Consider the following 57,671-nt stretch of genomic DNA (forward strand, 5'->3'; position numbering starts at 1 on the left):
CGTCGGCGGAGGCGCACACGCCCGCCCCCGACCTCAGGACACCGTGAACCCTCAGGACACCGCGAAAGCCCCCGCCTTCCCCTGGATCGGCCTGCTCACGCTCGCCGGCGCCGTCTTCGTCTCGGTGACGAGCGAGTTCCTCCCGACCGGGCTCATCCCCGACATGTCGCGCGACCTCGGCGTGAGCATCTCGCTGACCGGCCAGCTCGTCACGATCTTCGCCGCGACCGTCGTCGTCGCGACGACCCCGCTGACCCTCGTCACCCAGCGCTTCTCGCGCAAGAGCCTCCTCCTCGTGGCGCTGTGCACCATCGCGGTCGCCAACGTCCTCGCCGCGCTCGCCCCCACCTTCGGGCTGCTCATCGGCGCGCGCATCCTCGGCGGCCTCGCCCACGGCCTCTTCTGGGCGATCGTCGCCGCCTACTCCGCGCACCTCGTCGCTCCGGAGCAGCTCGGCCGCGCGACCGCGATCACGGCGGGCGGCGGATCCGCGGCCTTCGTCCTCGGCGTCCCCCTGGGCACGGCGCTCGGGCACGCGTTCGGCTGGCGGCCCACCTTCGCGATCCTCGGCGGCGTGGTCCTCGTGCTCGCGCTGATCGTGGTGAAGTTCCTGCCCGCGGTCGACCACCACATCCCCTTGCGGACCGGCGAGATCCGCCTGCCGGCGCGGAAGGACCGCACCCTCCCCCGCATCATCGGGGTCTGCGTCGTCATCCTCCTCGTGCTGATCGGCCAGAACACCCTCTCGACCTACATCACGCCCTGGCTCGAGAACGCCTCCTTCGCCCCCGACACGGTGCCGCTCGTGCTCTTCGCGTTCGGCGGCGCGGGCGCGGTCGGACTCGTCCTGGCCGGCTTCGCGACCGACCGGTTCCCCCGCTCCGGCTTCGTGGTCGCCGCGATCGCGGTCGTGCTGGCGCTCGCGGGCCTGGCCGTCGCCGCGGGCACCGGCGCCGCCACGGCCGTGGTCGTCGCCGCGGTGGTCTGGAACATCGCCTTCGGCGGGATCCCGGCGATGCTGCAGACCCGGATGCTGCGCACCTCCTCCTTCCAGCTGCGGAGCCTCGCCGCGGCGCTCCAGACGACGGCGTTCAACATCGGCATCGGCGGCGGCGCAGTCGTCGGCGGACTGGCGATCGACGCGAGCGGGCTCGACGTGCTGCCGTGGGTCGCGATCGTCATCGTCGCGGTGGGGCTCGTGGTCAGCCTGGTCGTCGACGCGCGGGCGACGGCGGCGGTGCGCGCGGAGGCGGTCCCCAACCGCTGATCGTGTTCACAACGGAGGAAGAACGTGCTCCGGCGCGCGCCGATCCGCCTGTTCGCGCTCGACCTGGAACGTTCTTCCTCCGTTGCGAACACGGCGGCCTCCAGCGTCGTGGACACAGCGGCGATCCTCCGGTGCGAACACGGGGATGTCGTCCGGTGCGAACACGGGGATGTCGTCCGCACGGACGACGCGGCGCCCCGGGGAGCAGGGGATACGGTCGATGGATGAGAGACAGAACCCGATGAGCCCGAGCACCCTCGAGCCACCGCTGACCCTCCCCTACTACGGTGCTCCGCCGATGGCGGCGCTCCGCCGCTTCTTCGGCAACTACCTCCGCTTCCGCGGGAGGGCGAGCCGGGCCGAGTACTGGTGGATCATCCTCCTCGGCAGCGTCCTCACGGGGCTGCTGCAGCTGGCCGACGGCGGTCCGTGGCGTCTCGACTTCACGCTGACGCCGTACCCGAGCGGCGCGCCGTTCCAGACCTTCTGGGTGTCGCTCGCCGCGGGCGCGATCGCTCTGGCGACGTTCCTCCCGTCCCTCTCGCTGATCTGGCGGCGACTGCACGACGTGAACCGCAGCGGGCTCTGGATCCTCCTGATCCTCGTGCCGATCGCCGGCTATGTGTTCCTGCTGATCCTGTTCGTGCTGCCGCCGCGGCCGGAGGGCGCGCGATTCGACTGAGCGGCGGGCGCGTCGGCGGTGGAGGGCCGGACGCGGTCGGCGAGTCGATGGCCGGTCGTCAGGACGGCACCTCCGCAGTCAGGTGAACGAGCCGGTCCTCAAGCGTGCAGCTCTGCAGTCAGGTCGATGAGCCGGTCGTCGGGCCGAACGTCGGCAGTAGGGCCGACACCGTGACGGCGGGTCGAACCTCGGCAGTAGGGCCGACACCGTGACGGCCGGTCGACGCCGTCACGGGCCCGGGCGCCGCTCGTGCACGAGCCCGACGCCGCGAGGCGCGACAGCCGTCCCCCTATGCGCACCAGTCGCGTGAGCGCCCGTTGACGCTGCGCGCGGTGTCGCCGGTGCCGAGGTCGACGAGCACGGTCGAGGTCGCGCTGAAGCCCGGCTCGCCCGGGTAGTCGTCCGGCCTGCCCTCGACCGAGACGGTCTCGACGGCGAGGTACTGCCCGTTCGGCGAGAGGCAGACGCCGCGGATGCGCCCCGTCGGCGAGGTGCGGAACACCTCCGACGTGCCGGACCCGTCGACGCGGACGACGGAGTACTGGGTCGCCCCCGTCTCCGGCGCGTACTCGGCCTCGAGCTCGACGTAGCTCTCGGAGTCGAGGAGCAGGACCTGCACGGGCGACGCGGTCGCGCTCACGTCCGCCGGCGGGAGCGCGAGCGTCTCGACCGAGCCGTCGGCCAGGTCGATCAGCGAGCCCGACTCGGGGTCGGCGACCACGAGCCGGTTCGCCCCGGGCACGAACCCGCGCAGCTCCGCGTGCTGCCCGAGCGGGCTGATCGAGCCGGGCGTCAGCAGGTCGAGCAGGAGCACCGTGTCGTCGAGCGAGTGGGTGACGACCGAGGTGGTGCCGGGCACGAACATCCAGTCGCGCGCCCGCAGCGGCCCGCCGTCGATCCCGAGCACGGGGACCGCCTCGGCCTTCTGGTCGGTGAGGTCGTAGGAGTAGAGGGCGCGGTCGAGCGGGCCGGACGGCGCCTGGCCGGTGAAGGTCCAGCCGAGCACGCCCTTCTCCGGCGAGGAGTGCAGCTCGCGCACGGTCCCGGGGCCGGGGAGCGGGATGACGCCCTCGGAGCCGGTGTCCAGCGTGACCGTGCGGAGGAGGTTCGTGTCGTCCGGCTCTATGGTCACGACGACCAGCACCGGGCCGACGACGGCGTAGTCCTGGATCCGGTCGGCCGTCACGAGGACCCGGGCGTCGCCTCCGGAGAGCGGGCGGACGCGGACGGCGTCGGGCTGCGAAGGATCATCGGCGGTGCGGTCGAGGGTGAAGAGGTCGGGGTCCTTCGTGGTGAAGGAGGCGGAGACGTCGGCGGCCGAGCCGGTCGCGGCGCTGCGGGCGTCGTCGATCCCGATCTCGTAGCGGGTGGCGTAGCGGAGGGTGTCGGTGAAGGTGACGGTGAGGACGCCGCCGTCGAGCTCGGCGGTGTGGGGAGCCTCCGGAGCCACTCTCACCCGGTCCAGCGCGTCGGGCTCGAGAGCCTGGTCGAGGTGCAGCCGGGCGCGGGAGCCGTCGCGCTCGACCACGGCGCCGGTGCCGACCTCGAGGGACGCGACCCTCGGTCCTTTCGCCACGGTCGCTGCGGTCAGCCCGCCGACCGCGAGCACGAGCACGGCGACGACGATCCGGAAGCCGCGGCGGAAGCCGCGGGCCGGTGACGAACCGAGGTCGGGAGCTCGACGCGCGCCCCTTCGGCCCGTTCCTCCACTCTCGACCTCGGTTGCGAACGGATCAGTAGACATACGGCATCGCCGGCTCGTCGATCGGAGTGAGTGCCTCCGGCTCCAGCACCACCGCCTCGGCGCTCGTGACGCTCGGGTTCGCGCCGAAGCCGCCGCTCGCCTCCAGCCACTGCCCCTCGGCGTAGGTGTCAGCCCAGCCGGCCAGGTGGACCGGCACGCCCACCGGCTGCGCGTCCACCGCGCAGCAGGTGACCACGAAGCGGGCGATGTAGAAGACGTTCTCGGGGTCGGAGGCGTCGGGGGTCACGAAACCGCTCACCGTGGCCGTGCGGCCGGCGAGGAACTGCTCGCTCGCGCCCTGACGCAGCAGGGTCGCCCAGTCGCGCACGCTGAACGAGGCGGTGTCGCCGGTGGGCGCAGCGGCGGTCACGGAGGCGTCGACGGCGCTGGTGTTGACCTCGCGCTGCGTCGCGGTCGAGGCGGTGAGGGCGGCCGGCGGGAGCACGAGCAGGGCGACGGCGGCGGAGGCGATCACCGCGACTCCGGCGGCGACCGCGACCACACGGCGCCAGGGGCGGGCGGTCGCGGGGGCGTGGAGGTGCTCGACGTCGTCCTCGTGCGCGTGGGCGTCCTCCTCCGCTCCCGGCACCACCGCGAACGCCGCGATCAGCAGCACTCCCGCGATCACCGCGAGCACCACCGAGAACTCGAAGTAGCGGGGGTGGATGTAGAGGCCGAGCCGGCCGGTCGCCGCGAGCCACAGGGTCGAGACGACGCCGATCAGGCTGAGGACGACGCCCTTCCAGCGGGCGAGGAGGCGCTCAGAGCGCATAGTTCACCGCCAGTCCCAGCACGGCGGCGGCGAGGGCGACCAGCACGGTGACGCGCACCAGCGTCGCGGCCGAGAACGTGGTGCGCAGCAGCGCGAGCATCTTGACGTCGATCATCGGGCCGAAGACGAGGAACGCGATGATGCCTCCCGGCAGGAACGTGGAGCCGAACGAGAGCACGAAGAACGCGTCGACGTTCGAGCAGATCGAGATGACGAAGGCGAGCACCATCAGCGCCAGCACCGACCAGAGCGGGTCGCCGCCGAGCGTGGTCAGCACGTCGCGCGAGACGCCGACCTGGATCAGCCCTGCGATGGCGGCGCCGACGAACAGCGCCGGCATCATCGCCCCGGTCTCCTCGGCGAACAGCAGCACACTGCGCCGGGAGCGGTCGCGGAGGGAGCGGGACGGCCGCTCGCCCGCCTCGCACGCCGCGCGGAAGCGGTCGGTGAGCAGGCTCATCGGCTCGGAGTGGCGGCTGAAGATCCAGCCGACGAGGTTCGCGATCGCGAAGCCGCCGACGATGCGCCAGACGAGGATCCCGTCGGCCCAGCCGAAGGCCTGGTACGTCGTGACGATGGTGATCGGGTTCACGATCGGCGCGGCCAGCAGGAACGTCATCGACTCCGACACCGAGAGGCCCTTGACGATCAGTCCGCGGGCGAGCGGCACGTTGCCGCACTCGCAGACCGGGAGGAGCACGCCGAGCAGCGAGATCACGAGCCGCCGCGGAAGCGCCCGCTTCGGCAGGATCCTCAGCAGCACGGCCTCGGGCACCCACAGCTGCACGGCGATCGAGAGGACGATGCCGAGGAACACGAACGGCAGCGACTCGATGACGACGCTGATCGAGAGGGTGAGGAAGTCGCGCACCGCGTCCGAGAGCGAGTCGCCCGCCGCGTCCGGGGCGAGCAGGCGCGTCGCCACGAGGACGGCGACCAGGGCGAGCCCGAGGAGCGGCCCGCGCCGCGACCGCCGGGCGCCCGGGGACGCGCGGGTCGGGGCGGCGAGCGCGGATTCGGGGGACATCCCGACCCATCGTAGGCGGGGCCCTCGGGGGCCGGCGCGGGACGCGGCCGGTCGGCGCCGGGCCGCGAGTACGCAGAAGTGGCCGTACTCGAGCGCGAGTACTGCGACTTCTGCGTACTCGCGACGTCGACTGCGCCCGGGCCCCGCGAGTGTCCGGTGCGAGGGAGGGCGCCGAGGTCGCGGGAGGCGGTCGCCGCACTCGCGCAGAAGCCCGGCGGGTGCAGGATGAGCGCATGCCCGCCTCCCCCGCGCACCTCCTCCGCGTGCGGATGCAGCCGCGCGCGATCGACGAGGCGCACCGCGTCTCGAGTCCGCTCGAGCTGCTCGTCGACCTGACCTTCGTCGTCGCGATCGCCCAGATCGCCCAGCAGCTCGCCCACGCCACCGAGGAGGGGCACCTCGCCGAGGGGCTCCTCCCCTTCGGCATGGTGTTCTTCGCGATCTGGTGGGCGTGGATGAACTTCACCTGGTTCGCCTCCGGGTACGACACCGACGACGTGCCCTACCGGCTGCTGACCCTCGCCCAGATGGGAGGAGTCCTCGTGCTCGCGGCCGGAGTGCCGGCCGGCTTCGAGGAGGGCGACTACCGGGCGATCACCATCGGCTACGCGATCATGCGGTTCGCGCTGGTGAGCCAGTGGATCCGCGTCGCCGTGTCCACTCCGCAGCACCGCACCTCCGCCGTGCGCAACGCCGTCGGCTTCTCGATCGTGCAGGCCGGCTGGCTGCTGCGGCTGCTCCTGCCCGAGGAGGTGGGGGTGGTGAGCTTCCTCCTCATGGTCGCCTGCGAGCTGGCCGTGCCCCTCTGGGCGCAGCGGGCGGGGGACGCGAACTGGCATCCGCACCACGTCGCCGAGCGGTACGGGCTGTTCACGATCATCCTGCTCGGCGAGGGCGTCCTCGCGGCGGTGATGGGCGTGCAGCGGGCGGTGACGGAGGCGGGCGTCAGCACCTCGCTCGTGCTGGTCGCGGCGTGCGGGCTGGTGATCGTGTTCGCGCTGTGGTGGCTGTCGTTCTCGCATCCCTCCGGCGAGCTGCTGGAGCGGCGGCGCGGACTCTCCTACCGCTGGGGCTACGCGCACTTCGCGGCGTTCGCGGCCCTCGCGGCGCTGGGATCCGGGCTGGAGGCGGCGGTCGCCGCGACCGCGGGCCACCTCGAGGCGTCCGACACGGTGATCGGCGCGGCCGTCGCGGTGCCGGTCGCGGTCTTCGTGCTGACCCTGTGGGCGGTGCACGCGCCGCTCGGCGAGCACCAGCCGATGCCCGCGCGACTGGCGCTCCCCGGCGTGGTGCTGGCGCTCGCGACTCCGCTGGTCGCTGGAGAGTTCGGAGTGGGCGGGGTGCTCGTCGCGCTGGCCGCGGTGTCGGCGGGGCTGGTCGCCGCGGTGGTGGGGCGCGGGCGCACCGCGGAGTGACGGGGTCGGCGGGCGAGGCGCGTCGCGGTCGCGGGAGGCGCCGGCGCCTCGAGACACCGCCCTCGTCGGCGAGACGCCGGGCTGGGGGCGGTGTCCCGGCGGTAGCGGGACGCCTCGGCGACCGCATCGCGCCGACGGCCCCGCGGCAGCGGCTACCGCGGCAGCGGCTACCGCGGCAGCGGCTCCGGCCGGCGGGGCGCCCAGCAGCGGACGCGCGCGCGGTAGCGCTCGAAGTCGGCGCCGAAGCGGGCGGCGAGGTCCGCCTCCTCCAGGGGGCGCACGGCCTGGTTCCAGACGACGGCGCCGAGGAGCGCGTACAGGACGACCAGCCACGACGAGAGCAGCAGCCCGACCGCCGCTCCCTGCGCGATGCCGGCGACCGCCATCGGGTTGCGGACCCAGCGGTAGGGGCCGGCGATCACCAGGCGGTTGGTCATCGCGATAGGCAGCGGCGTGCCGTCGCCGAGGAGCGACATCGTCAGCGCCGACCAGATCCCGAGCGCGCTCGCCGCGACCAGCAGCAGGACGCCGAGGCCGACGACCACCGGCGGTGCCGCTCCGAGGCCCACGCCCCAGCGCGCCTCCAGCGCGGCGATCACCAGCGGGATCACGACCAGCGCGCCTCCCCAGAACACCGCGATCTGAGCGAGGGTCGCCGCGAGGTGCGAGCCGGGGCGGCGGCCGGCGGTCGCGACGCGGAAGGAGAAGGGGCCGGAGGCGATCCAGCGCGTGGGCACCCGGCCGAGCAGGAGCAGGCACGCCGCGACCAGGGAGCCGCCCGCCGCGGCGAGCATCGCGACGACGCCCCAGCCCGCCTCCCCCGTCAGGGTGGCCCAGGCGGTCAGCGCGACCGCGACGAGGAGCGTCCAGGCCGTCGCGGTGACGGCCGCCCAGCGCACCCCGGCGGCGGCGAGAGCGGAGGCTCCCACGAACAGCGGGAGGTCGAGTGCCGCGACAGGGACGGGATCGAGGCTGCCGAGCGTAGCGATCCGCACGGCCGGGACGAGCGCCACCGCGATCCACCACGCCGCTCCGCCGAGGGCCTGCGCGGCGAAGTAGAGGCGTCCCCGGGGCATGGCTGCACGGTACTTCATAGGGGAACCCTAGGAACGACCCAGGGCGTTGACGGGCTGGGCGCCGTAGGCTCGGAACCAGTTCCCGCCGCCTCCACGAGAAGCGGCCCACCACGACGCCAAGGACGACGCCGATGAACCGCACGACCGTGATCACCGCACTCGCCTGCGGGCTCCTCCTCTCCGCCGCCGCAGCGACTCCCGCTGTCGCCGCGACCTCCGACACCGCCGGCGACTCCGCCCGCTCCGTCGACGAGTTCGGCGTGCTCGCCGCGACCGACGGCGACACCCTGCTGATCAACGGGCGCGCCTTCCTCCTCGAGTAGGTCCTCCCCGCCGCGCACGGCCGCGAGGACGCCACTCGCGACCCGGGCCTCCTGATCCGCCACCGCGTCGACGTCGACGCCACCCCGGGAGCGCTCCGGGCGGCCGTCACCGAGACCGCCGACGCCGACCACCGACACCGCGGCCCGCACGGCCCGTGGGTGAAGCCTCGCGGCGGGCGACCCCGGATCGTCATCCACCCCCACTAGGGTGACGCTACTCATGCCGGGTCCTCCGGCCGTGGACCGGATCCGACAGGGATCCCGCGAGGGGTGCCGCCCGGCAGTCGTCTCGCCCGTTCGCGGACCGCCCTCTCCGGGAAGGCTCCGCCTCCCCGCGGCTGGAGTCAGCATGGAGTCCCCCTTCCCCCTCGCGCACCGGAGATCCGGCACCACCGTCGGACTGCTGTCGACCTTCCCGCCCACGCGCTGCGGGCTCGCGACCTTCACCGAGGCCCTCGGCGGTGCACTGGCCGACGACCACGGCGCCGGCATCCGCACCGTCCGCGTGATGGACGAGCTCGCCGGGCCCGGATCGACGCCCGGCACGAGCGTCGTCGCCGAGCTCGTCGCGGGCGACCCGGTGAGCACCGCGCGCGCTGCGGCCGAGCTCGACTCCTGCGACGTCGCGATCATCCAGCACGAGTACGGCATCTACGGCGGACCCGACGGCGACGAGGTGATCGCCCTGATGGAGCGGCTCGCCGTGCCCGCGATCGTGGTCCTGCACACGGTGCTGGAGACGCCGACCCCCTCGCAGCGCCTCGTGCTGGAGCGGGTCGCCGCTCTCGCCGACGCGGTCGTGGTGATGACAGCCGTCGCGGCCGAGATCCTCGAGCGCCGCTACGACGTGGACGCCTCGCGCGTCGTCGTCATCGCGCACGGCGTCCCCGTCTGGAACGCGGCAGCCCGGTCCGCCGCCGCCGCGGATCCGCAGATCATCACCTGGGGCCTGATCGGCCCGGGCAAGGGCATCGAGTGGGGGATCCGCGCGATGGCCGACCTGCGCGACGCCGGCGTCTCCGCCCACTACACCGTCTACGGGCAGACGCACCCCAAGGTCGTCGCGCACGCCGGCGAGGCCTACCGGGAGTCGCTGGCGGAGCTGATCGCCGAGCTGCGGCTCGAGGACCGGGTCGTGCTCGACGGCCGCTACCTCGATCCCTCCCAGCTCGCCGCGGCGGTCGCCGATGCCGACGCGGTCCTGCTGCCCTACGACTCCCGCAACCAGGTCACCTCGGGGGTGCTCGTGGAGGCGCTGGCCGCCGGACGACGGGTCGTCGCGACGGAGTTCCCCCACGCTCTCGAGCTGCTCGGGAACGGCCGCGGCCGCACGGTCGCGCACGAGGACCCCGCCGCGATGGCCGCAGCACTGCGCGAGGCGCTCGCCGACTCCGCCCCCGCAGCCGCTCCGGCCGCCCTCTCCTGGCCGGCGGCCGCCGGCCTCTACCTCGGTCTCGTCGAGCGCCTCCGCATCGAGCACGCGGCGTGACCGCGGGGCCCGCACTCGCGACGGCACTCCCCTACGAGCACCTCGACGCCCTCACCGACGAGCGCGGACTCCACGAGCACGCGCTGCTCGACGCGCCCCGCCCCGAGCACGGGTACTGCGTCGACGACGTCTCGCGCGCCCTGATCGTGGTGGCGCAGGAGCCGGAGCAGACGTTCCGGACCCGTCGCCTCACCGAGCAGTACCTCCGCTTCCTCGAGGCGGCCGCGGAGCCGGACGGCACCGTGCACAACCGGCTGTCGCCCGACGGCGAGTGGGCGGACGTCTCCTCGCTCGGCGACTGGTGGGGCCGCAGCGTCTGGGCCGCCGGGGTCGTCGCCGCGCACGCCGAGCTGCCGCTGACCCGCCGCCGCGCGATGCGGCTCTTCCTCCACCTCGCGGAGGAGCGCTCGCCGGACCTGCGTGCGATGACGTTCGCGGTGCTCGGCGCGGTCGAGGTCGTCGCCGTCCGCCCGCACTCGCTGGTCGCGGTCCAGCTGCTGCACGACGCCGCGCCGATGCTCCTCTCCTGCACGGATCAGGCCTGGCCCTGGCCGGAGGCGCGCCTGCGCTACGCCAACGGCTGCGTCCCCGAGGCCCTCCTGGCGGCGGGCGAGGCGCTGCAGGATCCGCCGCTGCTCGCGCGCGGGTTCGCCGCCCTCGCCTTCCTGCTGGGCCTCGAATCGCGCGACGGCCGCCTCTCGGTGACGGGCGTGGCCGGCCGCGGGCCGGACGAGCTCGGAGTGCTCTTCGACCAGCAGCCGATCGAGGTCGCCGCCATCGCCGCCGCGTGCGCCCGCGCCCTGACGCTCGACGAGGATCCGCTCTGGCGCGAGGGCCTCGCCTCCTGCTGGGCCTGGTTCCACGGGGTCAACGACTCCGCGACCGTGATGGTCGATCCGCGCTCCGGCGCCGGGTACGACGGACTGGAGCCGCAGGGCCGCAACGAGAACCGGGGCGCGGAGTCGACGATCGCCGCTCTGCACACCTCGCTCGTGGTGCGGCGGGCCGGCCTGCAGCCGACGCGGCCGAGCGTCCCGGCGACCCCCGCGGTCGTCGCCGCCCGATGACCGCAGGACCCGGGGACCCGGCGGCCGGGCTGCGGATCGCGATGCTCGCGCCGGTCGCGTGGCGCACGCCGCCGCGCCACTACGGGCCGTGGGAGCAGGTCGCGAGCCTCCTGACCGAGGGCCTGGTCCGCCGCGGAGCCGAGGTGACGCTCTTCGCGACCGGCGACTCCGTGACGACAGCCGCGCTCGAATCGGTCACTCCGACGGGCTACGCCGAGTCGGGCCGCGACGGCCGGGTGTCGGAGGCGCTGCACATCGCGGCGGTCCTCGACCGTGCCGGCGAGTTCGACCTGGTGCACAACCACCTCGACTGGCTGCCGCTCGCCCTCGCGGCGCAGTGGCCCGTCCCGCTCGTGACGACGGTGCACGGTTTCTCGGGGCCCGAGATCCTGCCCGCCTACCGCGAGGCGCTGCGGCACCCGCGCACCGCGAACCTGGTGTCGATCTCGGACAGCGACCGCTCCCCCGAGCTCGACTACGCGGCGACGGTGCACCACGGGATCGACGTGGAGGGCTTCCCCGCCGGATCCGGAGGAGAGGACCTCGTGATCCTCGGCCGGATCCACCCCGACAAGGGCACGGCGGAGGCGGTCCGGATCGCCGCAGCGGCCGGGCGCCGCCTCCTCCTCTGCGGCATCGTCCAGGACGAGCGCTACTGGCGCGAGGAGGTCGAGCCGCTCGTCGACGGGACGCGCGTCGTCTACCGCGGCTCGGTCGGGCCGGAGGAGCGGGCCCTCGTGCTCGGCGGGGCGCTCGCGCTCCTGCATCCGATCGGCTTCGACGAGCCGTTCGGCCTCTCGGTGGTCGAGGCGATGGCGTGCGGGACGCCGGTGATCGCGTACCGCCGCGGATCGATGGCGGAGATCATCGACGAGGGGCTCACCGGGTACGCGGTGGGCTCCGCGTCGGAGGCGGTCGCCGCGGTCGAGCGGGTCGGGCTCCTCGATCGCGCGGCCGTGCGGGCGACTGCTCGCCGCCGCTTCGCTGTCGACCGGATGGTCGACGAGTACCTCGCTGTGTACGCGGGGGTGCTGGGGCGCTGACGCCCCCTGCTCCCCCTCCGCGAGATGCCACCTGTGATGCTCGTCATCGGCGTGTCGACCTCACAGGTGGCATCTCGCGGAGGGGAGCGGGCGCGTCGGCGGGCTGCTGCGTCGAGTCGCCCGAGAAGGCTCGTTCTCGAGTCGGAGAACGAGCCTTCCCGGGCGACTGAGGAATGCTGTGGCGACCGGGAGGCCTGATAGGAAGAAGTCGTGCCTCGACCTCATCTCTTCGTCACCCGCGGGAACCTTCTGAATTTCGCCAGCGACGCGTGGCTTCTGCCGACGGACCGCTTCCTCTCGTTCACGGACTTCTGGCGCGGGGTCCCGCAGCTGGACGACCGCGCCCGCGCCGCGCTCACTCCGGAGTTCTCGGACGGCCGGCAGGTGGCGCTGGCACTCGCGCCGCGCGACGGAGAGCCGACACCCGTCCTCACCGCCGTACCCGATCGAGCGCTGAGCGACGCCGACGACGAGGACGGCCTCGCCGACATCGCCCGCCGCCTCCAGGCCTTCGTCGAGGTCGCCGCGCGGACGGCCACGACGGATCGACGCACCAGGCGGCCGCTGCCGCTGCTGGCCGTGCCGCTGTTCGCGACGTCGGGAGGCGGATCCGGGCCTCTCCGCGACGCCGTGCTCGCTCAGCAGCTCCGCGTGCTGCGGGAATCCGCCGAGACTTTCCAGGTCGACATCACGATCGTCACCCTCCACGCCGACGTCCACGCCTTCGCCCAGTCCAGACGACGGCTCGACCCCGTGAGCTCCTGGCCCGAGCTGGAGGCTACGGCCCTCGAGGAGGCGCAGAGCCTCGCCGAGCGCGCCCGCCGCCGACGTCTCGTGCCCTTCCTCGGCGCCGGCACCAGCGTCAGCGCGGGCGGCCCCTCCTGGACCGGCTTGCTCGAGAAGCTCGGCCAGGAGATCGGACTCGACCCCGAGACGTCCGAGGTCCTCAGCGGGAAGAACGTGCTCGACCAGGCGTCCTATCTCGCGACGCTCTTCGACGAGGAGCAGCCCGGCCGATTCGCCGACGCCGTCGCCCGCGAGATCGGCTCCCTCGAGCGGTACGGTCTCGCGCCGGCCCTCCTCACTGCCATCGACTCCGAGCAGGCCATCACGCTGAACTACGACCGTCTCTTCGAGACGGCATCCGAAGACGCGGGCGTCCCCCGCGCCGTCATCCCCAGCGGCCACGAGGGGGACCACGAGCGCTGGCTGCTGAAGCTCCACGGCACCGTCGACGACCCGTCCTCGATCGTCCTCACCCGCGACGACTACCTCGGCTTCGACTCCTCGCGCCGCGCCCTCTCCTCGATCGTGAAGGCGACGCTCGCGACCCGGCACCTGCTCTTCGTCGGCTTCGGCCTCACCGACGACCACTTCCACGAGATCGTCCACGACGTCCGCCGCGCGTTCCCGTCCTCCGCCTCGGGAACGCTCGCGACGGCGCTCACCCTCTTCGCCGACCCGCTCGACGAGCGCCTCTGGCAGGGCAGGCTGCGGCTCGTGCCGATGCTGCCGACGCCCCGCGATCCGTCCCGCGTCGGCGAGGCCGCCCGCCTCCTCGAGATCTTCCTCGACGCCCTGGCCGCCTTCGCGACGGACGCGCACTCGTATCTGCTCGCGCGCGGGCACGAGAGTGCGATGACCGCTGCGGAGCTGAGGCTGCGGGCGCGGCTCACCGCGCTGCTGCGGGAGGCGACGGCGGAGGAGCGCGCGACGGGAGCGTGGCAGGAGGTCGCGGGGATGAGTGAGCGGCTGGGTGGGGACATTCGATGACGTCACGGACTCGGGAGGCCCGGGACGGTTCTGACGCGGACGAACTCGACGTGAGGCAGTTCGTCCGCATCCTCCGCGGATGCGAAGCGCATCTGCCGATCTCGGATCAGTACGAGAAGGACCGCCCCCAGCTGCGGCGTTCGTGGTGGTCGAGTCAGCAGGAGCACATGGTCCGGTGGTTCGGGAACCAGGACAGCACGGGTGCGGGCGCCTTCACCCGCGCGACTCCGAACACCAGCGCTCGGGTGACGTACAACCGCCTGCTGTGCGCCGCGGCCTTCGTCTGGATGGCGGAAGCACTCGGCGAGGATCCTGCCGTGGTGCAGGCGGCCGCCGATGCAGCGCGAGCCGAGCCGGATGCGAGAAGGCGCCCCGGACTTCTCCGCCGCCATCTTCCATGGAGCCGCATTCTTGAGCTCGCTCTCGTACGACAGTGGTCGCAGAGATCGCGACCGTCTACCGGCCGGCGCGCCGTGCCCTAGGTTCGAGACATGGTGTCGAAGAGAATCGCGCGGGAACAGCAGATCGCCGTCTTCGGAGAGAGCGGCAGCGGCAAGACCGTGCTCATCTCCTCGTTCTACGGTCTGGCCATGGAGGGGCTCCTCTCGGGCGCCGACCGCTTCGATCTCCTCGCGAACGATGCCGCCGACGGGCGGAGGCTGCACCAGAACTACCTCGGCATGAAGAACTCCGCTGTCCTGCCGCCGGCGACGAGGTTCATCAAGACCTCCTACTCCTTCGCCATCCGGCCCAAGCGAGGCGCTCGCCCCCCGAAGGCAGGGACCGCGGAGGAGTTGCGCCTCGTGTGGCACGACTACCCGGGCGAGTGGTTCGAGCAGGAGCCGGAAGGACCGACGGAAGCGAAGCGGAGGATCGACACCTTCCGTGCGTTGATCGGGTCGGATGTCGCGATGATCCTCGTCGACGCGCAGAAGCTGCTCGACAACGCCGGGGAGGAGGAGCGCTATCTGAAGGCCCTGCTGACCGGGTTCTCGCAGTCCCTTCTCCAGCAGCGCGACGACATCCTCGAGGACGGCAAGCCGTTCGCGGTCTTCCCCCGCGTCTGGATGATCGCCCTCTCCAAGGCCGACCTGCTTCCCGATACGGACGTCGTCCGCTTCCGCGACCTCGTCGTCGAGAAGGCGGGGACGGAGATCAACAAGCTGCAGGGAGTCCTGCGCGATTTCGTCGAGGCGCCGGAGGCGCTCTCGGTCGGCGACGACTTCGTTCTTCTGTCGTCCGCTCGCTTCGAGCCCGAGAAGATCGAGATCTCGAAGCGGATCGGTCTCGATCTGATTCTGCCTATCGCAGCGATGCTCCCCTTCTCGCGCTACATCCGATGGGCTGCTGCGATGAAGGGGGGCGGGGCGGTCGCTGAGCGGCTTCTGGGGTTCGCCGGCCCCATCGCCGCTCTCGTCGGGAAGCTGAAGCTGCCGACGCCGCTCGCACGCCTCGGCGGCCCGATCGCTGCCATCGCCGGACTGGCAGGACCTGGTCTCGGGGCCGCTGCAGCCGAATTCGCAGGCAAGAAGGTGCGCGGGTTGCACGACGATGCACGCGCTCGCCACGACTTCCTGGCCGAGACCCTCACCGCGTTCGAGCTCGACCTCGACCGAGGCGTGGGCGAGAAGGTCCTCCTGCGGAGCCGGGAGTGACCGGCGACGACTCAGATCCGTTCATCTGGGCGACCAGGGGCAGGACCTGGGGTTTCCGCTTCCTGCGGAAGGGCGGCCACGCCGACCCGCTCGACGCCTATGAAGCCGCGTTCGACGGGCTCGGGGACACTCCGGACGCCTTCCAGAGGAACGCCCGCACCGTCGCTCTCCGCTTCCCGGACCCGGAGGGCCGCTGCGACTCCGCCGGCCGCGTCATTCCTCACGAGTTCGTGCTGTCCGGCCCGCTGGCGACGTCTGCGACTTCTGCGGCCGACGCGAAGGACCTCGTCTGGCCGCTCGTCGCGGACGAGTTCGATCGCGTCTGGGATCAGCCCTCTCGCTGACCGCTGTCCGCGACTGCCGCACGCGGTCGCACGCGCGTACTGCTCGACTCGCTGCTCGGTCTCACGCCCGCACGAACCGCCGCGCCGGCTTCCCCACAGCCCCCGACGCCATCTCACCCGTCTCGCGGAGGAACGGCAGCATCGCCCGGCGGAAGCTGTCCCGCATCAGCGCCTCGCCGGCGACTTGCTCGTGCAGGTCGTGCAGCTCGCGCATCGTGAACGACTCGGCGATGAGGCGGTACGGATCCGGGAGCGCCCGATACTCCTCCCTGATGGTGTGCAGCGCGCGCGCGACGATCGCGTCGTGGTCGAAGGCGAGACGACCGCTCTCGGCGACGGGCACAGCGAGGCCCGACCCCTGAGTCGCCTCCCAGGGCGCGACCGCGAGGTACGCCACCGACATCACCCAGCCGCGGTCGTCCCGCTCCGGAGCGTCGAAGACGTGCAGCTGGCGCAGCTCGACGCCCTCGATGCCCGTCTTCGTCCGCAGTCCGCGCCGCACGGCGTCGTCGAGGCGCTCCCGCTCGTGGACGAAGGTACCGGGAAGGCGACGGCCGTACCTGTCCTCGATGAGGACGATCGAGAGCGGGCCGCCGGGAGGCACGGTGAGCACCGCGGCGTCCACAGCGACGGACGGGCGCGGGTGGTCGGTCAACTCTGCGGATCCCATCTGGTAATTGAAGCAGAAGTGCGCTAACTTCGGCGCAGAGGAGTTAGCGCAGATCCGCGCTAACCGGAACGGGGGCCGACATGACCACTCACAGAATGAAGCTGACGTCGATGCAGACGGACCGGGCGGTCGGCGCGATCGTCGCCTCCGCAGCGGCGGACGCTCTCGGCGCGCCCTACGAGTTCTACCCGCCGCTTTCCGATAGCGTCCCCGTCCGCCTCCACGTGGGCGGCGGCTGGGAGCTCGGCGAGTGGACCGACGACACCAGCATGGCGATCCCGATCCTCCAGGAGCTCGCGGCCGGCGCCTCCCTCGACGATCCCGCGACGCTGGGGCGCATCGGTATGCAGTGGCGAACCTGGGCCAGTTCCGCGAAGGACGTCGGCATCCAGATCCGCCGCGTGCTGTCCACGGCCCCCGGGGCGAGCGAGGCCGAGCTCCGCGCCACGGCGGAGCAGGTGCACCGGTCCACTGGACGCTCGGCCGGGAACGGCTCGCTCATGCGCACCGGCCCGGTCGCGCTCGGCCTGCTGCACGCGGACGACGCGACCCTCGCGGCCGCCGCCCGTCGGCTGAGCGACCTGACGCACTTCGAGGACGACGCCGGAGACGCGTGCGTGCTGTGGTCGCTCGCGATCCGCCACGCGATCCTCGAGGGCGCCTTCGACGTCCGCAGCGGCATCACCGCTCTGCCCGAAGAGCGGCGCGCGCTCTGGGAGGAGCGCTTCGACGTCGCCGAGCGGACCGCGCACCCGAAGGACATCCCCGGGAGCAACGGCTGGGTGGTCGCGGCGATCCAGGCCGCCTGGTGCGCCCTCACGCACAGCACGACCCTCCAGGAGGCGATCGAGCTGGCCGTCCGCAGCGGCCACGACACGGACACGGTCGCGGCGATCACCGGGTCGCTCGCCGGCGCCCGCTGGGGGCGCTCCGCTGTTCCCGCCGGCTGGCTCCGGCACCTGCACGGCTGGCCCGGGCTGACCGCGGACGACCTCGTGCGCAGCGCCGTGCTCGCCACCCGCCGAGGCGTCGCCGGCGAGAACGGCTGGCCGGCCGCCGCGCGCTGGCCGGTGAGCGGCCTGCCCGCCACGCTCGTCATCCACCCGCACGACGACGGCGTGCTCCTCGGCGACCTGACCGCCCTGGACACCCTCGCCGAGGACGGCCCCGGCCCGCGCGTCGACGCAGTCGTCTCCCTGTGCCGGGTGGGCCGCGAGCAGGTGCCGGCCTTCATCGGCGAGCGGACCGCGGTCTGGCTGGTCGACCAGGACGGCAGCAACGCCGACCCCGTCGGCGTCCTCGCCGACGCCGCCGACTCCATCGCCGCCTATCGCGCCGAGGGCCTGACCGTGCTCGTGCACTGCTTCGAGGGGCGGAGCCGGACGCCCTCCGTCGGAGCCGCGTACAGCGTGCGGCATCTCGGGATCGACGCCGACCGGGCACTCCAGGAGGTCAGCGCGGTGCTGCCGCGGGCGCGGCCGGCGCGGTTCCTGGTGGAGGCGGTGCGTGCGGTGCGGGCTGCGGAGGAATGACCCGGAATCAGCGCCGGACAGCGGGGGTCAGGATTCACCTCCGGGCCGCGCAGCCCCTGCTCGACGGCTCTCGTACTCCGCTCGTACGTCCGAGAGGCCGCGTCCATCGGGGAACCGCCAGAACGACCAGCCGTTCACCGAGCGACCGAGGAGATGCTTCCCCGCACCCGACGGCGTGTCGAAGGTCCGACCATCGAGCAGCAGGTCGCCGTTCTCCTGCACCACCGCCTCGACGACGGTCTCGGTGCTCCGCGCTCGGAGGACCGAACCGCTCGGCAGCAGGCCGGCGACGGTCAGATCGCGAAGGGTCGCCTCCGATCGGGCGCGAGTCGCCCTGTCCAGGATCTCGCCCCTGTGCTCGTCCGGCACCGGCCATGTCGCAAGGATCGCGTCGATCATCTCGGCCGTCCGAGCGCTGATCCGCTGCTCGTCCCAGCCGTCGCGCGAAACGTCCCGCACGCGACGGTTCATGAGGTGCACGTCGTGGTCGGCGAGCTTCGCCCGCTTGCCGGTCTCGCCGAGCCAGGGCCCGTTCGACACCGAGCTGTTGAGGCTCGTCGTGATGAGAGTGAGGTTGCCGAGGCGGTGCACGTGCGCATCGCGAGCCACTTCCTCCTCGATCGTCGCGACGGGCCAGTGCGTCTTCCACGTGCGAGGGAGGAGGTGCTCGATCGGGAGGTTGCGCCGCGACACCCTCGAGCCCGTCCGCGAGGGCCTGCCGCTCGCGAAGCCCCGATGCGCGTCTTCGACGGCCTCGAGGAGGATCCTGAGGCGCGACCGCGTGTAGCGGCGGTACGCCGCCTCATCGGTCAGAACAGCACGGATCTCCTCGTCACCGGGCCAGTACGTGCTCTCCGCATCGAGACGCCGCAGATGTCCTGCGACGCGCTCGACGAGATCCTCGTCCGGAGCGTCGCGGTTCGACCGGATGAGTTCCGCGACGACGCGGCCGTGATCACCGCTGGGGCGTCGGAGGATCATCCGTCGAATCAGCCAGCTCTCGAGAGTGGCGACGACACCGTCGATGGTGCGGCCGCTGAAGGAGGATCCGGGACCTGTCAGCCACAGCAGGACCGGGCGCAGGATGGTCGTGTCGAGCGCATCCGTGCGATAGATGTCGAGCTCGATCGAGGTGAGCAGCCTGTCGGGGTCGGCCGCGCGCTCGACCCACGCCTGATACTGCTCGGCCTGACCGGCGATCTGCTCGAGGAGCGCGCTCATCGGGAGTCCGGCCTCGTGCTCCACGAAGTGCTTGAACCTCGTGAAGGTGTGCCGCGGGCCGATCTCCTCACCCAGGCGCGAGATGAGCCACTGATTGAGGAAGGCGGAGCTCCGCGTCATGGAGAAACGCCCGACGCTCACCTCCTTCTCCCAGAAGGAGGACTCGAAGGGCCAGACCTCGCGATAGGCCCGCTCGGTGTCCACGCCTTCGGCGTCGAGCCTCTGGAAGACCAGGTTCTTGACGAGATCGGCCGCGGTGAGCGGGGTGCCTCGAGCGTTGAGGGTCTCGAAGATCTCCTGCGAGTCCTCCTCTGCGCGGAGCTGGATGACGACGAGTTGCAGGGCCTGGGTCAGAGCATTCGCGAGTGTCTCCATCCGGAGCGGCACCTGCTCCGCGGCGGACTCCTCGAGCCAGGCAGTGATCCGCCCGGCGAAGTAGGCGTGGCACCGGGCCGGCAGCGAGGCGGGCAGCTCCAGCGCGTCGTAGTCGACGGGGACCTCAGCGAGCATCACCTCGCTGAAGGCCGCCGCGTCTCTATTGGTGTGCTGCAGCTTGAGGGGCGAGCCCTCGGAGACGTAGGCGGCGGCGTTGTGCGTCAGCGTCTCGAGCCGTGCTGCCAGGTGCGAGGCCCCTCGCGAGGCGAAGATCGACGCCGCTGAGTCGAGGAGGAGCTGCAGGGTGGTGAGTCGCTGCTGGCCGTCGATGATCTGCCACACCTGAAGTGCACCGTAGGCCGTCTCCATCCGCTGCAGGACGATCGCCCCGAGGAAGTGGGCCGCCCGCGAGCCGCCCGCCGACAGGTGCACTTCGGTGATGCGCCGGACGTCGCTCCACAGCGGCTCCCACTGCTCCGTCTCACTCCAGACGTAGGGCCGCTGGAAGAGCGGGACGACGAGGCGTTGCGGGACATTGAACACATCGAGCGGTGTCCGGACGTACGTTTCCAAGCGGGAACTCCTTCGAAGGCATGGACTTCGCCGAGTATGGCGGACACATGCGACAGCGATCCGCCGCGGCTAGCCCTTCGGCAACCGGGCGATGCCCTTCGCGAGGTGGGCGGTGAAGGCGGCCGTCCGCCGGCGGCGGCCGAAGGTCTGCAGGAGCCGGCTCTCGAGGGTCGCGCGGTCCAGCTGCGGGTCCGTCCGGAGGAGGAACTCGGCCGCGTTGGCGATCTCGCGAGGACTGATCTGGAGGAGCGGACGATCCGCGCCGCTCGTGTTCGGCCGGAACTCCGACCACGTCTCCGGATCCAGTTCCGACGGCCACACGAAGCGCTCGCGATCGATCACCACCTCCGACGCCTTGATCTGCCGCCGGATCTTCTCGATCCGCGCCGAGTGGATCCGCTGCAGACCGAACGAGCGGCCGACGAGCGTCGCGAGCCGCTCGAGCTCGATCGGTCCCTCGAACGCGGTGATCTCGGCGATGACCGCGCGCACCTTCTCCTTCGCCGCCTTCTTCGGCAAATCGTCGAGAACGTGGACATCACCGACGGACACCACCGTCCACGGCTCGAACTCCGTGCGGGACGCACCGATGGTCGGAGTGGCGGCCGCGTCCTCCCGCACCAGGACGGCCTGATCGGGGACGACGTGCTCCTCCTTCTCGGCCGGCTTCTCCCCCTCCGCCACCTCGGACGGAGCGGCCGTCGGCACGATGCCGTACTCCTGGACCACGGCGAGCATGGCGGCCTCGCGCAGCCCGCGGGCGGCCGGCAGACCCTCGCCGTCGTCGAACTGCTCGAGGAGGCGGACGACGAAGTCCTGGGTCCGCCAGGCGTCGAGGCCGGTGAAGTCGTCGTTGTGAGCCCAGCGGTTGCGGACGATCCTCAGCTCGCTCCCGAGCGTCGACACGACGCGCGTGGACGGGTCGTCGAACGGGTACTTGAGACCGCCGAGGCGCTCGGTCAGCATGCGGAGCTGAGCCTGCAGATCCGCGGAGTCGTAGGTGCGCTCCGGATAGCCCTTCGCCCGGTCGAGCTCGCGCAGGACGGTGGGCCACTCGAGCGTCCCGAGGACGTGAGCCAACCTGCGCGTGAGGATGTCGTCGAGCCGGTGCGCGAGGTGGTCCAACCCCAGCTGCACCGAGGCGCGGGGATGGAAGTCGCCGGTCGCAGTGGTCATGGTGAAGCCTTTCGATAGAGGAGGAGGGAGTCCGGGGAGGCGCGACCCGAGGAGGTGCGGGATCGTCAGGAGCGGTCCGCGCGGCGGGCGATCTCGGCGAGGACGGCGTTCTCCGCCGCGCTCGCCTCACCGTCCACGGCCGCCACTCGCTGAGCCGCGTCGAGCACGTCCGAGAGGTCTCCCTCCTCCGAGGCCATCCGCTCCCAGACATCGTCCGGATCCATGTCGACGACGCGGGCGAGCCGCTCGTCGACAACCTCGTGCGTCTCCCGCACCAGGGCGACCAGGTGCCGCATGAGCAGGACCTCGTCGTCGGAGACCTTCTTGTCCGCAGTGATGACCAGCCAGGCCGTCCAGAGCATGAGCTGCGGATGACGCGTCCGCCTGGCCAACCCTGTCGCGATCTCGATCACCCGCGCCTCATTGCGGAAGACGGCCTGGGCGTGACGCCCGGCGAGGACGGTCGTCCAGTGGTTGAGGCCGACGGCGAGCGGGACGCCGACCGCAGGAATCGCGATCTTGATGACATTGCGCTGCAGGAGGTGCTTGCCGACGACCGGCAGTCCCTTCGCCGCGGCGAGGGCGGGACCGGAGTAGAACCTCTTGACGAACGGACGGATCAGGGCGGGCGCGGCCTTCAGCACTCCCTCTCTGACGACCTCGCCACCCTTGATGGTGAACGCCACCCGGATGAGCTTCCACAGGTCCTCCGGGTCCGTCGGGTCGAGGCGGATCCCGTAGAGGACGGAGACGTCCCAGGCGAGACGGATCTGCAGCTGGGTGAGGAAGGCGACGTCGACGAGGACGCTGGTCACGGCGGCGGGAACGGTGAGCGGGCTCGCTCCTCCGAGGCTTCCGATCGTCGCGGCGACGGTCGCGGTGTAGGCGCTCGCCGACAGGCCTCCCTCGATGGCGGCGTAGTTCGCCGCCGTCTTGATGCGCCGGTCGACGATTCCGTCGGCCGGGACTCCCCGGTACTTCTTCTGGAAGTACTCCGCGTCGACCTTGTCCGTGTAGGTCTTCAGCGACTGGGCGAGGAGCTTCTCGAACCAGTTGCCGGATTTCACGTCGTCCGCGGTCAGGCTCGACACGAAGGCGCGCAGCCTCCCCGTCTCCTCCTCGACGTCGGCTCGAGCGGCCTCGTCCTCCTCGGACGTCGCGTCGGCGGTCGGATTCTTCGGCATGAGGGCTCCCCCGGGAGTGGTCGACAGGTGTTCGTCAGACTGCCACGGACCGGAGACGTCGTCCGCGTCCCAGGGCACGGCGCCGTGCTCGTCGCCGTTCATCCGAGGGTCAGCGTCCACGAGCCGTCGGCCGTCACGGAGACCACGGAGGGGCCGGCGCTGAGCGGGACGGTGCCCGAGTAGGTCCCGATCTCGTTCACGAGCAGCCCGAAGCCGAAACCGCCGGTCTCCTCCTGCACGACGAAGTTCGCCGAGCCCTGGTGCGAGGCGGTGAGGCGCGAGGCGTCGCCGGAGTAGAGGAACACGGCGTCCCCCGTACCGCTCTCGGCGAGCACCGGAGCCGCCGAGACGGGGTCGAAGCGGAGCGTCCACGGGCCGCTCGCGGTGATCTGCGCGGAGGCGCCCGTGCCGAAGGAGTTGAAGCCGTAGACGGTGGTTCCCGAGTAGGTGCCGATGGTGTTGACCAGCAGCTCCCCGGTCGAGGCGTTCTGTGCGTCGATGATCTGGACGGCGAAGTTGCCGTCGCCCGAGTACTCGGCGGTCACGACTCCCGCGGTCGCGCCGGCGGGCAGCGTCACGACGCTGTCACCGGTTCCCGATTCGGTGACGGAGGTGAAGGTGCCGAACTCGTCGGTCGCCCACGCGGCGGTCTCCGCGCTCTCGTCGACCACGGAAGCGGGCTGAGGGGTCTCGGCGGGTGCGGGCTCGGCCGATGCCTCGGCCGCTTCTTCGACGGGCGTCGGCTCGGCAGGCTCCGTTTCAGCAGGAGCGGAGGCGGCCGCGACCGGGCGCTCCGGCGCCGGATCCCGCGAACCGGAGACCGCGCCGACGACGACCGACAGCGCGAGGAGGCCCGCGGTCACGGCGACGGCCGGGACCTTCGCGCGGGAGTAGCCCTCGAGCGGCCTGCCCCGTCCGTCCCGGGTGGCGCCGGTCAGCAGGAGGATCAGGTCGATGAGCACCCAGATCCCGAGACCGCCGAAGGTGAGCAGCTTGAGGATCGCGGTGCCGGGCTTGCCGAGGTAGAAGCGGTCGGCGCCGACGCCGCCGAGCAGCAGGGCGAGCAGCCAGGCGGTGAGGAAGGACTTCTGGGAAGTGGTGGACATGAGGGTCTCCGTTCAGGGGGCGGGTCAGTCGCGGTGTCGCTCGAGGACGAGGTCGAGTCCGTTGTCGGGGTGGTAGCCCCACGAGGCGTCGAGGTCGTCCCAGGACGCCTCCTGTCGGCCGTCGAGGGCGCGCGTGCTGTCGATCCGGGTCAGGACGCTGTCGGGCACGTCGACCTCGGAGAGGACGCAGGCGACGTCCGCGAGATCCGCTCCGGGGCTCTCCGCGCCCTCCGTCTGCATCGAGAGGCTCGTGCCGTCGTCGCCGAGCGCGAAGTACCCGCCGGGAGAGACGTCGCACGTCTCGAGGGCGCTCTCGATGGCGGTCGGCCCGACCGAGCCGACGGCGGAGCCGATCGCCGGCAGGACCCAGAGCCCGAGGAGGACGCCGATCACGAGGCCGCCGGCCGCCGTGAGCACCGGCAGGAGCCACGGAAGCGACGGTGCCGCCCGCCGTCGCTGCGGACCGGCGAGCGCGGAAGTGGTGCCGCCCTCCGCGGCGGGGACCTCGGGCGCCGGAGCGTGGGCCTCCGGAGCGGGGACCGTGCTCTCCGCCGGGCGATCCGTGTCTCCCGTCGGGAGAGCGCGCCGTCCCCGCTCGGGAGCGAGCTGACCCGGGCGGGGAGCGGGGTACGCCGGCACGGGGCCGGTCTGGTCGTCGACCATGATCAGTACCTCGGCAGCGAGAGCAGGTTGTCGGACTCGACGCCGTTGGAGACCGTCGCGATGTAGCGGCGGCCGGCAGTCGAGCGCCGGGCGATGACCGGGGCCTCCGCGCCGGTGCGGTCGTTGTGGGAGCGGAAGACCGAACCTCCGTCGATGCGGCCGACGATCGAGCTCACCGGCTCGGAGTGCAGGGGGCCGGTCGGACGAACGGAGTGCTGGACCGCGACGATGTGCTCGTTGCGGGTCCCGGGTGCGGTGACGGAGATGCGGCGGATGTAGGGCACGATGCCTCCTCGGCGACGGTGCGGCGGCGAGTGCCACTGCGGTGATGTGAAGACTGGAGGCGGAGTAGACGATGCAGCGAGCAGAACAGCGATAAGCCCCCTTATCGCATGAACACGTCCGGATTAGCAGGGACGCAGTAGTTTCGACTCACCGGCCCGGATCACGTAGATGGAGGAGGCGCGATGACCGACACCCTGCTCTCCCTCTCCGACATCGCCGCGCTCGCCGGCGTCCGGCGCCCGACGGTCTCGGCCTGGCGCTCCCGTGCTCGCGGCAGCACCGCGCCGTTCCCCGCGCCCGTGGCAGGAGCGGTCGGCTCGGAGCGCTTCTCCGCCGGCGACGTCTCCGCGTGGCTCGCTGCCACCGCGAAGGGCAACAACCCGGAGGCGACTGCCGACGTCCTCTCCTTCGGTCGAGCCGCGGATCGAGAGCCCGACGCCTTCGACGCCCTCGTCGCTCTGCGCGCGCAGCTCGGCGAGGAGCTGGCCGCCGTCGACGATCTCGTCGCGACGGCTCGCGGAATCGATCCCGGCGACGCCTGGCTCGTCTCCGAGATCGAGGCGCTGGGACCCCGCCTCATGACAGCAGCCCTCGAGGCCGATGCCGCTGTCGAGGCGGCCTGGACGCCCGGCGCGGCCTTCGACCGGGCACGACCGGCCGCTCCCGAGCGCACCGCACTCGACCCGGAGGCGGAAGCTCTCGTCGCCGACATCGCCCTCGTCCTCGCAGGACGCGACGCCACCGGGACTGTGGTCGACCCGACCGGCGTCTGCGCAGCGCTGATCCTCTCCGTCGGCATCCGCGCGGGCGACGGCGGCGAGTTCGACGCCGTCCTCGGAGCTCCGTCCGACGCGAGCGCCGGACGCCGCGCGCGCCGACGGCTCGCCGCTCACGGTGTCCGCTGGCGCGACCTCGGCCTCGACGAGGAGACGAGCGGGAGCGCCGTGGAGACACTCGTCGCGCAGTTCCCGCACGAGGGGGCGACGACGACCGCGGCCGGCCCCGTGCTGGAGGCGATCGACGAGCTCCTCCTCGGCATGCCCTCCACCCAGCGCGGGGTGATCATCGGTCCGGCCGCGGCACTCTGCGATCGCCTGCCGGCCGCCGCAGCGACCCTCCGGCGAGAGGCCCTACGCGACGGACGCATTCGGGCGATCGTCCGACTCCCCGAAGGCCTTCTGCCCGCTCATCCCCGTCAGTCCCTCGCCCTGTGGGTCGTCGGCCCCGCCGACGGCAGGGTCGACGAGGGTCGGCGGTGGACCCTGCTCGCCGACGTCGGTGAGCGGACGCTCGACGCGGCCGTGCGGTCGCTGATCGTCGGCGACGTCTTCGCCACGATGGGCCGGGCGGCCGATCTGAGGGCGCACGCCTTCGCGTTCGGCCGAGTGGAGGCCGCCACCGCGGTCCTCGCCCAGTCCGGCTCCCTCCTGACGCAGCGCAGCCGCGGGCCGCGAGTGGGGCGTGTCCCGTTCGACGCCGCCGCCGCGCGAGCCGTCCGAATCGAGCAGCTCCTCGGGGACGTCGGCGAGACGGTCGCGGACCTGGCCGCCGAACCGGTGGCTGCCGACGCCGAGGTCGCGTCGCTCGCTCCGCAGGCGATCGGCGCCCTGTGCGCCTCGAAGGCGCTGCGCTACCGCGCGGGCACCCGTCTCATCGAGACCGAGATCGGAACCACCGGCCACGTCGTGCTCGGCGAGCCCGAGCTCCTCGGCGAGACCGAGCGGGGCTCGCGCCGCATCGGGATCCTCGAGTTCGAACGGGCGCACGGACGCTCGGCGCGTACGCAGCCCGGCGACGTCGTCTTCTGCACCTCGCCGCTCGCCGCGATGGTCGATCACGAAGGCGGCTCCGTCGTCGCCTACCCGGCCCGCATCCTCTCGATCGTGGACCCGGATTCGGGCCTCGTTCCCGACCTGCTCGCCGCCGACATCGCCGGTCGGCCCCCGAGCTCCTGCCGCTGGCGCGACTGGACGGTCCGCCGGGTCCTGCCCGAGCGCGTCCCGCCCCTGATGTCGGCGCTGTCGCGCATCATCGAGCTGCGGGCCGAGACCGAGCGTCGACTTCAGGCCCTCGGCGAGCTCGAGACCCTGATCTCCGATGGCGCCGTTCACGGCAGCATCCGCCACCCCCTACTTCCCACCCGCACCGAGACCGCCGCCGACGACGTCGCCGGCACCGCACAGAAAGGCAGCTGATGGCAGCCCGCACCGCCAAGACCGCCGTCCCCCTCGCTCCGTCGACGATGAAGGAGCTGAAGGACACGCTCTGGAAGGCCGCCGACAAGCTCCGCGGCTCGATGGACGCCTCGCAGTACAAGGACGTGATCCTCGGGCTCGTCTTCCTCAAGTACGTCTCCGACGCCTTCGAGGAGCGCCGCGCCCAGATCCGTGCCGAGCTGACCGCCGACGGCCTCGACGACGACCAGATCGGTGAGCTGATCGACGACGTCGACGAGTACGTGGGCCGCGGCGTCTTCTGGGTGCCGGCGCCCGCGCGCTGGGGTCACCTCGCCGAGAACGCGAAGGGCACCGAGGCCTCGGCGGTCGAGCCCGCGCGGTCGATCGGCGAGCTGGTCGACGCGGCGATGGGCCTCCTGATGGAGCACAACAGCGGCCTCGCCGCGACGCTGCCGCAGATCTTCAACCGCGACAGCGTCGACCAGCGCCGTCTCGGCGAGCTCGTCGACATCTTCAACTCCGCGCGCTTCACCGGCGAGGGTTCGACGCGCGCCCGCGACCTGCTCGGCGAGGTGTACGAGTACTTCCTCGAGAAGTTCGCCCGCGCCGAGGGGAAGCGCGGTGGCGAGTTCTACACGCCGTCGAGCGTCGTCCGGGTGCTCGTCGAGGTGCTCGAGCCGCACGAGGGCCGGATCTACGACCCGTGCTGCGGGTCGGGCGGCATGTTCGTGCAGACCGAGAAGTTCCTCGAGGCGCACGACCGCGAGGGCAGCGACCTCTCCGTCTACGGACAGGAGCTCAACGAGCGGACCTGGCGGCTGGCGAAGATGAACCTCGCCATCCACGGGCTCAACGGCAATCTCGGCCCGCGCTGGGAGGACACCTTCCGCCGCGACCAGCACCCGCAGCTGCAGGCCGACTTCGTGCTCGCGAACCCGCCGTTCAATGTGAAGGACTGGGCGCGCAACGAGGAGGACCCGCGCTGGGCCTACGGAGTGCCGCCGGCGAACAACGCCAACTACGCCTGGATCCAGCACATCGTCTCGAAGCTCGCGCCCGGCGGCAGCGCCGGCGTCGTGATGGCGAACGGTTCGATGTCGTCGAACTCCGGCGGCGAGGGCGCCATCCGCGCCCAGCTCGTCGAGGCCGACCTGGTGCAGTGCATGATCGCGCTGCCCACGCAGCTGTTCCGCAGCACCGGCATCCCGGTCTGCGTCTGGTTCCTGGCGAAGGACAAGACGCCGGGTCGCGGAGGCGTCACGGACCGCCGCGGCGAGGTGCTCTTCATCGACGCGCGGAACATGGGCTACATGGTCGACCGCGCGGAGCGGGCGCTGAGCGACGAGGACATCGCGACGATCGCGGGGACGGTGCACGCCTGGCGCGGCACCCGCTCGGCGGGAGGGGTCGCCTACGAGGACAAGGCGGGGTTCTGCTACTCGGCGAAGAACGCCGAGATCGCGGCGAACGACTACGCGCTCACCCCGGGTCGCTACGTCGGAGCGGCCGAGCTGGCCGACGACGGGGAGCCGCTCGAAGAGAAGATCGCGCGCCTGCGCGGCGAGCTGCTCGCGGCGATGGACGAGTCCGACCGCCTCGCGACGGTCGTGCGCGAGCAGCTGGAGCGTGTGCTGTGAGCGCGTGGCGAGAGGTAAAGGTCCAGGACCTGGGCGACATATTTGACGGGCCACACGCCACGCCGAAAAGGACAAACAAAGGACCGCATTTCCTCAATATTTCTTCGCTCATCGACGGCCGCCTTGCCCTCGAGCACTCCGACCGAGTCTCCGAAGAAGACTTCGTCACCTGGACGCGTCGCGTCACCCCCATAGAGGGCGATCTTCTGTTCTCCTACGAGACGCGACTAGGTGACGCCGCGCTGATGCCCGCCGAAATCCGAGCTTGCCTAGGAAGGCGCATGGCAATCTTGAGACCGAAGAGGTCGGTCGTTGATCCGCGCTTTCTGCTCTACGCGTACCGAGGCCCCGCGATGCGTGAACAGATCGAAGCGAAGGCCATTCGTGGCGCGACAGTAGATCGCATCCCACTGAACCGCTTTGGCGATTGGTCAATTCAAATTCCTGAGCTTAGTGAGCAGCGATCAATCGCGAAGGTGCTGGGCGCACTCGACGACAAGATTGCCGCCAATCAGCGCACCGCGCATGCGTCATGGGCCCTCTCCGCCGCTCTATACTCGCAAGTCAGTCGGAATGCCGGCGGCTCCGTGCTCCTAGGTGACCTTGTGGCAACACAATACGGCCTCACAACTCCGGCCACGGGCGGACCCGCGCAACTACTTCGTGTGACGGATATAAATAAGCGCCCTTGGATTACGTGGGAATCAGTCCCATTTTGCGATCCGAGTCCCGCGGACATGATTAGGTACAAGTTAGCTCCCGGCAACATCGTCGTCGCCCGAATGGCCGATCCTGGAAAGTCGGCGTGGATCTCCTCCGACCCGCTGGAAGCGGTGTTCGCGTCTTATCTGGTTCGCCTTAAAGTCCACGACCCCACTCAAAGTGCATTCGTTTATCACTTCCTTCAATCGCAGGCTTATTTGGACTACGTGCAGTTCTCCAAGCAAGGGTCCGTCCAGTCGAACATGAATGCAAAAGTTATCGTCAACTGCCCGATGCCCGATCCAGGGAAAGTAGACCTGAAAACTTTCAACGAGAAGGCGTCGTTGCTCCGACAGACAATTGACATTTCCCTTGCGGAAGCGTCACGGCTGGAAGCACTCCGCGACACTCTTCTCCCCGCCCTCATGTCCGGCAAGCTCCACGTCAAGGACGCAGAGCGCGCCGTCGAGGACGTGCTCTGATGGCCGGGTTCTCGGAGGCGCAGTGGGAGGAGCTCGCCCTCGACCGGCTCGGCGAGGAGCACCTGATGTGGCGGCCGCTCCGCGGCGAGCAGATCGCTCCGGGAAGCGGCGAGCGCGACTCCTGGTCCGAGCTGCTCATCCGCCCGCGACTGCTCTCGGCGCTGCAGAAGCTGAACCCCACGATTCCGCCGACCTACCTGGCACAGGCGGCGGCCGAGATCTCCACGCCCTCTTCGCAGGACGCGATCACCGAGAACCACCGGATCCACCGGTTCTTCGTCGAGGGGTACCGCCTGTCCTATCTCGAGGCCGACGGCGTCGAGCGCAACGTGACGGTGCGGCTCCTCGCGGCGGAGGCCGACGACAACGACTGGCTGGCGGTCAACCAGGTCACGATCCATCAGGGCGACCACAAGCGCCGGTTCGATCTCGTCCTCTACGTCAACGGCATGCCGGTCAGCATCCTCGAGCTCAAGCGGGCCGGCAGCGACGCGACGAAGGTCGCCGCCGCGCACGCGCAGCTGCAGACCTATCTGCGCGAGTTCCCGCTCGCGTTCCGGTTCTGCGTCTTCACCGTCGCCTCCGACGGGCTCGAGGCGCAGTACGGGACCCCCTTCACGCCGCTCAACCACTTCGCGCCGTGGAACGTCGACGAGGACGGCAAGCCTGTCGGACGTGACGAGCGGGAGGACGACGGCAACGTCGTCACTCCGCTCGAGCGCGCCCTCGACGGGCTCTACAACCAGGCGCGGTTCCTGCAGATCCTGCGGAACTACACCGCCTTCGACCAGGGCGCCGAGGGCCTCGAGAAGCGCATCGCCAAGCCGCACCAGTACTTCGCGGTGGCCAAGGCCGTCGGCCGCACGATCACCGCGGTCGACAGCAACGGCAAGGCCGGCGTCGTCTGGCACACGCAGGGCTCGGGCAAGTCGATGGAGATGGAGCTCTACACGAACCTCGTCGCCCGGCACCCGCACCTCAAGAACCCCACGGTCGTCGTCATCACGGACCGCACGGAGCTCGACGGGCAGCTCTTCTCCGGATTCGAGCGCAGCCTCCTCCTGCCCGAGAAGCCGAAGCAGGTCAGCAGCCGGGCGGAGTTGCGGGAGCAGATCGGCAACCGGCTCACCGGCGGCATCTACTTCACGACGCTGCAGAAGTTCGGGCTCAGCAAGGAGGAGCGCGACGCGAAGGCGGCACACCCGCTGCTGTCCGACCGGCGCAATGTGATCGTGATCGTCGACGAGGCGCACCGCAGCCACTACGACGACCTCGACGGCTACGCCTGGCACCTCCGCAACGCGCTGCCGAATGCGACCCTCATCGCCTTCACCGGAACCCCGGTCAGCTTCGACGACCGCGACACCCGCGAGGTCTTCGGCGACTACATCGACATCTACGACCTCAGCCGCGCGGTCGAGGACGGCGCCACGGTCCCCGTCTCGTTCGAGCCGCGGCTGATCAAGGTCGAGCTGGCCGAAGGGGTGAGCCAGGAGCAGATCGACGCGGCCGCGGACGAGGCGACCGTCGGTCTCGACGAGACCGAGCGGACCCGCATCGAGCAGAGCGTCGCCGTCATCAACGCGCTCTACGGCGCACCCGAGCGGATCGACGCCCTCGCCGCGGACATCGTGCGGCACTGGAGCGAGCGCAGCGAGCGGATGAAGGCGACCATCTCCTCTCCCGGCAAGGCGATGATCGTGGGGGCGACGCGCGAGATCTGCGCTCGCCTCTACTCCGCGATCGTGGCGCTGAAGCCCGAGTGGCACGGCGACGGGACGACGAATGCCCGGATCAAGGTCGTCTACTCCGGCACCCCCTCCGACGTCTCGCCGGTCGTCGAGCATGTGCGCCGCGACTCCGAGAACGCCGTCATCAAGAAGCGGATGAAGGACGTCGACGACGAGCTCGAGCTGGTCATCGTGAAGGACATGATGCTCACCGGCTTCGACTCGCCGCCGCTGCACACCCTCTACCTGGACCGACCCCTCAAGGGTGCGCTGCTCATGCAGACACTGGCCCGTGTCAACCGTACCTTCCGCGGCAAGCAGGACGGATTGCTCGTCGCCTACGCCCCGCTCGTCGACAACCTGACGGCGGCTCTCGCCGAGTACACGGCGGCGGACCAGGCCGAGAAGCCCGTCGGCCGCAACGTCGACGAGGCTGTGGCGATCGCTGTCGAGATGGTCGCCGAGCTGCGCACGCTCCTCGCCGACCACGACTGGCGGGCCGAGCTCGCCTCGCCGCACCCGAAGGCGTACCTCAACGCCGCGTCGGGAGCCGTCAACTTCCTCCGCTCGCGGTCGAAGTCGACCGCCGAGGGCCAGGAGGATCCGGCCGCGCGGTTCCGAGCGCTCGCGAGCAAGCTCTCGCGGGCCTGGGCCCTCGCCTCGGGCGCGCAGAACCTCGCCGAGCTCCGTCCCGAGATCTCGTTCTACGAGGACGTCCGCATCTGGATGGCGAAGTTCGACGCCGAGGAGCGGCAGGCGAACGGCGAGCCGATCCCCGCCGAGATCGAGCGCCTGCTCGGGCAGCTGCTCGCCCAGGCGACCGCGACCGGCGAGGTGCTCGACATCTACGACGCCGCCGGCATGCCCAAGCCGTCTTTGGATCAGCTCACCCCCGAGTTCGTCGAGAAGACGCAGAAGGCGCGCAACCCGCACCTGGCGATCGAGGCGCTGCGCAAGCTCCTCGTCGACGAGTCGAGTGCGGCGACGCGCAACAACGTGGTGCGCAGCCAGGCGTTCTCCGCCCGGATCGCGGAGCTGATGACGAAGTACACGAATCAGCAGCTGACCTCGGCCGAGGTCATCGCGGCGATGGTCGAGCTGGCGAAGGAGATCTCGGACGAGGCCGACCGCGGCAAGCGGTTCGATCCTCCGCTGAGCAGCGACGAGGTCGCCTTCTACGACGCGGTCGCGCAGAACGACTCGGCGGTGACCCTGCAGGGCGAGGACACGCTCGCGCAGATCGCGCGCGAGCTGGTGCAGACGATGCGCCGCGATGTCCGCACCGACTGGACGGTCCGCGACGACGTCCGCGCGAAGCTCCGCTCCTCGATCAAGCGGCTCCTCGTGCGCTACCGGTACCCACCGGACCAGCAGGCCGGCGCCATCAAGCTCGTGATGGAGCAGATGGAGTCGATGGCTCCGCGGTACGCGACGGAGCGGGAGGGGGCGGTGTGAACCGGGTGCTCGTGGCAGCGGACGACACCTCGAGGTCTGAGACGCTGACCCCGACATCGCCGGAACCGACGTCGGCCTGATTCACCGATCATCGCGCGACGCCACCACCACCCCGCTTCGAGCGGGCAGCCCGCCGGCTGAACACGACACATCAGAGGGGAACGACCATGACCGAGGACCAGACCATCGAGACCGTCGACGAGGCGATCGCCGTCGAACCGATCACGCTGCAGACCGAGCTCGCCGCGGAGGAGGCCGTCCACGACATCGCGAAGGCGGTGAGCGCCCGCCACACGATCGCGCGCAAGTACGTCATGAAGCTGCGGCGCAGGCGCCCCGATGCGACGCCCGCCGAACTGGTGCGGATGCTCGAGCGCCACTACGGCACCTCCATCACCGCCGCGGGCGCTCTGATCTCGGCGGGCGCCATCGCAGCCGACGTGGGCATCGCGATGATCCCCGGAGTAGGAGCCGCTGCCGCCGGGGTGAAGAGCGCAGGCACGCAGGCCGCGAAGAAGGCGACCAAGGAGGCGACGAAGGCCGCCGTGAAGACTGCCGCGAAGAACGTCGCCCTCGGCGCCGCGAAGTCGGGTGCGCAGCGGGCCGCGAGCCTCCTCCCCGCCGGCGACGAGCAGCTGCAGTTCGAGATCACGGCGATCTTCGCGCTGGCGATCGCCGACATCCACGAGATGGACCTCGACAAGGATCAAGCTCAGGCGCTGGTCTACGGCCTGACGAACGACCGGGTGGGCGGCGCGCAGATCGCGGCCATGGCGTCCGACGTCGCCGCCGTGTCCACGGGCGACACCGTCACCGGACCGACGACAGCCGTCGAGCGCTCCGCCTGGGCGAGCACTCTCGCGAAGTCCCTCCCGGCCGGTGGCGCCCAGGACCTCGTCCAGACCATCCAGACCGGCCAGCTCGCCGGCGTCCGCGACACGTTGAGCGGCAAGCAGCAAGCGGCGGTCGACTACGGAGTCGGTGCGCTGTCGGGAGGGATCGTCCGCTTCGTCTTCGGCCGCGAGGTCATCACCGCCTCCCGCGCAGCCTTCCCGGAGGCGCCCGAGGAGTTCCCCGCGCACCTCGCCCTCGCCGTGGTGATCGACGAGGAGGACGACGATTCGGAGCCGAACCGCGCTCTCGCCGCCCTCGAGGACGCGGCGAAGTCGACCGGGACCTGGGTCGCGGGGACCGCCGGCGCGGTGGGTGAGGGAGTCGCCAGTGCGGCCGGCGCGGTGTCGAGGCCGTTCCGCAGCGTCGACCTCGACGGCGACGGCATTCCGGACGAGGCTCAGGCGCTCACCGCGGTCAAGGGCGCGGCGTCTGCAGTCGCCGGCGCCGCCGACGCCGTCGGCGGCAAGGTCGCTGGGCTGTTCAAGCGAAATCGCGACTGATCCGACGGATCACGGGTGGTCGTCCCCGGCGCCGGTGTCCCTCGAGGAAGCGGCGTCGGGGTGCGCCGACGGGATCGGCTCCCAGCGATGCCGCCGCCGGTGGAGTCCTCATGACGTGGTCGGGACGATCGCCGATGTTCTGAGGACATCACTGGCGAACGGGTGATTGTGGTGACGTCGGAGCGGGTTCAGACCTTGCCTCATCAGCATGACGACGAGACGGTAGGCCTCATCCAGAACGTGTTCGTCCTCCAGGAGCGCGTCCAGCGAACCGAGCCCGACGGCGCCGATCGTCCATACCCGCTCCGGTACCGCCCTGTAGGCGACTCGTCGAACCGTCGAATCCTGAGCGTCCGTTTCCGCCAGAGCCGAGCGCACTCTCCTCCGCGACGCTTCGGGGTGCAGGTTGAGGAACCAGTGCAGAACCTTCTGGCCGTTCAGGTCCTCCTCGAAGACTCGGAGGATCTCCAGACGTCCGGCACTGAGTGTGCACAGACGTCGCCACCCGGCGCTCCGGTTCGTGGAGGGCAGGGCCGTCAGCGTCCACAGGAGCTCCTGCGTCTGCGCCGGACTGGGGAACGACTCGAGGAGCAACGTCCTCAAGGAGGAGACGAGGCGTGGATAGTCCTCATGGAGACGCAGTCGTTCCCAGCTCGCATTCGTCTGCCTCCCACTCGGCGGACCGACCGTCTCCTCGAGAAGTCGACCGCGGCGCTCGCGCTCCCAGGGCAGAGCGAGGGAGGCGCCCTCCCTGATGGTGACGATCAGGTCGTCGAGCCCGCCGGGACGGGATGTGAGGAGGATGTTCCGAAGAGGGCGTGTCCTCTGGACGTGCTGGATCACAGCGAGTTCGAGCTCGTCCAACCGTTCCGCCCGACATTCAGCGAATCGTGCGGTGGTCACGTCGCTCCACCGACGTCGATGAGACGCGAGACGAGTACGCGCGTTCACGGACTGACCGACGTAGGAGGCACCGTCCTCGAAGTCCAGCCAGTAGATACCGCATCGGGAGCGATCCTCGACGAAGAGTGCGAGCGATCCACCGTCTCTGACGTCGTGCTCGGTGAAGTGGAGTTCCGTGAAAGGAGCCATTTGCGCACGCTACCGGAGCACCACTGCGCGAACCGCGAACCGGGGAAGATCCAGGCAGGTCATGATCGTCAGTCAGGCTCGAAGCGGGTCACGGACAAGAGTCCCTCCCGACGTCGGCGACATCCGCGACGCCCACTCGCCTGACCGGCGGGTGGCCAATGTGCAGTCACGTCGGAGATTCGACCGCCATGCACCGGATACGACCGGTCGGCCGAAGACGACAGGCGGATCGATGTCGGAGCAGTCCGCTACCGTGACGAGAAACAGGGGGTCAGGCATGGTCATCGGATACAGAGCCGTACTCAGGTTGGACGATTCGGCCGACGCGATCGACGTGGCCGAGAAGGCTCTCCAGGAGTGGTTGAGGTCCAAACTCCGGTCGGGGTCGAAGCGCGGCAGACTCGAGAAGGCCGAGTGGGTCGGCGAGGGCGAATTCGATCTGGGTGGGAGCGGTCGACTCATCGCCACCCATCGCGACGATCCGGCGAACAGCAGATGGCTCCGCCGCTACCGGTTCTCGGAGACCAACTCGGGTAAGACGTTCGACGTCTCCGTCCTGGCGATCTCCGCGCCCGAGTCCACCGGATTCTCGCAGTCCCTGGTCGTCGAGGCAGGCGTCACCGGTCAGGGTGACGTCGATCCGGTCGAAGTCGTCGCACCTCCGAACATCGTCGGCACGCTGCTCCGCGATTCCGTCGTGGTCGAGGGACGGACGCGGCTCACGGCGGCGCCCGTCCTCATCCAGGACGCCGAAGGAGTGGACGACGTGATCGCCGCCCTCACCGACCCCACTCGGACCTGCTCGGTGATCGTCGCGACATCGGTCGACTCGGAGACCGACCAGCGGTTCACCCGCATCGTCGCGAGCCTCACGAAGAAGAGCCATGGAGTCGCGACGACCTTCGTCGTCAGCGCGTCAGCCGCTGAGCTGTTCGAGCATCGCCTCCCCGACAGCCACCAGGTACCTCCTGGACGAGTGCGAACCTTCCTGCCGGACGTCGATCTCACTTCCCGTCAGGACGCCCTCCGGCACCGCATCCTCGGGCCCGCCACCTTCGCGCGGTCGATCTCGAACGGGCACGTCTCGGAACGCCTCCAGGTGACGCATGCAGCCGCGATGAAGAAGCGGTTCCTCGCCCTCGGTCTACCGGACGACGTACGCGTCGCCATGGAGGAGCTGGCGCAAGCGGAGAACAAGGTGCACCGACGGGCTCTCGTCGACGCCCGCGTCGCTGCTCCAGGGCCGGCAGTCCCGCCCGCACCTGCGCCGGCTCCGGCTCCGGTCTCTGCTCGATCCTCGGTCGATGCGGGTACGTCGTTGGAGGGCCTGCTGTCCTTCTCCGACGAGCTCCCGGCGTCCGACGCCCGTCCTGTCGGCTTCCCCCTTCTGACCCGGGTCCGCGGACTGATCAGACGGTGGATCCACCGGGACGACGCCGACGAGAAGACGATCGATCTTCTCGACCAGTTCATCGAGACCCGCGCGTCCGAGGTGCTCGTCGCCGAGGAGGAGCTCGAGCGCCAGGGTCGCGAGCAGGCTGCCCTGACGAAGGAGAACACCGAGCTCAACCAGCGGATCGACGCGGTGTTCCTCGATCTCGCGGTCGAGAGCGAAGCCCTGCGCCGAGCCGAGCGCGAGGCTCGGTACTTCCGCGAGCAGCTCGCCGCACTGCATGCCTTCGACAGGCTCGACGTGCCGCTCGACGCCAAGTGGGAGCCGCCGGGCTCCATGTCGGAGGTCCTCGCCACCCTGCTGCCCGATGAGACGTCGGACCCCGAGAGAGCTTTCATCGCGCAGCGGGTCGTGTTCTGCGGACGCGCTTCCGACGCCGAGGAGGTCGACAAGCGGGACGGCCTCGGACAGTACTCGTCGAAGGTCTGGGAGTTCGTGCACGTCCTGCACGACTATGCGGAGGCGAAGGCGAGAGGCTGGGAGCGCGGCACGGTCCACACGTACCTGACCTCCGACAGCGCCCCGGCGGGCTTCAAGTGCCCGGCCTCACGTCATGCGGCGACCGAGAGCGAGTCGGTCCTCGCGAACGCCGCCTGGGCACGCGAACGAGTGCTGCCGGTTCCGGATGACGTGGACTCCTCGGGATCGGTCTTGATGCCTGCGCATTTCAAGGTGTCGACGAACGACTCCTTCGCGCCGAGGATGCACTACTTCGACGACACGGACCGCTCCGGGAGGATCTACATCGGATACATCGGACGTCATCTCACGAACACTCGTACGTGATGGCCGGTCCAGTGCCGGAGAGGCATGAGCAGTTCGTCCGCGCCGGATCGCGAGTATGCGTGCGCATCAATAGGATCGACCGACGCTGTGTCGCGCCGCGGACCTGAGGGGGATCCCGTCGAATGAATGATCTCGAGTACCGCCGGCTCGTCGACCGAGCACTGAACGCGGTCGTCGACGGACTGCTCCCGACGGTGAACAGTGTGCTGGCGTCCCACATCGGGCCGGATGAGGACTGGACCGTCGTCCTCCGACGCCATGACGCCGCCGACCCGAGCCCCCAGACCAGGAACCAGCGGTACGGCGAACGCGACTTCAATCAGCTGGTGAGGCTGCTCACCTCGGATCTCGATCCCTTGGGTCGGCCGTTCACCCGCGCGATATCGCCCCTGGCGGAGGGATCTCTCAAATACCTCCGGAAGGTGCGCAATCTCTGGGCCCACGGTGAGAAGTTCGACCGCCCTATGACCAATCGGGCCATTCAGGCCGCTCAGACCCTGCTGCAGGAGGTCGCGATGGACCACCTCGCCGAGGAGCTGGGCGAGGTGCGGCGTCAGATCCTGGCAGAGGCCGACGGAACCGAGAACACCGACCTCTCCGAGGTCGCACCGACCGAGACGGCGTCCGAGAGCGAGGCGGCGACCGAACCGGCATCGATGGTCACAGGCACAGAGGACACGCCCGTCGACGACACGAACGCGCCGAGCGCTCCCACGGCCGAGCCTCCTTTGCGGCGGCCGCGCGGAGCGGCCCGCTACGAGGGGCTGACAGTGGTGGTCGATGATGTTCCGCAGGCTCCTCGCGTCACCGTCCACCTCGAGACCCACGACGAGCTCTCCTACGCGATGGCCAGCGCTCGGATCCAACCCGTCAAGCGCGTTTCGATCCGGAACGGCGGGGACGAACTCCGCGGTGCCTCCCTCGATCTCGAGGTCGTCGACGCGCACGGTTCGCTGGGCGGCCCCCGCACCATTCGTCTCGACCTGGGTGCCGAGCAGGACAAGGACCTGGAGAACGTCGCCCTCACTCTCGACCCCGAACGCATGCTCGGGGTCGAGCAACGGCGGTCGGGGAGCATTCGCGCAACGCTCCGGACCGCCGACGGCGACAAGATCGCCAGCACGAGCGTCGATGTACTGGTTCTCGCTGCCAGTGAGTGGCGGCTCGTTCCGACTCAGCTCGGGCTGGAGCTTCTTCCGTCCTTCGTGCAGCCGAATGCGGTCGTCGTCGAGAAGGTGCTGCGCGAGGCAGCGGACCTCCTCGGCGAGGCGACGGGCAATTCGGCACTCAACAGCTATCAGACTCACGACCCGACACGGGTCGATGCGATCGTCGAGGCCGTTTGGGACGCGATCAGAGCCAGGGAGATCGCTTACACGGCGCCGCCCGCAAGCTGGGGCAGAGTGACTGAGGACGGACGCAGGGAAGGTGGTCAGAAGACCCGGACTCCCTCTGAGGTGCTGGACGGGCGGCTCGGCACCTGTCTCGACACCACCCTGACACTGGCCGCTGTTCTCGAACAGGCGGGCATCAACAGCACTCTCTGGCTCACCAAGGGGCACATCTTTCTGGGCTACTGGCGAGTCGATCGCACTCTCGGTGCCGCAGCTTCGACCGATGTCAGCACGGCGATCAACCTCGCCGACAGCGATCTGATCCGCGTCGTCGAGACGACCATGCTCACCGGAGAGTCGGCGACGATCGCGCAAGCCCACCGTGAGGCCCGCGAAGAGCTCGCTTCGAAGAGCGATGATCTGAAGGGTGTCGCTGACATCAGAGAGGCTCGCAACGGCGGCGTCTATCCTCTTCCGAGTCGTGCGGTGACGTCCGACGGCGTTGTGACCGTGCACGAGTACAAGCCCGGCGATTCGGAGATCGTGTTCGACTTCGCCGGTGCAGGGCGCGGTCGCAGACGTGACGTGGTCACCGGCCCGGCCCGCGTGGCGACCTGGAAGAACGCGCTTCTCGACCTGAGCCTCCGTAACCGACTGATCAACTACACGGACCGCGCGGGCTTCTCTCTGGCCGTGCCGGGAACGGATCTCGCCCGCTTCGAAGACGTGATCAATAGAGCGACTCCGATACAGCTGGTGTCGTCCGACACCGTCTCCGAGATCGCCCGCGAGCGCGGAATGCACAGCGGGCGAGATCTGCCGGCCGAGATCCGGACGGAGATGCTGTTCGATAAGAAGCAGGTCTTCGTCGACGTCACCTCCGCCGCCTACACCGACAAGCTCCGCAAGTTCGCCGCGTCGGCGAAGACGATCGTCGAGGAGACCGGCGCGAACAACCTCTACCTCGCGTTCGGGACTCTGCACTGGACGCTCGACGACCGGGAGCTCCGGTCGCCGATGGTCCTCGTGCCGGTCACCATCAAGGAGACGGCCCGCGGCTCGGTCTTCACGATCACGCTCGACGAGTCCGGCTCGTCGACCCCCAACTTCTGCCTGGTGGAGAAGCTCAAGGTCAGCGTCGGACTCGACCTGCCCGGCCTCGCCACTCCGGCCGAGGACGAGTCGGGCATCGACCTGCGCGCGGTCTTCGACTCCGTGCGCGCGACCCTGACCGAGCGCGGCCTCCCCTTCCGCGTCGAGGAGACGGTCGACCTCTCGGTGCTGCAGTTCGCCAAGTTCCGGCTGTGGCGGGACCTCGACGAGCAGTGGGAGATCCTGGCCCGCAATCCTCTCGTCTCCCACCTGATCAACACGCCGCTCGAGGCGTTCGAGGACCCGGCGGGCGAGGAGCTCGACCTCGATCTCGACGCGCTCTCCGCGCAGGCGCCGGTTCCTGCCGACGCCTCTCAGCTCGAAGCCGTCGCGGCCGCCGTGGCCGGGAAGACCTTCGTCCTCGAAGGCCCTCCCGGGACGGGCAAGTCGCAGACCATCACCAATCTGCTCGCGAGGTCGCTCGCCGAGGGCAAGCGAGTCCTCTTCGTCGCCGAGAAGCGGGCGGCACTCGACGTCGTGAAACGGCGCCTGGAGGAGGTCGGGCTCGGCCCCTTCTGCCTCGACCTCCACGACAAGGGCGCGCGTCCGGCCGAAGCCCGGGCGCAGATCCGCGCCGCGCTGGACTTCTCCGTCCAGCCCGACTCGCACGGCTTCGCCGCCCAGCAGCTCACCGTGGAGTCGACCGCGCGTGGACTCCGCCGGTACGCCGACCACGTCCACGAGGAGAACGGCGCGGGGTACTCCCTCTACGAGGCGCATCAGCGCGAGGTGCTCGCGGAGGAGCACATCCGAGAGCTCGAGGTCACGCGCGCGTTCGTCGAGAACGGCACCCTCGAGCAGTTCGACGCTGTCCGACATGCCCTCAGGCTGCTTCCGGACGACTTCCACGCGGCGCGCCCTCGGCGCGGACATCCGTGGTCCTTCATCTCACCCTCGAGGCTCGCGCCCGATCTCCCGGTCAGGGTCGCCGAAGCGGCCGACGAGCTCGACGCGGCGCTGCTCGAGCTCAACCGCTTGGACTTCCCGGCGGCGGCGCTGGCAGCCGCCTCCGACCCTGCCCTGCTCGCGCCCGCGATCAGAGGGACGGAGGCGGACGAACGGCCGCTCGTCACCCTCGATCAGTTCATCGATGCGGGCTGGGACGCGCACCTCGCTCATGCTCAGGACGAACTGCAACGGCTCGCTCCGCTGCGCTTCGACGTGCTCGACGTCATCCACGAGCGGGTGATCGACGCGGATCTCGACGACGTCCGCGCTGCGGCGGTGGAAGCGGATGGAGCTGGCCTGCTCTCGCGCAAGCGGATGCGCCGCTCCGTCCGCGATCGCCTCACTCCCTACCTCCGCTCCGGCCCCGAGAGCGTTCCCCTCGACGGCCTCGTCGCTCTGGTCGACCGCGTCCTCCTCGCGCGACAGCACGCCTTCTACCTTCGTGAGCTCGTCCGTCAGATCCCCGCCCCGGTCGCCCCCGAGCGCTGGAACGCCTTCGACGGCGAGACCCTCCGGCGGATCTCGGGAGAGATCGGCGTGCTGCGGACCCTGCGTCGGCTCGTCGTGATCGGTGAGGAGGCGAACGAGTCGGTCGACCGCGATCTGATCCGATCGGTCTACGTCCGTCCCGACCGTGCGGTCCTGGGTGTGGCGCTGCAGCGCTTCATCGAGGCACACCGCGCCCTGCTGGACGTCGCGGGTGCACCGTCGGCGGAGCTGGACGACTGGGCCGGTGGTCGACCCGTTGTGGAGGCGTGGCGACAGTCCACCGCCGAGCGCGGGACGGGGCGCGGCGCCGTCCGGTCACTGGAGACCTGGCTGGCCTTCCTCGCTCGGCTCGAACCGCTCCGCGACGCGGGGATGTCGACGGCTCGCCGGCAGTACCTCGAGGGCGGAGGCGACGTCGACGACGCGCTCCTGGCCTTCGAGAAGGGCCTCGCCGCGTCCTCGGTGAACGAGCGACTCGCCAGCACGGAGCTCGCCGGCTTCCAGGCGGCCGCGCACGAGCGACTCCTCGGCCGCTACACGACCAGCGCGAGCGCCGTGCGGAACGAGCTGCCGCGCATCATCCCGTCGCAGGTGCTCGCGCGTCGGGATCTGAGCTCCCTGCCTCCGACGATGATGGGCGGCCTCAAGCGCCAGCTCGAGAACAAGTCGCGAGGAGGTCTGAAGGTGCGCCGCCTGATGAACGACTTCGGTCCGCTCATCACCCGGCTCGCGCCCTGCACGCTGATGAGCCCCGAGTCGGTCGCCCGGTTCCTGCCGGTCGACGCCGACCTCTACGACATCGTCGTCTTCGACGAGGCGTCGCAGGTCCGCGTCGCCGACGCCGTGGGTGCGCTAGGGAGGGCGCGCAGCGCAGTGATCGTCGGAGACAGCAAGCAGATGCCGCCGACGAGCTTCGCCGAGACGGGCGCGGTCGAGGACGAGACCCTTCCGGCGGACACCGTCGTGGACGAGGAGTCGATCCTCTCCGAGGCGTCGCAGGCGCGGGTCCCGTCGCGCTGGCTCTCCTGGCACTACCGCAGCCAGGACGAGCGGCTCATCGCCTTCAGCAACAGCCGCTACTACGACAGCCGGCTCTCGTCCTTCCCGACCCCGCACGCCGATGACGCCGGCGACGGGCAGGAGGGCTACGGCATCTCCTTCGTCCGCGTCGCGGGCACCTTCATCCGCACCGGTCGAGGAAAGGCTCTGCGCACGAATGCGGCGGAGGCCGAAGCGATCGTCGCCGAGGTCCACCGCCGCTTCGACGCGTCGCCGGACGTCGTCCCGTCCCTCGGCATCATCACGTTCAACGCGCAGCAGCGCGACCTGATCGACGGCCTGCTCCGGAGCTCGTCCGACCCGCGCATCGCCCGGTCGCTCGACGTCACGGACGGGCTGTTCGTGAAGAACCTCGAGAACGTGCAGGGCGACGAACGAGACACCATCCTGTTCTCGATCGCCTTCAGCGCGAACGACAAGGGCGTGGTCCCTCTGCAGTTCGGTCCGCTCACCCGTGCCGGGGGCGAACGGCGCTGGAACGTCGCCATCACGCGAGCCCGCCGTCAGGTCGTCCTCTTCTGCAGCTTCGACCCGGCCGAGCTGCGGGCGGACGACACTCAGTCCATCGGCGTGAAGCACCTGAAGGCCTATCTGCAGCTCGCGCAGGCGGGCTCGGACAGCGTCCACGACGCCCTCGACCGACTCCCGCATCCCGACGCACACCGGGACGAGCTCGCGGCAGCGCTCATCGACGCGGGCCTCGCCGCCCGCATCGACGTCGGACTGTCGGAGTTCCGCGTCGACATCGCGCTGGCGACGGCGGAGGACCCCGGTCGGCCTCTCGTCGCCGTGCTGCTGGACGGAGCCTCCTGGCGCCGGCGGCGCACAGTCAGTGATCGCGACGGGCTCCCCGGCGCGGTCCTCAAGAACGCGATGGGCTGGCCCGCCGTCGAGCGAGTGTGGCTGCCGGAATGGCTGGCCGATCGCGACGCCGTGATCGAGCGCCTGCGGGAGGCTGTCCGGCGAGCGGACGATCTCGTGCGGGGCGAGCAGGCGGCGACACCGGAGGTCGAGCTGCCGGAGGCCGAGCCCTCGGCTCCGACCCCGTCAGAATCGGAGGTCGTCGATGTCGCGGAAGACGCACCGGAACTCGCACGGAGCTTCCACGTCGTCGCCGGCACCTTCCGGTCACGCTCCGAGCCAGTCTCCGTACCCGCAGCACCGGAGCAGTCCAGGACGAGCGCGTCGGACGAGGTCACGACGTATACCGCCTGGCCGGAACGCGTGGTCGGGTCGAAGGACGTGCTGAACGCCCTACCCGCGGCGCCTTCCCGCCGAGCCATCGCCGAACTGGTGTCCGAAGTGGTCGAGGCGGAGGGGCCCATCCACGAGACGCGCGCGGCCAAGCTGATCGCCGGGGCCTTCGACCTGAGCAAGGTCAGCGGAGCCCGGGTCGAGAGCATCGTCGACTGCTTCCCCGACCACTTCCGGCGCCCAGCGGATCCGGGGTTCCTCTGGCCCGCTGATCTCGGACCCGACGACTACGACGGCGCTCGGACGAGTGCCTACCTCGGAGTCGACCGGATCTACGAGCACATCGACCCCTTCGAGGCCGCGAACGCCGTGTCGCGGTGCGCCCGGGCGACCCCCGGGATCGATCACTACGCCCTGGTCAGGGCGACGATGACCTATCTCGGCATCCTCCGAATGACCGACAACATCCGCGGTCTCGTCGCGGCGTCCATCGACGATGCGGTCCGACAGGGGAAGGTCGTGCTCGGAGGTTCCGGAGGGTACTGGGCTTCCTGACACCGGCCGCACGCTGATCGCATGCGCTCCCCCAGCCGCCCCTGTCCGGACGACTCAGCCTCGACGGCCCGCCGCCTCACACCCCACCCGCACCCCACTCCTCCAGCAGCTCCCGCTCCCGCTCCTCGCCCAGCCCGGCGCCGCGTCCCGGCACGTGCGCGGCCGCCGCGTCCCGCAGCGTCTCGGCGAGCTCGCGGCGCTCGAAGCCCGCGGCCTCGGCCCGGGCCGTCGAGCGCGCGTTCATCCCCCTCCAGGCGGGATCCGCGATCCACAGCGGCAGCGAGCCCGGACCCGCCCACTGGCCGACACCGCGCTCGAGCAGCCACTCCTCCGGCACCGCGATCGTCTCGGCGGACGATCCGCCGCGCGCCGCGGCCAGGTGCTCGGCGAACGGCACGGGGGTCCCGCAGATGTTCATCACGCCCTCCACACGCGCCTCGGCGGACGCCACCAGCCAGGCGGCGAGGTCCCGCACGTCGACCACCGATGTCAGCAGGTCGGGCGCGTCCGGCACCAGCACGGGCCCGGACCGCGTGCTGAAGCGCCAGGGCCAGTAGGAGGAGCGGCTCTTCGGGTCGCCGGGGCCGCCGATCAGGCCCGCGCGCGCGATCAGCGACGGCGCGGATCCGGCCAGCACGGCCTGCTCGCAGGCGGCCTTCGCGGCGCCGTACGAGGCGGGGTCGTCGGAGGGAGCGAGCAGCTCCGCGTCCTCGTCCGCTCCGACGACCGTGTTGTCGGCGTAGACGCTCGTGGTCGAGACGAGGAGGTAGGCGCCGCAGCGCAGGTCGCGGACGGATCGGCGGACGTGCTGCGGGGTCGAGGAGACGTCGATCACCGCGTCCCACGGCACCGCAGCCACGGCGTCGAGAGCGTCGTCGCGGTCGCGGTCGGCCCGGACGAGGGACGCCCCCGCCGGCACGGCCGTCCCGCGCACGAGGCAGGTCACGTCGTGGCCGCGCCGCAGCGCCTCCGCCGCGAGGTGCCCGCCGAGCCGGCCCGTGCCTCCGAGGATCAGCGTTCTCATCCCCGCATGCTCGCACGGGCCGCCTCCCGCGAGGCCCGCTGAGGTGCCCGAGAATGTCCCCGAACGGCCGGAAAGGCTGCATTCTCGGGCGACTCACCGCAGTGGGCGCCGGGCGGGCGGATCTCGACGCGACGAATCGGGACGAGCACCTCCACGACGCCGGACCCCGAGCGACCACCTCAGCGAGAACGAACCCGCCCAGGACCCCCCGAACACCCGGCCACCCGAGCCCGCCCGCGTCCTCTGTCCGGAATCGCGCGGGCGGCTCGGGCGCCCGAGCGGCTCACACGACGACGAAGGCGTCCAGGATCAGCGAGTTGCCCGTGGAGGCGGCGTTGCGCTTGCTGCCGCGGCGGATAGTGATGGTGTGCTCGCCGGCGCTGAGGGTGCTGCTGGTGAACACGGTGCGGGCCGAGCGGTTGGTGGCGCTGTAGCGGTCGACGGAGGCGACGAGCACGCCGTCGATCAGGACCTCGTTGATGCCGGAGGTCGGGGTGATCCGGCTCACCCAGCTGACCTTCGTGCCCTGGAAGCGGAGGGTCGCCGAGGCCGTGGAGGTGCTGGAGTACGAGATGCTGCCGCCGCTGTCGGCGGTGCTCGAGAGCGTCGCCCAGGTGCCGACGGTCGCGATGACGGCGGCACCGTTCTGGTACGTCCCCGCCGCCGGCAGCGTCGAGGTCGGGGTGGGCGTGGAAGTGGCCGTCGGGGTCTCGGTCGGAGTGGGAGTGTCGGTGGGCGTCGGCGTGTCCGTCGGTGTGGGCGTGCTGGTCGGCGACGCCGTCGCGGTGGGAGTGGGGGTCGACGTGGAGACGGTCCCGGCGGTCACGACGAAGGCGTCGAGGATCAGCGTGTACCCGGTGGACGCCGGGTTGCGCGTCGTCCCGCGGCGGATCGTGACCGTGTGGGTGCCGGCGGCGATCGGCCCGCTCGTCCAGACCGTCTGACCCGAGCGGGTCGTGGGGCTGTAGCGGTCGACGGTGGCGACGAGGACGCCGTCGAGCAGCACCTCGTTGATGCCGGAGGTCGCCGTCATCCGGCTCACCCAGCTGACGCCCGTGCCCGAGAAGCGGAAGCTCGCGGACGCTCCGGCCGAGCTGGAGTAGCTGATGCTCCCGCCGCTGTCGGCGGAGGAGGAGATCGTGCTCCAGGTGCCCGCGGTCGTGATGAGCGGGGAGTAGTTCTGGTACGTGCCCTCGCCGGGGATCGACGAGGCGGGCTCGTCGGGCAGCGGAACGACCGGCTGCTCCGCGAGCCAGCGGTCGAACGTGTCGAGCATGTCCTTGTTCGTCAGGCTCGGCACGTTGTGGCCGTTCGGAGCGCCGTCGGTGGGCGTGTAGAGGACCGCCGCCTCCTTCGCGACGGGCTTCGCGAGCGCGACCCAGGCCCCTCCGTGCACGGCGATCGGAACGAGGACGTCCTCCGTCGAGCCGGTCGCGCGGATCCGCGCCCCCGCCCACGAGGCCTGCGGCAGCAGCGCGGGGTCGGTCGCCGGGATCGTCGAGGGGTCGTTGTCGTAGTCCGGCAGGACCCGCTCCGGGTCGCGGCGGGCCATGTCGCCCATGTCGTAGACGCCGGCCGCGTGGTACGCGCCGCGGATCTCGGGGACCAGCTTGTTACCGTACGCCCAGCAGAGCAGTGCGCCACCGCCGGAGTTCGAGCGGAGGAAGCTCGCGCCGATCCGCCACGTCTTCTGGAACCAGGCGACCGCGTCCACCTGCATGGCGACGGCCCGCTTGTTCGTGTAGATGCTGCCGCCGTAGTTGGGGCAGATCGAGATGACGCCCTTGTCGACGGCCTGGTCGGCGCTGTACTGGTAGGCGCCGGACAGGGCCGCGTAGGTGCTCCCGTTGGCGTGGTAGTACCAGTAGACGACCCGGCCGATCCGCTGCGAGGGGACCGCGGTGTGCGGGACGAAGAGCCGCGCGCGGTCGGTGCCGATCATCACGTCGATGATCTGGTACGGCTTCTTCCCCACGCGCGAGATCGCCGTGTCGCTGCGCCCGAGCTCGTTGGGCAGCGGCGGGATCACGCTGTAGTCGGGCGCCGCGGACGCGGTCATCGCGTAGGCGAAGGCGGATCCGACGCCGAGGGCGGCTCCGGTGAGGACGAGACGGCGGCTGTGGCGCGCAGGAGAGGACATGGGATCCCGACGTGGAGAGGGCTGCTCGGTCGGCGGAGCCTGACCGGAAGGTGTGAGGGGGGGGTGCTGCGGTCCGGATCGGACCACCGTGGAGGGGGCGCGGTGCGGTCCTTCGGGGGACCGTGCGGGCGGGCAGGCGCGAGTGCATCCTCCCGCGTCCGCCGCGCGACCACCAGACCCGCTTCAGGGACACCCGCGGCGGCGCTCCCACCTGGCGTCGAGCGGCGGAGTACGCGGAGGAGGTCCTGGTGAGAGCGCTATCTCGCGCCACTGCTCTGGAGATGCCCGCCACGGGAGCGGAACCGCATCGTCCCGGTGGCGGGACACACCGGCCGCACCGGGCCGACGCGGATCCGGGCGTCTCACGGCCGCTCCGACAGCCATGCGCACGTCAACACGCCCTCCGGGGCACCCTGGTGAGGGCCCGATTCCTGTGCGCGGGCTGAGCGATGGTTCAGCACACCCTGTCCCCCTTCTGAGCGCCCACCGGATCGGGGGACCGTCGTCTGCCGCCCCTGTCCCGTCTCAGGGGGACAAGGCCCCTCCGAGCCGCGACCTATCGTGATCCCGCTCCACCCGGAAGGCCCGGCGAGGCGCTCCGGGGGGAGGTCGATCCGTGTCGAACGCGCATGCCCGACCGAGCCACGACCGCTCGATCGCCCTCGGCCTCGTCCTGCTCCTGCTCGCCGCCGTCCTCGTGGTCCTGCCGGCGACGAGGGCCGCGGCGGCCACGGTGCTCCTCCAGGAGGGGTTCGGCGGCACGTCCGTCCCGGATCCGGCGTGGCAGGCCCTCGACGGCGGCTGCCTCTCGCGAGCGACGGCCGCGCCCCCGACCGGATCGTCGAACCTCGGCGTCTGCGCCAACCGGATCCAGGCGCCCGCCACCGGGACGACGCCGGGATTCCTCCAGCTCACCGACAACCGGACCAACCTCAAGGGGGGCGCGGTCTTCAACCGTCCGATCCCCTCCGTCGCGGGCCTGGACGTGCAGTTCGACCAGTACCAGTACCAGTCCGTCGCCTCCCTGCAGGGTGCCGACGGGATCGCGTTCTTCCTGACCGACGGCTCCCGGAACCTCACCGCGGCCGGCGCCCCCGGAGGATCGCTGGGATACGGGCAGTCGAGCACCACCGACGGGGTCAACGGCGGCTACCTCGGCATCGGCCTCGACGTCTACGGCAACTTCTCGAGCACGGACGGGGGCCTCGGCGGCACCGGATGCGCCGGCTCCCCTGCACCGCCGGGCCGGTTCGGCGGCCGGATCGTGGCGCGCGGTCCCGGGCAGGACAGGACCGGCTACTGCTACATCCAGGGCAACAACGTCCCGAACGGTCTCGCCGGGCTCCGTCCCCTCGTCAACGTCGGCACCCCGACCGCGCCGGACGCGACGACCGGCCGCACCATCCGCGTGACCGTGTCGCCGGCATCGCCGCCCGTCGTGACCGTCTACTACGGCGCCCGAGCGGGACTGGCCGCCGCCGACCTGACGCAGGCGATGCAGTTCACGATGCCGACGACCGCTCCGTCGACCTACAAGCTCGGCTTCACGGCCTCGACCGGCGGCTCGAGCGACACCCACCTGATCCGGAACGTCTCCGTCTCGTCCGTCACCACGCTCGACGACATCACCCTCGTCAAGCAGATCGACCGCACCACCGCGCAGCCCTCCGCCTACACCGAGGGCGCTGCGATCCCCTACCAGTTCGTCGTGACGAACGGCTCGATCAAGGCGTCGCTCAGCGGGATCGTCGTCACCGACCCGAAGGTCGCGACGATCACCTGCGCGGCCACGACGCTCGCTCCGCTCGCCTCCACGACCTGCACGGGATCCCATACGGTCACGGCAGCGGAGGCGGTCGCCGGCTCCCTCGTCAACACGGCGACGGCCTCGGCGACGCGGACGGCGTCCGGCGAGACGACGACCACCGTCACCAGCCGGACCGCCACCGTCACCGCGCCCATCGCCACCCCCGCTCCCTCCCTCTCGCTCACCAAGACCGCCCTGCTCACCGACACGAACGGCAACGCCCAGGCCGACGCCGGCGAGCAGATCCGCTACTCCTTCCTCGCCCTCAACTCCGGCAACGTCACGCTGCAGACGGTCGCCGTCGCCGACCCGAAGGTCACCGGCATCACGCCCGCCTCGACCCAGCTCGCACCCGGAGCGAGCGCGACCTTCACCTCGGCGCCGTACACGGTGCTGCAGACCGACATCGACAAGGGCACGGCGGTCACCAACACGGCCACGGTCAGCGGGCGCACGCTCGCGGCCTCGCCCGTGGCGGTCTCCGCCTCCTCCACCGCGATCACGCCGATCCGCTACGCGCCCTCGATCTCGCTGGCCAAGACCGGCACGCTCCCGGCCGGGGCCGCGGCCGGCGCGACCCTCTCGTACAGCTTCACCGCGGCCAACACCGGCAACACGGCGCTCACCTCCGTCGCGATCAGCGACCCCAAGAGCGGGCTCTCCGCGCTCGCCTACTCCTGGCCGGGAACCGCCGGACGCCTCGAGATCGGCCAGTCGGTCACCGCGACCGCCTCGTACACGCTCACGCAGGCCGACGTCGACGCGGGCCAGGTCCTCAACACCGCCACCGCGACCGGCACCCCTCCGACCGGCGCCGCCGTCACGGCCACCGCCTCGCGGACGGTGACGATCGCCCGCACGAACGACCTCGCCCTCGTCAAGACCGCGAACCCCGCCTTCATCAGCGCCGCCGGCACCGTGGTGACCTACACCTTCCGCGCGACCAACACCGGCAGCACCACCCTCACCGCGGTCGCGATCAGCGACCCCAAGAGCGGGCTCTCCGCTCTCACCTACTCCTGGCCGGGCACTTCCGGACGACTGCTGCCCGGCCAGGTCGTCACCGCGACCGCCGCCTACACGACCACCGCCGCCGACGTCACCGCCGGCACGATCGCCAACACCGCCACGGCGACGGCGACCGGCCCGACCAGCGGGGCCTTCACCCGCACGGCCTCGGTGAGCATCTCGGTGATCCCCGATCCGGCCGCCGACGCCGCGACGGTCGTGCAGGGCGGCTCGGTCGTGATCGACGTGCTCGCGAACGACGGGCCCGCCGCGACCGGCGCGACCTTCTCGCGCGCTCAGCTCTCGGCGACGCCGAAGGCGATCGGAGGCGCGGCGGCACCCGCCCCCGCCACTCCCGTGCAGGGAGCCGTGTCCTGCGTCGCGAGCGGAGCGACCCGCGGCCAGTGCACCTACCGCCCGATCGCCGCCTTCGTCGGCACCGACGTCTTCGACTACTCCCTCTCGGGCCAGTACGGCACCTGGAACGTGCGGGTCACGGTCACCGTCACAGCGCTCAACCGCGCGCCGGTCGCCCGGCCCGACCGCGTGGTCGCGACCACCGGCGGCCCCGTCGTCACCGTCGCTCCGCTCGCGAACGACACCGACGAGGACGCGGGCACGACCCTCTCCCTGGCCGGGACGAGCGTCCCTGCCGGGCTGCGCGGCAGCTTCTCCTGCTCCGGATCCACGTGCACCTACACTCCCGCGGCCGACGGCTGGACCGGCAGCGCGACGATCGCGTACACCGTCTCGGACGGGGCGCTCACGGCGGGCAGCACGATCACGGTCTGGGTCGATCCGGCGCCGCTCGTCCGGCGGGGATTCTCCGGCACCGGCACCACGAGCGGAGCGGTCGGGCTCGGCGCCTGGACCGGTTCCTCCGTGGTCGCGACGCCCGTCGCGAGCTGCACGGCCGGTCGGCCGAGCACCCTCGTGAGCTGGTCGGCCGCCGCCGGAGCGACCGGGTGGACCCTGGAGCGCCGCCTCGCCGGGACGACGCCCGGACCGTGGACCGTGATCGCGGCACCCGCCGCCTCCGCGACGAGCTTCACGGACGACCGGGTCGGCGAGGGCCGCAGCTACCAGTGGCGGGTCCGCCCGGATCTACAGCGCTGGCTCGGAGTCGCCTCCGCCGCCTCGACCGCCGTCGCCCAGCCGGCCGTCACCACCGCCGGAGGCTGCTGATGCCTCCCCCTCGACACCCCTCTCGTCCTGCACGTGTCCTCGTGAGGGAGACCACGCCCGCACCGGGCACCACCCACCAGAAAGGAACGGTCGCCATGACCACCACAGCACCCACCCGTCGCAGCCCCTGGAAGAAGATCGCCCTCACCGGCGGCGTCCTCCTCGCCGCGGGAGCCCTCGCCGGCGCCGGCGCGTTCGCCGTGTTCACCGACTCCGGGACCGCCGTCGGCAACGTCGACGCCGGCCAGACCGACATCGCGGTCACCGGAGCGTTCACCGTCGCGAACATCGCGCCCGGCGACACCGTCCAGCGCCCGATCAAGCTCGTCCTGCCGAACGCGACCAACGACGGCGACCTCGTCTCGTCGGTGCGCTTCTACCAGGACGTCACCAACGACGTCGTCGGCTCGGACACCACCGACCCGGGCCGCGTCGGCGCGTCCCTCGTCACCGGCGCGAACGGCCTCGACTACCGCCTGCTGACCTGCTCCACCGCCTGGGTCCCCGCCGCCGCTCCCGCGGAGGCCGGCCCCTACACCTGCGCGGGCACGCAGACCGTCACCGGCACCGGCAAGCTCTCGACCATCGGCGGAGTCGCCAACGCGGCGAACTTCACCCCGGCGAACTTCGGCATCACCCCCACCGCGACCGGGACCTTCCCCTCGGACGCCGGTGACGTGACGCTGAACACGCTGATCGAGCTCGTCCTGCCGACCGCGGCCGACAACGCGTACGAGAACGCCTCCGCCACGGTCACCTTCACCGCCGCCGCGATCCAGCGCGCCGGCATCCAGAAGTAGACCGTCCCCCACCGCCTCCGCCCTGCCCGGCCGCCGCCGGCGCGGGGCGGAGGCATCCCCCTTCTCCCGGAGTCGTCCCCATGCCCCACGCCCGCGCGCTCGTCGCCGTCCTCGCGGCGGTGCTCCTCGCCCCTGCGGCGAGCGCCGAGCCCGTCGGAGTGCTCGACGTGCGCGAGCTCTCGGCACCCGGGTCCCTCACCGACCTCGCTCCGGGCGACCGCGCCGAGTGGGCGGTCGAGGCGACCAGCACCGGCCTGTCGCCGGAGGGGGTCTCCGTGGCCTTCGCGGTCGACGGAGGGACGCTGGCTCAGGACCCGCGCGACGGCCTCCAGCTGTCCGTCGAGCTCTGCGACTCGGCGTTCACCGTCGCCGAGGTCGTCGACGGCGCTCGCACGGTCGAGCGCTACCTCTGCCCCGGTGACGCGGTGCCGCTCGGATCCGGACCCGCGGCGACGCTCGGACGGCTCGACGGCGTGCGTCCGCTCGAGCCCGGGTCCACCGTGGGCGTGCGCGTCCGCGTCCTGTTCCCGGAGTCGGCCGGCAACGGGTCCGAGCTCGCGGCGGCGTCGCTGCGGGTGCTCGTGGGCACGACGGAGGAGGATCCCTCCGCGGCGCCCGGCCCCGGCTCCTTCCCGGGTGCGGCGGGCGGCGGGCTGGCCGTCACCGGCCGCGACCTGGGTGCTGCGCTCCTGGGCGGGATGCTCGCCCTCGGCTCGGGCGTCCTGCTCGCCGCGGCCGCGCGCCGTCGTCACCGGAGGGAGCAGGCGTGAAGGCCCTCCGCGCTCTCCTCGGCGGCCTGGTCACGATCGTGGCCGTCGCAGGCATCACCGTCTTCGTCCTCTCCGCCCTCGGTCTCGTGCGGCTCGTTCCGGTGCTGTCGAATTCGATGGCACCCGGGATGCCGGTCGGCTCCCTCGCCGTCACCCTGCCCGTCGACCAGGCCGCGATCCGCGCCGGCGACGTCATCGTCTTCACCGACCCCGACGATCCGGGCCGCCGCGTCATCCACCGCGTCACCCTCGTCTACTCCGAGGAGGAGGCGGCCGCCCTCCGCGGCCGCGAGCCCGGCCAGCTGGCGCTCACCACCAAGGGCGACAACAACGAGTCGGCCGACCCGTGGATCGTGACGATCGCGGACGAGCGGATCTGGCGCGAGAGCTCGGTGGTGCCGCTGCTGGGCTGGCCGAGCATCGGCCTCGCCCACCCGGAGGCGCGGTTCTTGCTCTTCGCCGCGGGCGGCGCGGTCGTCGTGGGCGCGCTCCTGATCGCCATCTGGCGCCGCCCCGCGGAGGTCGCCCCGTGAGCGGCGCGCACCGCTCCACCGACGGGACGCCGCCCCCGGAGCCGCAGCGTCCTCCGGTCGAGCACGGCCGGCACAGCGCACGCCCCTCCGGCCGCGACCGCGGAGCGCCGCGCCACTCCCCCGACGTCCGCCGCCGCGTGGTCTCGCGCGCCGGTCTCACGGGCATCATCGCCGGCGCGCTCGTCCTCGGCGCCGCCGCCACTGCGACCGCCGTGTTCCTCGACCGCGCCTCCGTGAGCGCACGGGTCGCCTCCGGCACCGTCATCGCGAGTCTCTCCGGTACCGGAGCGACCACCGTGCCGGTCCCCGTCGCGGGCCTCGTCCCCGGCGGCACGGCCCGGCGCCTCCTCGACCTGACCAACGCCGGCACCCTGCCGATGTCGGCCCTTGAGCTGCAGACCACGACCGGCACCGACCTCTCGGACGGCCTGCAGCTCGTGATCGAGCGCTGCACGCAGTCCTGGTCGGCCGATGCCGCGACCTGCCCCGGCACGGTCACCACCGTCTCGGCCGACCGGCCCGCCACCTCCCGGCTCGACCTGCCCGGCTCCCCCGCCCTCGCCGTCGGCGCGACCGACCACCTCCGCCTGACCGTGCGCCTGTCGGACTCGTCCCCGTCCGCCGCGCAGAGCACCTCCGCGACGCTGACCGTCACCGTCGTGGGCGTGCAGCGGCCGGGCCGCCAGCTGTAGGGCACGGTCGGCTCACTCGGCGGCGGCGAGTCCGACGGAGTCGCACAGCGCGTCCGCGTCGCTCGCCTCACCGGGCAGCACCACCGCCAGGCCGTCACCCTGACGGCAGGCCACCAGCGGCGGGACGGGCCTGCGCACCCCCCGCTCCGCAGCCGCGTTCGCCGCGGCGCGGTCGAGCTCGAAGCCGCCGTCCTCCCAGACGCCGGCGCAGAGACCGACCGCGGTCTCCGCCGACAGGGGCGCACCCTCCTCCAGGGGCTGCCCGTCCTGGTCGAGGAGGGACTCGGACACCTCCCCCACCAGGCCGGTGTCCACCGGTCCTCCAGCGCCTCGGGCACCCGCCTCGAGGGAGGCGGTCGGGTAGCAGCGCGCCCCGATCTGCGTGAGTGCAGGGGGAGTGAGCACCGCGGCACCCGCTGCGAGGAGCACGCCCCCGGCGAGGGCACCGGTCACCGCGACCACGGTGCGGCGACGACGGATCGCTCGGCGGTCGTTCCGCATTCTCCCGAGCACACGCTCTCGGACGAGCAGCGCGCGATCGCGTCCGGGGTAGTCGTCCGTGTTCACAGGGCACCTCTCACGTAGTCGTCGTCCCGGATCCTCCGGCGGAGGCGGGAGAGTCTGTTGCGGACCACCGAGGTGGTCACGTCCAGTTCGGCGGCGGCCTCGTCGTAGCCGAGCCCGCGCTCGAGGCATGCCGCGTAGATCCTCCGGTCGAGCTCGGGGAGCGCGGCGACGACCGCATCGACCGATCGGAGCAGCGCGGCCACCTCCGCCGCTCGCTCCGGCCCGTCGACGGTGGGCCCGTCGAGCACGTCGGCCCCGCTCGCGAGCGGCCTCCGAGAGCCTGCTCGGTTCTCGTTCATGGTCAGGTTCCGTGCGGTCACCATCAGCCACGGCAGAAGCGAGTCGCCCGCGATCCTCACCAGGTCGCGCTTTCTCCAGAGCACGATGAACGCCTCCTGCACCACGTCGTCGACGGCCGAGGCATCCGTCACCCGGCTGCCCACCAGCCGGAACACCGCCGGCGCGTGGCGGTCGTACAGCGCCCGCATCGCGGCCTCACCTCCGCTGCCGGCGAGCCGTCGGAGCAGCTCCCGATCCTCGACCTCGTCCGTCATGTGCGCCCGTCCTGCTCCCCCGTGCCCTGCCCGGCTCGGTCCGCCGGCGGCCGGTCGGCGATTCACCCTGCCGCGGCCCTCACGGAGAAGTCTCCGGAGGCGAGGATTCGTCTCGAAACAGTTGCAGGACATGACGATATGTCGGATGCTGGCTGCGGGTCCCGCCGACCCGACATCATCCGACACTCTTCAGACGGGACCATTCATGCCGATCATCACCCGACGCTTCCCCCTCACCGCCCGCGGCAGCTTCTCGCTCGTCGCCGGAGCGGTGTTCTGCATCGCTGCAGCATCTCCCGACTCCGCCAGGCTTCCCGAGGACTGCTCGATGCTGGTCGAGACCGGGCAGACGGTCTGTGTGGACCGCGGGGAGGACCTCGACGCCGCCGTACTCGCCCGGACCGGTCGCGTGGTCGTCGAGACCTCGCTCGACGACCCCTCGACGTCGAAGGCCGCGACGTCGCCGCTGAGCCTCGCCGACTCCCAGTACGTCCTCGGGTACGTCTACGACGACATCGACTTCGGAGGCGACAGCTTCAGGTTCACGACCTGGGATTCTGCGCTCTGCAGCCCCGGCAAGCGCTACGGGACAAGCTCGCTCCGTTCCATCGGATGGAACGACCGTTTGAGCTCGTTCTCCGGTCGCAACGGCTGCCTCGGCACGATCTTCATGGACGACGACTACTCGGGAGGCTCGTTCGGGCCGGTCGGAAGCGCCGCCTGGGTCGGTGATTCCTTCAACGACAAGGCGTCGTCGATCCAGTGGGCGCGCTGACGCAGCGCTGAGGTGCCCGAGACGGTCGGCGACACGCCGGAGCGTGCGACCATCTCGGGCACCTCAGCGCGAGGGTGCCGGCGGGGCTACTCCCAGAAGCCCCGGTGCGCGCCCGAGGCCTCCTCCTCGAGGTGCGGGCCGCAGACGACGATGGAGCGCTGACCGCGGGCGAACACCTCGCGGCACGGGAGCGAGAAGGTCGGGTTCTCGGGGTGGTCGCCCGTGAGCTCCAGGAGGCGGTGCTCGGAGAGGGCGTAGACCACGCGGTCCACGCCGGTCCAGTAGACGGCGCCCGAGCACATCGCGCAGGGCTCCGCGCTCGTGTAGAGGGTGCCGCCCGACATCCCCTCGGCCCCGAGCTCGCGGTACGCGGCGGCGACCGCGCGCAGCTCGGCGTGCTGGGTGGGATCGCCCTCCGGCGGGAGGGAGTTGTTGCCGGCCTCGGCGACGACGCGGCCGGCGGCGTCGACCACCAGGGCCGCGAAGGGGTGCCTGCCCTCGGCACGGGAGCGCTCGGCGGCGGAGATGCTGCGGCGCAGGAACGCGAGGTCGTCGGTGCTGAGCTCGGTCATCGTGTCCTCCGCCTGTGTACAAGTCGTCGATCCGACGTCGAGGGGGAGCATACGGTCACGGAAGTCCTCCGCCGAGGTGCCCGGGACGGTCGTCGACACCCCCGAGCGGACAGCTATCCCGGGCACGTCAGCGCCCACTACTCGCGCAGGGCCTCTACGGCCTCGTGGAAGCTCGTCACGTCCGCCCGCACCCCGTCCGGCCCCAGCACCGTCCAGGTCGTGCCTGTGCGGATCAGCACGCCCAGCTCCTCGGCGGGCCGACGGCGGGTGCGTCGCAGCTCGAGCACGAAGACTCCGGGACGCGCCTCTCTGATCTCGGGAGTGCGCCGGTCGGGCAGCATCACGAGTCCTCCCCGAGGGTCAGCGGTAGACGCTCCACTCCTTCTTCACGATCCGGCGCTCCTCGCCGTCGACCGCGACGATCCACTCGCCGTCCTTCTTGGCCACGACCCGTCCGCGCAGGTACTGCGGCTCCCAGCCGTCGGCCTTGTTGACCCACTTCACGAATCGCGCGAACCGTCCCGGTGCCACGTCGTCTCTGGACATCTCCCGACTCCCCTCGTCGTCACCGGCACGACCATCGACCTCCGTCAGGAGAGCACCTCGCCCAGCGCGAGGAGGACCTCTCCTGTGAGGTCTCGAAGCCGGTACACCGACGGTAGAACGTGCTGCTGGAAGTGGACGAGACCGTTGACTGATCGACGATCGTCTGGCAAAGGGTCAGGAGTCGAACAGCACGTGCGGCCGTCCGGCGTCGACGATCACGCGAGCGCGCACGCCGTAGACGTCCGCGATCAGCGCCGGAGTGAGCACCTCCGCCGGGGTGCCGCCCGCCACCACGCGCCCCTCGCGCAGCACCAGCAGCGCGTCGCAGAAGAGGGCCGCGAGGTTGAGGTCGTGCATCGCCACGACCGTGGTCACCGGCAGCGCCCGCACCAGGGCCAGCAGCTCCAGCTGATGGCGGATGTCGAGGTGGTTGGTCGGCTCGTCCAGCAGCAGCTCGCGCGGCTCCTGCGCGAGCGCCCGAGCGATGTGCGCGCGCTGCCGCTCGCCGCCCGAGAGGGTGTGCCAGAGGTGGTCGGCCTTCGCCTCGAGGCCGACCTGCTCGAGGGCGCGGTCGATCGCGCGCAGGTCCTCGGCCGT

General features: G+C 71.2%; 44 protein-coding genes (1 of these 44 running past the window's edge). 24 read left to right on the top strand and 20 right to left on the bottom strand.

Translation table 11 applies throughout. From position 1 onward, the window contains the following. The coding region (locus tag C5C24_RS05665; RefSeq protein ID WP_219812834.1) for an MFS transporter at positions 1-1,267 on the top strand (1,267 nt) is incomplete at its 5' end. Positions 1,268-1,508: 241 nt separating this feature from the next. Further along, a complete protein-coding gene (locus C5C24_RS05670; protein WP_181110084.1) occupies positions 1,509-1,949 on the top strand; it encodes a DUF805 domain-containing protein in 441 nt (146 codons plus the stop codon). Positions 1,950-2,238: 289 nt separating this feature from the next. Here C5C24_RS05670 and C5C24_RS05675 read toward each other — a convergent pair whose 3' ends face one another. From C5C24_RS05675 to C5C24_RS05685, 3 genes are all read right to left on the bottom strand, one after another. Continuing rightward, entirely contained in the window at positions 2,239-3,564 is a 1,326-nt protein-coding gene (locus C5C24_RS05675) for a hypothetical protein (RefSeq protein WP_104304498.1), read from the bottom strand. 118 nt (positions 3,565-3,682) lie between these two features. Continuing rightward, complete coding sequence (locus C5C24_RS05680; RefSeq protein ID WP_104304499.1) at positions 3,683-4,465, bottom strand: TIGR03943 family putative permease subunit; 783 nt, start codon at positions 4,463-4,465, stop codon at positions 3,683-3,685. Further along, a complete protein-coding gene (locus tag C5C24_RS05685) occupies positions 4,455-5,492 on the bottom strand; it encodes a permease (protein ID WP_104275829.1) in 1,038 nt (345 codons plus the stop codon). The genes C5C24_RS05680 and C5C24_RS05685 overlap by 11 nt, the downstream gene beginning before the upstream one ends. Before the next feature lie 233 nt (positions 5,493-5,725). On the opposite strand from C5C24_RS05685, the gene C5C24_RS05690 reads away from it, so the two are divergent. Further along, positions 5,726-6,907, top strand: a complete 1,182-nt coding sequence (locus C5C24_RS05690) for a low temperature requirement protein A (RefSeq protein WP_219812835.1) — start codon at positions 5,726-5,728, stop codon at positions 6,905-6,907. Positions 6,908-7,074: 167 nt separating this feature from the next. On the opposite strand, the gene C5C24_RS05695 is transcribed toward C5C24_RS05690, so the two are convergent. Further along, entirely contained in the window at positions 7,075-7,983 is a 909-nt protein-coding gene (locus C5C24_RS05695; protein ID WP_104304500.1) for a methyltransferase, read from the bottom strand. 131 nt (positions 7,984-8,114) lie between these two features. On the opposite strand from C5C24_RS05695, the gene C5C24_RS05700 reads away from it, so the two are divergent. The 7 genes from C5C24_RS05700 to C5C24_RS05735 all read left to right on the top strand — a co-directional run bounded on the left by C5C24_RS05700 (position 8,115) and on the right by C5C24_RS05735 (position 15,677). Then, positions 8,115-8,306, top strand: a complete 192-nt coding sequence (locus C5C24_RS05700; RefSeq protein WP_104275827.1) for a hypothetical protein — start codon at positions 8,115-8,117, stop codon at positions 8,304-8,306. Positions 8,307-8,655: 349 nt separating this feature from the next. Beyond that, complete coding sequence (locus C5C24_RS05705; RefSeq protein ID WP_104304501.1) at positions 8,656-9,795, top strand: glycosyltransferase; 1,140 nt, start codon at positions 8,656-8,658, stop codon at positions 9,793-9,795. After that, positions 9,792-10,862, top strand: a complete 1,071-nt coding sequence (locus C5C24_RS05710) for a glycosyltransferase (protein WP_181135486.1) — start codon at positions 9,792-9,794, stop codon at positions 10,860-10,862. Before C5C24_RS05705 ends, C5C24_RS05710 begins: the two co-directional genes overlap by 4 nt. Next, positions 10,859-11,905, top strand: a complete 1,047-nt coding sequence (locus C5C24_RS05715; RefSeq protein ID WP_258065060.1) for a glycosyltransferase family 4 protein — start codon at positions 10,859-10,861, stop codon at positions 11,903-11,905. Before C5C24_RS05710 ends, C5C24_RS05715 begins: the two co-directional genes overlap by 4 nt. A gap of 210 nt (positions 11,906-12,115) precedes the next feature. Beyond that, positions 12,116-13,678 (top strand): SIR2 family protein, encoded by a 1,563-nt coding sequence (locus C5C24_RS05720; RefSeq protein WP_104304502.1) that lies wholly within the window; start codon positions 12,116-12,118, stop codon positions 13,676-13,678. A gap of 491 nt (positions 13,679-14,169) precedes the next feature. Continuing rightward, complete coding sequence (locus C5C24_RS05730; protein ID WP_104304504.1) at positions 14,170-15,333, top strand: ATP/GTP-binding protein; 1,164 nt, start codon at positions 14,170-14,172, stop codon at positions 15,331-15,333. Next, complete coding sequence (locus C5C24_RS05735) at positions 15,330-15,677, top strand: hypothetical protein (protein ID WP_104304505.1); 348 nt, start codon at positions 15,330-15,332, stop codon at positions 15,675-15,677. The genes C5C24_RS05730 and C5C24_RS05735 overlap by 4 nt, the downstream gene beginning before the upstream one ends. A gap of 61 nt (positions 15,678-15,738) precedes the next feature. On the opposite strand, the gene C5C24_RS05740 is transcribed toward C5C24_RS05735, so the two are convergent. Continuing rightward, positions 15,739-16,347 carry an NUDIX hydrolase gene (locus C5C24_RS05740; protein ID WP_104304506.1) on the bottom strand — a complete coding sequence of 203 codons (609 nt, stop codon included), beginning with the start codon at positions 16,345-16,347 and terminating at the stop codon, positions 15,739-15,741. Positions 16,348-16,427: 80 nt separating this feature from the next. Here C5C24_RS05740 and C5C24_RS05745 point away from each other — a divergent pair, with 80 nt between their 5' ends. After that, on the top strand, positions 16,428-17,879 hold the full coding sequence (locus tag C5C24_RS05745) for an ADP-ribosylglycohydrolase family protein (RefSeq protein ID WP_104304507.1): 1,452 nt from the start codon (positions 16,428-16,430) through the stop codon (positions 17,877-17,879). 27 nt (positions 17,880-17,906) lie between these two features. Here the strand turns inward: C5C24_RS05745 and C5C24_RS05750 are convergent, their stop codons facing one another. The 6 genes from C5C24_RS05750 to C5C24_RS05775 all read right to left on the bottom strand — a co-directional run bounded on the left by C5C24_RS05750 (position 17,907) and on the right by C5C24_RS05775 (position 24,461). Then, positions 17,907-20,048: a DUF262 domain-containing protein gene (locus C5C24_RS05750; protein WP_219812836.1), complete on the bottom strand. Its 2,142-nt coding sequence runs from the start codon at positions 20,046-20,048 to the stop codon at positions 17,907-17,909. A 69-nt stretch (positions 20,049-20,117) separates the two neighbouring features. Then, a complete protein-coding gene (locus C5C24_RS05755) occupies positions 20,118-21,224 on the bottom strand; it encodes a DUF3320 domain-containing protein (protein WP_104304509.1) in 1,107 nt (368 codons plus the stop codon). A gap of 65 nt (positions 21,225-21,289) precedes the next feature. Further along, positions 21,290-22,528, bottom strand: a complete 1,239-nt coding sequence (locus C5C24_RS05760) for a TerB family tellurite resistance protein (protein WP_219812837.1) — start codon at positions 22,526-22,528, stop codon at positions 21,290-21,292. Beyond that, on the bottom strand, positions 22,507-23,514 hold the full coding sequence (locus C5C24_RS05765; protein WP_104281977.1) for a TM2 domain-containing protein: 1,008 nt from the start codon (positions 23,512-23,514) through the stop codon (positions 22,507-22,509). Before C5C24_RS05765 ends, C5C24_RS05760 begins: the two co-directional genes overlap by 22 nt. A gap of 24 nt (positions 23,515-23,538) precedes the next feature. Then, complete coding sequence (locus C5C24_RS05770; protein WP_104304510.1) at positions 23,539-24,177, bottom strand: hypothetical protein; 639 nt, start codon at positions 24,175-24,177, stop codon at positions 23,539-23,541. Between the two features lie 2 nt (positions 24,178-24,179). After that, a complete protein-coding gene (locus C5C24_RS05775; protein WP_181118513.1) occupies positions 24,180-24,461 on the bottom strand; it encodes a DUF3892 domain-containing protein in 282 nt (93 codons plus the stop codon). Between the two features lie 183 nt (positions 24,462-24,644). Between C5C24_RS05775 and C5C24_RS05780 the strand changes: the two genes are divergently transcribed. The 5 genes from C5C24_RS05780 to C5C24_RS05800 all read left to right on the top strand — a co-directional run bounded on the left by C5C24_RS05780 (position 24,645) and on the right by C5C24_RS05800 (position 34,039). After that, the gene (locus C5C24_RS05780; protein ID WP_104304512.1) at positions 24,645-26,657 is read left to right on the top strand and encodes a hypothetical protein; all 2,013 of its coding nucleotides are present in this window, start codon (positions 24,645-24,647) and stop codon (positions 26,655-26,657) included. Further along, entirely contained in the window at positions 26,657-28,276 is a 1,620-nt protein-coding gene (locus C5C24_RS05785) for a class I SAM-dependent DNA methyltransferase (RefSeq protein ID WP_219812838.1), read from the top strand. Before C5C24_RS05780 ends, C5C24_RS05785 begins: the two co-directional genes overlap by 1 nt. After that, positions 28,273-29,460, top strand: coding sequence for a restriction endonuclease subunit S (locus tag C5C24_RS05790; protein ID WP_104304513.1), 1,188 nt, complete (start codon positions 28,273-28,275; stop codon positions 29,458-29,460). Before C5C24_RS05785 ends, C5C24_RS05790 begins: the two co-directional genes overlap by 4 nt. Further along, positions 29,460-32,645, top strand: coding sequence for a type I restriction endonuclease subunit R (locus tag C5C24_RS05795; RefSeq protein ID WP_104304514.1), 3,186 nt, complete (start codon positions 29,460-29,462; stop codon positions 32,643-32,645). The genes C5C24_RS05790 and C5C24_RS05795 overlap by 1 nt, the downstream gene beginning before the upstream one ends. 167 nt (positions 32,646-32,812) lie before the next feature. Continuing rightward, positions 32,813-34,039: a hypothetical protein gene (locus tag C5C24_RS05800; RefSeq protein WP_104304515.1), complete on the top strand. Its 1,227-nt coding sequence runs from the start codon at positions 32,813-32,815 to the stop codon at positions 34,037-34,039. A gap of 108 nt (positions 34,040-34,147) precedes the next feature. Here C5C24_RS05800 and C5C24_RS05805 read toward each other — a convergent pair whose 3' ends face one another. Beyond that, a complete protein-coding gene (locus C5C24_RS05805) occupies positions 34,148-35,131 on the bottom strand; it encodes a GIY-YIG nuclease family protein (RefSeq protein ID WP_146082530.1) in 984 nt (327 codons plus the stop codon). A gap of 307 nt (positions 35,132-35,438) precedes the next feature. Between C5C24_RS05805 and C5C24_RS05810 the strand changes: the two genes are divergently transcribed. Both C5C24_RS05810 and C5C24_RS05815 read left to right on the top strand, forming a co-directional pair. Next, positions 35,439-37,370 (top strand): hypothetical protein, encoded by a 1,932-nt coding sequence (locus C5C24_RS05810; RefSeq protein WP_104304517.1) that lies wholly within the window; start codon positions 35,439-35,441, stop codon positions 37,368-37,370. A gap of 122 nt (positions 37,371-37,492) precedes the next feature. After that, positions 37,493-44,101 carry a DUF3320 domain-containing protein gene (locus C5C24_RS05815; protein ID WP_104304518.1) on the top strand — a complete coding sequence of 2,203 codons (6,609 nt, stop codon included), beginning with the start codon at positions 37,493-37,495 and terminating at the stop codon, positions 44,099-44,101. Positions 44,102-44,177: 76 nt separating this feature from the next. Here the strand turns inward: C5C24_RS05815 and C5C24_RS05820 are convergent, their stop codons facing one another. Continuing rightward, positions 44,178-45,125: an NAD-dependent epimerase/dehydratase family protein gene (locus C5C24_RS05820; protein WP_104304519.1), complete on the bottom strand. Its 948-nt coding sequence runs from the start codon at positions 45,123-45,125 to the stop codon at positions 44,178-44,180. A gap of 283 nt (positions 45,126-45,408) precedes the next feature. Then, a complete protein-coding gene (locus C5C24_RS17880; protein ID WP_181135487.1) occupies positions 45,409-47,265 on the bottom strand; it encodes a hypothetical protein in 1,857 nt (618 codons plus the stop codon). Between the two features lie 616 nt (positions 47,266-47,881). On the opposite strand from C5C24_RS17880, the gene C5C24_RS05830 reads away from it, so the two are divergent. From C5C24_RS05830 to C5C24_RS05850, 5 genes are all read left to right on the top strand, one after another. Then, the gene (locus C5C24_RS05830) at positions 47,882-51,265 is read left to right on the top strand and encodes an Ig-like domain-containing protein (protein ID WP_104304520.1); all 3,384 of its coding nucleotides are present in this window, start codon (positions 47,882-47,884) and stop codon (positions 51,263-51,265) included. Positions 51,266-51,360: 95 nt separating this feature from the next. Then, the gene (locus tag C5C24_RS05835) at positions 51,361-52,065 is read left to right on the top strand and encodes a TasA family protein (RefSeq protein WP_104282261.1); all 705 of its coding nucleotides are present in this window, start codon (positions 51,361-51,363) and stop codon (positions 52,063-52,065) included. A gap of 80 nt (positions 52,066-52,145) precedes the next feature. Continuing rightward, the gene (locus C5C24_RS05840; protein WP_104304521.1) at positions 52,146-52,835 is read left to right on the top strand and encodes a sortase; all 690 of its coding nucleotides are present in this window, start codon (positions 52,146-52,148) and stop codon (positions 52,833-52,835) included. Next, on the top strand, positions 52,832-53,368 hold the full coding sequence (locus C5C24_RS05845) for a signal peptidase I (protein WP_104304522.1): 537 nt from the start codon (positions 52,832-52,834) through the stop codon (positions 53,366-53,368). Before C5C24_RS05840 ends, C5C24_RS05845 begins: the two co-directional genes overlap by 4 nt. After that, a complete protein-coding gene (locus tag C5C24_RS05850) occupies positions 53,365-54,060 on the top strand; it encodes a peptidase (protein WP_104304523.1) in 696 nt (231 codons plus the stop codon). The genes C5C24_RS05845 and C5C24_RS05850 overlap by 4 nt, the downstream gene beginning before the upstream one ends. A gap of 12 nt (positions 54,061-54,072) precedes the next feature. On the opposite strand, the gene C5C24_RS05855 is transcribed toward C5C24_RS05850, so the two are convergent. Next, positions 54,073-54,561 (bottom strand): hypothetical protein, encoded by a 489-nt coding sequence (locus C5C24_RS05855; protein ID WP_146082532.1) that lies wholly within the window; start codon positions 54,559-54,561, stop codon positions 54,073-54,075. A gap of 62 nt (positions 54,562-54,623) precedes the next feature. Beyond that, the gene (locus tag C5C24_RS05860; protein WP_181110079.1) at positions 54,624-55,181 is read right to left on the bottom strand and encodes an RNA polymerase sigma factor; all 558 of its coding nucleotides are present in this window, start codon (positions 55,179-55,181) and stop codon (positions 54,624-54,626) included. Positions 55,182-55,386: 205 nt separating this feature from the next. Between C5C24_RS05860 and C5C24_RS05865 the strand changes: the two genes are divergently transcribed. Continuing rightward, positions 55,387-55,956: a hypothetical protein gene (locus tag C5C24_RS05865; protein WP_104275815.1), complete on the top strand. Its 570-nt coding sequence runs from the start codon at positions 55,387-55,389 to the stop codon at positions 55,954-55,956. 86 nt (positions 55,957-56,042) lie between these two features. Here C5C24_RS05865 and C5C24_RS05870 read toward each other — a convergent pair whose 3' ends face one another. The 4 genes from C5C24_RS05870 to C5C24_RS05885 form a co-directional block, all read right to left on the bottom strand. Continuing rightward, on the bottom strand, positions 56,043-56,528 hold the full coding sequence (locus tag C5C24_RS05870; protein ID WP_104304524.1) for a nucleoside deaminase: 486 nt from the start codon (positions 56,526-56,528) through the stop codon (positions 56,043-56,045). 137 nt (positions 56,529-56,665) lie between these two features. Continuing rightward, entirely contained in the window at positions 56,666-56,872 is a 207-nt protein-coding gene (locus tag C5C24_RS05875; protein ID WP_160035656.1) for a hypothetical protein, read from the bottom strand. Positions 56,873-56,888: 16 nt separating this feature from the next. Then, the gene (locus C5C24_RS05880) at positions 56,889-57,074 is read right to left on the bottom strand and encodes a hypothetical protein (RefSeq protein ID WP_104223398.1); all 186 of its coding nucleotides are present in this window, start codon (positions 57,072-57,074) and stop codon (positions 56,889-56,891) included. 174 nt (positions 57,075-57,248) lie between these two features. Further along, positions 57,249-57,671 carry the 3' portion of an ABC transporter ATP-binding protein gene (locus tag C5C24_RS05885; protein WP_104304525.1) on the bottom strand. Its footprint extends 333 nt past the window's final position, so the window shows 423 of its 756 coding nt (coding positions 334-756); the start codon falls outside the window, past its right edge; the stop codon is at positions 57,249-57,251.

Source organism: Rathayibacter sp. AY2B3, assembly GCF_002931755.1.
Lineage (GTDB): Bacteria > Actinomycetota > Actinomycetes > Actinomycetales > Microbacteriaceae > Rathayibacter.

Excerpts from the sequence above, each read along its gene's own strand:
- C5C24_RS05820 (WP_104304519.1), bottom strand. The coding sequence starts at position 45,125 with ATGAGAACGCTGATCCTCGGAGGCACGGGCCGGCTCGGCGGGCACCTC.
- C5C24_RS05815 (WP_104304518.1), top strand. The coding sequence starts at position 37,493 with ATGAATGATCTCGAGTACCGCCGGCTCGTCGACCGAGCACTGAACGCG.
- C5C24_RS05705 (WP_104304501.1), top strand. The coding sequence starts at position 8,656 with ATGGAGTCCCCCTTCCCCCTCGCGCACCGGAGATCCGGCACCACCGTC.
- C5C24_RS17880 (WP_181135487.1), bottom strand. The coding sequence starts at position 47,265 with ATGTCCTCTCCTGCGCGCCACAGCCGCCGTCTCGTCCTCACCGGAGCC.
- C5C24_RS05800 (WP_104304515.1), top strand. The coding sequence starts at position 32,813 with ATGACCGAGGACCAGACCATCGAGACCGTCGACGAGGCGATCGCCGTC.
- C5C24_RS05835 (WP_104282261.1), top strand. The coding sequence starts at position 51,361 with ATGACCACCACAGCACCCACCCGTCGCAGCCCCTGGAAGAAGATCGCC.
- C5C24_RS05670 (WP_181110084.1), top strand. The coding sequence starts at position 1,509 with ATGAGCCCGAGCACCCTCGAGCCACCGCTGACCCTCCCCTACTACGGT.
- C5C24_RS05690 (WP_219812835.1), top strand. The coding sequence starts at position 5,726 with ATGCCCGCCTCCCCCGCGCACCTCCTCCGCGTGCGGATGCAGCCGCGC.
- C5C24_RS05715 (WP_258065060.1), top strand. The coding sequence starts at position 10,859 with ATGACCGCAGGACCCGGGGACCCGGCGGCCGGGCTGCGGATCGCGATG.
- C5C24_RS05680 (WP_104304499.1), bottom strand. The coding sequence starts at position 4,465 with ATGCGCTCTGAGCGCCTCCTCGCCCGCTGGAAGGGCGTCGTCCTCAGC.
- C5C24_RS05860 (WP_181110079.1), bottom strand. The coding sequence starts at position 55,181 with ATGACGGACGAGGTCGAGGATCGGGAGCTGCTCCGACGGCTCGCCGGC.
- C5C24_RS05730 (WP_104304504.1), top strand. The coding sequence starts at position 14,170 with ATGGTGTCGAAGAGAATCGCGCGGGAACAGCAGATCGCCGTCTTCGGA.
- C5C24_RS05765 (WP_104281977.1), bottom strand. The coding sequence starts at position 23,514 with ATGTCCACCACTTCCCAGAAGTCCTTCCTCACCGCCTGGCTGCTCGCC.
- C5C24_RS05805 (WP_146082530.1), bottom strand. The coding sequence starts at position 35,131 with ATGGCTCCTTTCACGGAACTCCACTTCACCGAGCACGACGTCAGAGAC.
- C5C24_RS05795 (WP_104304514.1), top strand. The coding sequence starts at position 29,460 with ATGGCCGGGTTCTCGGAGGCGCAGTGGGAGGAGCTCGCCCTCGACCGG.
- C5C24_RS05855 (WP_146082532.1), bottom strand. The coding sequence starts at position 54,561 with ATGCGGAACGACCGCCGAGCGATCCGTCGTCGCCGCACCGTGGTCGCG.
- C5C24_RS05770 (WP_104304510.1), bottom strand. The coding sequence starts at position 24,177 with ATGGTCGACGACCAGACCGGCCCCGTGCCGGCGTACCCCGCTCCCCGC.
- C5C24_RS05880 (WP_104223398.1), bottom strand. The coding sequence starts at position 57,074 with ATGTCCAGAGACGACGTGGCACCGGGACGGTTCGCGCGATTCGTGAAG.
- C5C24_RS05745 (WP_104304507.1), top strand. The coding sequence starts at position 16,428 with ATGACCACTCACAGAATGAAGCTGACGTCGATGCAGACGGACCGGGCG.
- C5C24_RS05870 (WP_104304524.1), bottom strand. The coding sequence starts at position 56,528 with ATGACCGAGCTCAGCACCGACGACCTCGCGTTCCTGCGCCGCAGCATC.
- C5C24_RS05785 (WP_219812838.1), top strand. The coding sequence starts at position 26,657 with ATGGCAGCCCGCACCGCCAAGACCGCCGTCCCCCTCGCTCCGTCGACG.
- C5C24_RS05700 (WP_104275827.1), top strand. The coding sequence starts at position 8,115 with ATGAACCGCACGACCGTGATCACCGCACTCGCCTGCGGGCTCCTCCTC.
- C5C24_RS05840 (WP_104304521.1), top strand. The coding sequence starts at position 52,146 with ATGCCCCACGCCCGCGCGCTCGTCGCCGTCCTCGCGGCGGTGCTCCTC.
- C5C24_RS05865 (WP_104275815.1), top strand. The coding sequence starts at position 55,387 with ATGCCGATCATCACCCGACGCTTCCCCCTCACCGCCCGCGGCAGCTTC.
- C5C24_RS05695 (WP_104304500.1), bottom strand. The coding sequence starts at position 7,983 with ATGCCCCGGGGACGCCTCTACTTCGCCGCGCAGGCCCTCGGCGGAGCG.
- C5C24_RS05755 (WP_104304509.1), bottom strand. The coding sequence starts at position 21,224 with ATGACCACTGCGACCGGCGACTTCCATCCCCGCGCCTCGGTGCAGCTG.
- C5C24_RS05780 (WP_104304512.1), top strand. The coding sequence starts at position 24,645 with ATGACCGACACCCTGCTCTCCCTCTCCGACATCGCCGCGCTCGCCGGC.
- C5C24_RS05685 (WP_104275829.1), bottom strand. The coding sequence starts at position 5,492 with ATGTCCCCCGAATCCGCGCTCGCCGCCCCGACCCGCGCGTCCCCGGGC.
- C5C24_RS05740 (WP_104304506.1), bottom strand. The coding sequence starts at position 16,347 with ATGGGATCCGCAGAGTTGACCGACCACCCGCGCCCGTCCGTCGCTGTG.